This window comes from Kitasatospora sp. NPDC127121 (assembly GCF_042677305.1).
Lineage (GTDB): Bacteria > Actinomycetota > Actinomycetes > Streptomycetales > Streptomycetaceae > Kitasatospora.
Genome location: NZ_JBHXTQ010000048.1, coordinates 1 through 57,144, shown reverse-complemented (window position 1 = coordinate 57,144; position 57,144 = coordinate 1). Strand labels below are relative to the sequence as shown.

Sequence of the window (57,144 nt, the reverse complement as noted above, 5' to 3'; positions counted from 1 at the left end):
CCCGATGCGCCACCGTCATGGACGATCAACCCGCACTCCTGGAATCCGGCACCGAACCGAATCAGTGCGTCCGGGCAGCCGAAGGGCCCGGCGTGCCAGCCGCCATACCAGTCCACCGGCTCGCCACCGCCTCGCAGCAGTCAGGACGGGCCGGGGCACGGGCGAAGTGGGGCGCGGGCGGCCACCCACCGGTCCTCTTCTCACCCCGATCCGCCTGCGCAAACCACCGCACCCGGGCTCCCGCGGGCCCGTCCGCCAGGCTTGCCGGTTCACGGCGCCCGGTCTCGACTGACGCTGACCGTTACCGTTACCGTTCCGCGCGGCGCGGCGGGACGCGGCGGGACGGGACGGGGGTCAGATGAGTGCCTCCACGATCTGGGCGCAGCGCGCCGGGTCCTCGGTGAAGCCGGCGCGCAGGCCCCACATCCAGTACTCGGCGGCTCGCAGCAGTGCCCATTTGCGGGCGCGGTCGGGGTCGAGGTCCGCGGCGTCGGCCAGGGCGTCGATGCACCACTGGACGCGGGAGGGGCCGAGTTCGTCGAACCGGCTCCACAGCAGGGGTGCGACCTGGTATTCGAGGACGCCGCGCACGATCAGCGGGTCGACGACGGACCAGTGCCCGTCGGGGGTGCGCAGGACCTGGTCGTAGTGGAGGTCGTTGTTGACCAGGACGGTGTAGTCGTCGTGGGACAGTTCCTCGGCCAGGTCCAGTGCGCGGTCGAGTGCGCGTCGGGGCATCGGGCGGCCCAGGTCCTCCCACTGGCCGGCGAGTTCCCGCCGGTGGCCCGCGGCGATGTCTGCGGTCGTACGCAGGCCGTGGGGTGGCTCGACGGCCAGCCGCCGTAGCAGTATCCCGATCACGGGGACCGCCTGTGTCAGTGGTACGTCCCGGAGCGGGCGGGTGTGGTCCAGGCGTTGCAGCAGCATGACGCCCGCCGTGGTGTCGGTGTCGAGCAGGCGGACCGCGCCGTGGCCGTTCCACAGGCGCAGGGCGAGTACCTGTTCCTGCATCTGCTGGTCGGGCCACGTGACTTTCAGGGCCAGCGGCTCGCCGCCCCGGCGGACCGGCACGACGAGGCTGTTATAGCCGTGCATGGGCGGCCCGTCGGCCGTCAGGTCCCAGCGCTCGCACCATTGGGCGACGGTGTCCGGCAGCGCCATCAGCCACCGGCGGCCCGCCTCGCCCTCGTGTTGCCAGCGGCCGAAGGCCCGAAGGGACTCGGGTACCTGCGTCAGGCGGTGTTGTTGCGGACTCCCGGAAGTCACAGCGTCTCCATCCAACGTCTCCGTCACAGCCTGGTCCAGGCCTTGTCGCCGGGCCGTTCCTCGCCGATCCCGCGGCGCGGCGCGGCGCGTCCGCAGGGGCGGTCGAGCCGACAGGAGATCCTACGCAGCGGCTCCCCGGATGCCCTTGTGTGTCCTGGCAGTTCACGGCGAGTGCCGGAGAACCCCGTACGGATTCAGGACGGGTGCACCTGCGCAGAGGCACTGCGCCACCCGTAAGCCGCATCCACGACCTCACGGGACAGAACACCTGACGCCGACCGTTCTGCGGCCCGGGCGGGCGGCCGCCGGGAAACAGTCCCCGACCGTCCCACGGCCCGGGCGGGCAGCCGCCGGGCGGGGTTGTGCAACAGGTCGTCAACAGGTTTCCGTGAAACGGCCACGCGACCGTGGCCCGTGGGCGGATCATGTTCGGGTGCCGATCATCCCGAACCCGCCCCCGTCCCCGCCCGCCAGGCCCCCCTCCTGGGAGGACCGGCTGGAGGCCTGGGTCGGGATATGCGCCGCCCGACTCTCCTTGTGGGGCCACGACTTCACCGACGGAGCATGGCCCGACACCGAAGACCTCGCCGTCCTCCTCGCCCGGACCGTGCACGAAGTCGCCGACATCCCCTCGATGCGGCCGGCCCACCACGCCCTGACCGCCGCACTCGCCCGCGTCCACGCCGCCGAACGCTGGCTCCGCCCCTGCAACGCGGCCTCTCCCTCCATGGCCTGCCACCACCTTCGCCAGGCCGCCGAACACCTCCACACCGCCCACCGCCACCTCACCGACACCGCACCCCAAGGCCGCCCCAGCCTCCCACCCCGACGGGGCCCCGCTTCCCCAAGCCCCTGACCACACCAACAACCCGGCAACCCGCCGACGGACCGCCAGCCGGCCACAACAGGACGACGGCGCGGCGGCGGCAGGGCGGCACGGCGGCGACGACGGCCGACAGGAGAACCCCGACAACAGGCCACGGGCGACGGCGGCGCCGAAGAAAGCAGCAGCCGGGACGCCGTCACCCCCCGAGGCGCAGCAGAACAGGACGACCGACGCCGGCCACGCCGGGGCACCGCAGGGATGGAACATCACCACGCTCTTGAGCCCGCGGCCGGCATGCCGTTAGGGTCGCCAGGCGCCGTCTCACGAACTGGATCTCCGGAAAAAGTCTTCATGCCTCGCAGGTCACCGGGCGAGATAAGGTCCCACCTGCCGCAGCGCTTCCCCCGCGACCGACCCGCAGTCGTCCGCAGGCCTCCTGTCATCCGAGGGCTTTCGGCCGGCGCCAATCGCCAGATCGCCCGGTTCGAGCAGGCCTACGGACTACACTCTGGCACTGTCGCTCACGCATTCGGGAGCTGGGCCCGAACCGGTCGGCGCCCGCGTCGCGACCTGGCGCCGTGGTACGGATACGACGATACGGACCTGCGGAGCGGGTACTACCACGTCAGAACCCTGCTGGAACGGGCCGTCCGGGCCCTGCGGACCCGGGCCCGCCGAGAACTGCGCAGAGAACTCGGGCCTCTCGACGAACGCATCCTCGCCCGGACAGTCAACGACCCGTTCGCACCACATGGCCTTCCCTGGTGGAAACGACGGATCGAGATATGACAAGAGGAGAACACGGACGGGCACCGGGCCACCGGCCACCCCGGCCCGCACCACCGAAAACCCGCAGGTCACACCCCCTGGTCCCCCACGGACCGCCTGCCTCATAAGCCACCGACGCTGGTCGAACGAGGGAGCAACACCCAGCGGAACCGGTGAAGTCGGAGGGGGCCGGGCGATTCGGAGGAGGGCTGGGCAAAGCCGCGGGAGAGGCGATCGCCGCCCCGCACGCGATGCGGGCGCAGCCGGGCAGGCCACGCGCCACAGGCACCCCTGGGGTAGCGGCATCGGCGCGCGGAACGGGAAATCTTCCTGTCGCGAACGGCTTTGAAGGGTTGTCCGTACGGGAGTACGCCGAAGAATTTCCTGCCAGGCGGCGCTGACGAGGCCTGATACCCACTGCTACCGGCAACCCGGGAACGGGGGTGACCATGACGCGATCAACCCGCACACCCGGCACTCCACCGGCACGCACTGGCCCTCACACGGGCTCCGAACCCGGACGGTGACGGCGGGCCTGAGCAACCACGCCCCGGGACGACGGCGAGCGGGCACGGCGGAGCGTCCCCGACCGACGACGCGTCAGACACCGAGCGCGGGCCGCCGAGGAGACGGTGGGGTCATCGGTGATCCCCGAGCCACCGCGGTCCCGCCGCCGTCGGCGAACCGGACCCGGCACCCACACGGGACGCCGGCGGGCCCGGACGGCCCGCCGGCAGGAGGGGGTGCCCAACACCCCAGACGCCCCTGGAAGAGACTGGTGTTGTCCTGGAAGGAGATCTGGAGGACGAACCCGGACTCGCCGGCGCCGGTGAGGACCAGCGCCACTGGCGGGTAGCCCTCGCGGGCGTGCCCGGGGTAGGCCCGGCGCCACCAGTGGACCATCCGCTCGCAGGCCTCCTCCTCAACCGGCTCTGTTCACGAGAACGGGCAGCATTTCGACGTCGGTTCCGGAGGCGGTAGGCGGTAGGCGGTGACAACCTCGCCGGAATGTTCACGAGCCCCAAGAGCACCTGGGCCTGCTGGGCGTTCCCCGTCGACCAAGGGCGCGGGGCCGGTGTGGGCCAGCAGCTGGGCGGGAGCGCGCCGTACTGGGCTATGGATGTACCCGCCACCAGCGGTCCGCCTCAGCACGAGCCACTTCGACGTCGTACTGCCTCGCGTCGAAGTGGAGCTCCGGCGGAGGGTAGGGCACAGGGGTGTTCGCCTCCCACGGAACCTCCCAGTCCGACCACTGCACGATCTCCCCGGAGCGCTGCACGACCACGGTCAGGAAGCCGCAGCAGCCACCGCTGCACTCCGGTTCCCCCAGCTCCACACGGCGCACCTCGCCGGTCGCCCGGACAAGACCGGGGCTGCCGGCCAGCAGCACATCAACCGCGTACGGTCCGCGGCCGCCTTCGCGCACCGCCTCTTCGACCACGTCCTCGCCGTTGACCCAGAGCCGCAACTGGGCAGCGAACCGAGGTCCCGCCGACAACAACCCTGATCTCCAGATGATCGAACATCAGACCACCCCAGGGGGCGGGCTGACGTCGACGCGCGGCTCAGCCGACGCCTGCCCATATGCGCCCAGGGGCGGCCCGAGCGCAGGCCACCCCTTTCACCGCTGCTCTGCCTTCCCAGGCGGGCGGGGAGCGCCAGGGCGACGCAGTGGCGAATACCCGGATCCGGGTGAGCGGCGTGAGCCAGGACGGCCGGGAGCCCGGCCGTCCTGGCGGACGTAAAAGAGGCCGGAAGCCCGGCTCCAACCGATCAGGTCCCAGCCGGGGCCAAGCAGCGCGGTGGCGTTGCGGATCAGGTCGTACCGGCCCAGGCCGCGCAGGTACGGCTCCGGAGGCGGGCGCAGCAGGTCGGCGCCGTGCTGGCGCGGCAGTGCGGCCGGTGAGGCGGTCCCGACCGGCTCGGGGGCGGGCTGCCCGTGGTCCTGGTGCTGGTCGGCGGCTTCGGTTTCGCCTCGCGAGGCGAATGGGGCCGGCTCCTGGCCGTCGTCGAGGCCAGGGATGGGGGCGTTCAGGTCGAAGGCGGGGATTTCCACAGGTCGATCCGCTCCAGCATCCTGCAGTGGCGGCGCTCGTCCTCGGTGAGGTCGGGCCGGCGTGCCTTGTCGCGGATCTTCTGGCCGATCGAGTAGGCGCGGTGGCTGTAGCCGGGCAGCCGCAGCGCCAGTTCCTCGAAGGCTGCGACCGGGTCGCCGGTGGCGGTCTCCCCCAGGAAGGCGGCGAGCTTGCGGCGCAGCGTGTCGGCGATGCCGAGGAGGTAGCGGCCATCTTCTCCCCGGCGGGCGAGGTCGTCGTCGGCCTGGATGACGGCCGCGGGTGCAGCGGGGGTAGCGGGTGCAGCGCTGCGCGGTGCAGCGGCAGGGTTGGAGGGTGCAGCGCTGCGCGGTGCGGCGGCGGGGCCGGGTGCAGCGGCATCGTCTGCTGCTGCTTCGCGGGCCTTGGCATTGGCGCGGTCGGCCTTGCTGCGGCATGAGCGGGGGCAGTACTGCTTCGGGCGCCCGGTGGGGCTCTTTGGTGCCGGGTTGGAGCAGCCGGGGCGGGCGCACTGCGGGGCCTGGCCCGCGTCGTCGGCCAGCTGGTCGGTGGCGGCGGTCGGCGGGGCGCTGTCCGTTCCGGGATCGTGGCCGCCGAGGTGAGCCGCTTGCCCAGGTTTCGCCCCGTCTCCGGCAGCGGGGCGAAACCTGCCGGCCGACTGCCGGGACAAGGGGAACGGCATGCTGTCCGGTCTCGGTGAAGGCGGCGAACGATGCGCTCGACAGGGCGAACCGGTCGACGGGGTCTCAAGCAACGTGGCGAACAGCAGGTCACCGTGCCAACCCGGCAGAAGATCTCCCAAGTTCCGCCGTGATCACGACAGGCAGCCTTCACCGCCTTCACGAAGAACGGACAGCCCCCACCGGCAGTGCCCAGCCTCCTCGCAGACGGTCGCGGGAGCGCACCTGCAAGTCAGCTGGGCATAGCGGCTAGCTCAGGAAGAACTGCTGGAAACTGGCGTACTGGCCGCTCTGGTCCTGGCATCCGAAGTGCCGCAGGCCGTAGTTGCTGTCATCGATGCACAAGCCCGTAGCCACGTTCCGCAGGACCACGGAGCCGTTGGGCTGTGCATACAGGTAGAACTGCTGGAAATTGGCGTACTGGCCATTCGGGTCCTGGCATCCGAAGTGCCGCAGGCCGTAGTTGCTGTCATCGATACACAAGCCCGTAGCCGCGCTGCGCAGGGACCAGGTCTGACCGTTGTTGGACACTACGGTGAACTGCTGGAAAACGGCGTACTGGCCGCTCTGGTCCTGGCATCCGAAGTGCCGCAGGCCGTAGTTGCTGTCATCGATGCACAGGCCCGTAGCCGCGCTGCGCAGGACCAGGGTGCCGTTGGGCGCATTGACCCGTGGGTGCTGGCCGCTGATCTGCGTTGAGGTCGTACTGGCCGTTGCGGTGCCGGCTCCGGCGAACGCGAGGGCCGGCAGCGTGACGGCCGCAGCCACTATGCGGGCCATGCGACCCAGTGTCCTTTTGGCGATGTTCAACGTACCCCCTGTAGTGATCAGACATGGTGTCGCCGCCTGTCCCCGCAACAGTGAAGTGGTACGGACAGCCCGTCCTCCACACTGTTCACGATGAGCAGGACATCCATGCCGGGTGGAAGTTCCTTGCGCTGCAAAGGCGTTGAAGCATCTCAGCAAAGCACGCGCCTACCGCTGGAGAGAAGAGTCGCGGACGGGCCATGACCCAATGGCTGATTCCGAAGCCGGGCGTCCGGCGAGGCACCGTTGACGCGGTCAGTCCGCCGTGGAGAACCGCGCGCCACCTTCGCCAACCTCGCCGGATGAACTCGGCGCGGTCCGCCACCTTGCTCCGGACTCCGCCTGCTTCACCGGCACCGGACAGCATGCAGCGCTGCACGGCGCTGCTCGGGTAGCACGGGTGGCAGTCGGTGCAGCGCCGCCATGGCGCAGTGCTGCGACCGGCCGGCCGTTCTGCAGGACGGCCGTTCGCAGGGTGCAACGGGGATCGCACGGGCCCTGACCTGCGTTGGGGAGTTTGGGCGGGGCGAAACTCACCGGTCGCCGAGCCGAAACTCACCGGCCGGGCGTGACCTTGGTGGCGCTGGTGAGTTCACCGGTCATGACGAATGTGACTGTGCTGCCGGCACGCGACGACGAACACGACGGCGGCGACGCGCGGCTGGCGGTGTTCGCCGCCGAGCGGGCCGCCCGAGCGGCCGACCTCGCCGCCCGGGCGCAGCAGGACGCGGCGGGGGAGGACGAGGCGGATCGGGCTGCGGCGCAGCAGCGGGCGCGGTTGGCGGCCGCGGTAGGGATCGCGGCGGCTTCGGCGAGCAGGGCGGTGGTGTGGGTGTCGGAGTTGGCCGCCCGTACCGGCAGCCGGGACCTGGGTGAGTACGCGGCCGCCGTACTCGCCTGCGGCCGGGACCTGGACCCCGAGGACGACGACCACGGCGGCGTGCCCGCCGACACCGCCTTCGTGCTCAGCGGGCTGGTGCTGGCCGGCGAGACCGGGCTGAGCACCGGCGAGGGCCTCGCCCTGGCGGCGGTGGGCGCGATCGCCCTCGCGATGCCCCGCACCATCACCACCGGCAACCCAGCCCAACAGCTGCCCGAGCTCGCCCACCACCTCGACCAAGCCGTGGACGCCGGCCGCACCGCGGCGTAGCGCTCCCGGTCCGTACGGTGGCCCGTTCCCTCGGTTCAGGGGGCGGGCCATCACCGTGACCTGCGGAGGCCCTCGTCACGGGGCTTCCTCGTCCGTGGGGCATGATCTTGAACATGGATGAACCGGCAGTGGAGCTGCTCTCGCGGCTGTGGGAGGAGCACGTCCAACGGGCGTTTCCTCCGCATCTTCGCGGTCGAGACATCGACGGCGAAGACCTGGTACTGCTGGACGCGTTCACCGCCGGCGGTGTTTCCTCGGTCCTGTCAGGGCACCTCGATGAGAACCGTCGCGGGACCTTGCTCGCGTGCCTCGCGGCCCTTGAGAAGGTCCTGCCGTCTCTTGGTGACGAGGGCGGCGGAGCCGAGTACTACGAGCGTCTGCACGAGATGGCGGTGCTTGCAGCCGAACTCGGGAACGCAAGGTCCCGGTAGCGTCAAGCACTGAGCCATGCCTCTGCTGCCCGGGGTGATCCGGCTGTACCACCCCTGTCCCAGATCCGGCTGCGACGTCGCCGCCTGGGCGAACAGGCTGGGACGGCCCCAGCACTTGTCGCTCTTCGTCGTCGCCGTCGTCGGTGCTCTCCGGCGGCAGCTTGACGATCCGCCGGAACCGGCTGGCGGCCTGCGCGAGCATCGCGAACGCCAGCCCCAGAGACTCATCCGCCGGCGGAACACCGGAGTCGGCGCCACCGGGGAGGACCGCGACCGCTGCTGACAGTCCTTCCTCCGCCGCTTCGACATCGAGCACACACTCCGCCTGTTCAAGCAGACGCTGGGCTGGACGAAGCCCAGGCTGCGAAGCCCGGAAGCCGCAGACCGCTGACCGAGAAGACCTTCGGGATCTGGGTCGAGCCGTGGGGCGAGGACTACTGGATGAAGCCCAAGGAGAAGTTCACGATCGTCACGGACACCCCCAAGGACACGGACTCCGACGAGGCACCGTTCGAGGTCGTCTTCCATGACCAGGGCGCCAGCGTGTGGGTGAACATCGGCTACGAGGCCACCGTCTAGGACCACTCGGGCAACGAGCTCGACTGCGGGCATCAGCGTCCCGTCGAAGTCCTGCGCGCCTGGACCGAAGCCTCCGAGGCTGCTGCGGATCACTCCGGCCTGACGCCGGAGCTTCAGGAGACAGCCCTCAGTGAGGCGGAGACCATGCGGTGGCGACTCTCAAGGGCCGAAGCCGCCGAGCAGGAGGCGCAGTCCGGCTGACAACGAGTTCGGAGGCGCGGACCCCCAACGGGCACCTGCCTGCCCATCGGCAGCTCAACGGCCGATGCCAGAGGTAAAACGGCAAGCTCAGGGGGCACGCAGCACATGCCCACTGGCCGGCCCCGAAGCGAAGACGTGGCACGACGGGCCGGACGGCAGCTCAGCAACCGCCGCAGCCGCCACCCGGAGCCGGAGGGGGCGGCCGGCCCCGCCCTCGATGGCTCGCGTGGGACATGGTTCACGGTCCGTGCGAGCCATCGAGAGGCGCAAACGGCAGCCGAGTCGCCCACTGCCCCGGCGTCACGGCCAGGGCCAGGGACAGGGCGGCCGTCCTCCCGACGATCAAGCCCTAATTCCATCACCGTGGCTGATGGGCTACAGGAAGCCGCGCATAAATGGCCTTGAATTCGGGTCCTCCGATTCGGGCTTCTGGAGGGGGTGGCAGGTGTGCAGAATCCTCCTGTCGGGAATTCCTGTCGCAGGTGCCGTGTGGTCCGCGCTGCGGCGAGGTTGGCGCCGGCAGCTGTGCAGCTGACGGGCGGCCGGCAGCGGAGCGTCCCACTCGGCCAGCAAGCGCCCGGCCCACCAACACTGCTCACCACCGGACCGACAGACAGGTCTGCTGGCCCAGTGAGAACCAGCTCTCATCCCCGTGACCGGCCCCGATGGCCAAGCTATTCCCCATCCCCGATGGGGTGCGGTGGCGGAACTGGGCCGGATGAGCACTTCTATGGCCGGCCCAGCGCCTCGTACAGAGCAACGAGTTTCGGCATCTGCAGGGACAACGGTGGGAGTGTGGCGTACAACGGCATGACAGGGCCTGACCGCCGGCATGTGTTGTGCAGCCGACCGCGCGAGGCGTCCAATAGACCCGGGGGGACCAGTGGAAACACAGCGGGTGGTCAAACGGAGTCCGTGGTTCGCGAGGCTTCCGATTGCGTTCGTAGCTATCAGTTTTCTACTGCTTTTCTACACGCTGATAAGGAATAATTTAAAGCACCCTGCTGGGATATGGAAGCTCGAGCTGTTGGATACTCAGTCCGCTGTCACAGCGGTCCTTGCTTCGGTAGGGGCCGTACTTGCGCGCGCTCAGTACGCACGGACGGTCAGGCCCGCACTGGGTTGGTTTGGCCGCGTTGCGGCTGGCATGGCTCCAGATCAGCAGCTCGTATGGGCATGCCAGGCCATGAACGGTGCTCAAGACGTGGCCGTGCTGACAAGGATCGACTACTGGGTTAAGTTCTCCGCTACGGCGAAAGCTGACGGCGCCATGGATTCCGCCCGTTGGGGAACATGCCACGATGTGGTGACCATGCTAACAGCACGGGGCCTGAAGGACGGTGAGGACTTCTCACTTCAATTAATCTCTCCCGGTCGGCCGATTCCGGCACAAGGCCTGATGTTTATCGGCTGGTTTACAGAGAAAGCCATGGTAGAGATCGACGACGTTTCCATATGTGTACAGGTAGCAGACCGAGTTGGCGACACTCACGAACGGGTCATGGACCTATTGAAGGGCGCGATCCGCTCGCCGAAGAATCCCAGCGCTTCACCCTTCTGATGAAGATCGAGGAGCGTGACCGGCTACCCGGACAACGCGGGCACCCCCGCCGCGCACCCGGCCGACTGCGCATGCGCACGGTGCGGGTCGGTACCTGGCCGGGCTCGCGGGGCGTCAGTTGTCGCCCGCCCGGGACAGAACGCGCGGCCGGCACGTCGTCACCGGCCCGCCCTCCCGGACGTAACCGAACCCCGCACCGACCACGGCTGGTGCGGGGTTCGGCGACGACGGCGGCGATCCGCACGACCGGCGGCCACGGCGCCACCGGCCCGTGGACGTCGAACTCACCAGCCGCGGTGCCAGCCACGAAGACCAGGGCGGGCACGATGGATACCGGCACGGGCGAGGAGAAGACGGATGCGCACCGAGGACATCGGGGTCGGCGAGACCTACATCGCGAGCATCCCCCAACGGCTCCCGGCACAGCCGGCGGTCACGAGCGCCGCAAGGTGACTGGCCGACATGCAACTGCACCTCGTCCGCGGCCGGCGCATCACGATGACCGTGACCGGCTTACGAGATCACCGGCATCGTCAGGGACCCGGACGGCCGCACCGTCGCCTTCCCCGGCACGGTCGTCCACACCATCCCGGCCCGCTGGCTGCGCCCGCAGGACGAGCGCCTGGAGCTCCATCCGGGCACGGGCCACTTCCACCGCGCCCTGGTGTGCCGGGACGCGGACGGGATGACGCCGACCCAGATCGACCGGGGCGGCGGCGAAGGCGCTGGAACAGCTCCACCACGTCAGGGGCCTGGCCCTGGACGACCAGACGTTCGACCGGTCGGTACTCACCGCCGAGGCGGACCACCGGGAGTGGCTGCGGATCGCCGAACGCGCGCGGGAGGCCGGGCCGGCCGCCTACGACCCGCGGGCCGATCCCGACGCCGTGGAACACCCACCGCTGATCCGCTTCCGTGAGGGCCCCTGACGCCGTGTCCTGTCCCAGGTCCGACGCGAAACGCTGTCACTTGAGGTGGGGCCGTCCCGGCAAACCAGGCGTACCGGGCTTGCCGGGACGGTGCTGAGACAGGGAAGCCCGGAGCGGGGCCCCGAACCAGGGCTGTGCGCGGATGGCCGGTCCCTCGCGTTTTTAGTGCGTGGAACCGGCTTCCTCTGTCCAAGGCGCGCTCCAGGAAGTGGGCCGCCCCCGTGCCCGGCTGGCAGCGGCGTTCAGGCACGGCCTCGATATAGGAGACAGTCCGCTTGTGCTCGATGCCGGACCCTAGTACCAACCAGTGCAGGCGATGTTGTAGGTCCACTGAGGGTTTGTGTAGGGGCTTCCGAGCCACTCGCTCGCGCCGCACGCCCGGTACCAGACACCGCCGTCGTCGTACTTCTCAGGCAGGGAGGCGCCGGTTTGGGTGTAGATCCGGTTGACGAACGAGTCCCATGTCTTGCCGCCGTTGTACGAACGGTCGTAGTAATAGGCAACCGTATTGCCGTCGAGTGCTTGGAGCCAGCTGTCGACGTAGTTGTGCCCGTCGCTCTTCGTGTAGCGATGAATCTGCACGGTGTTCCCGAACTGAGTCCCTGGACGCCAGGTGGCCTCGTTCGTCACGTCCGTAACGGTCCTGGAGGTCGCCGCCGCTGTGCCGACGGCCGGCCCCACGAGCGCGGCCGACACAGCCAGCATCACGGTCGCTGACACCAGTCCCATCCGCTTCGCCATAATCCACCCCTCTCCATCATTGATATGTCTATGTCAACATCGATGGCCGACGCAACCACCAGCCCCGCCACGAGTTGGCCGGAAGGTCGCGATAATGAACCGGAAACCCTCTATGACCGGACACGGTGACCAAGCCGCGCAAGCGGCCGGACGTTTCGGCCGCCGAGCTGGAGAGCGCGCCGGGCCCGAACGGATACCCGGTCGAGGCGTGGCGGGCGCCGGTGACCCACGGGCACGGCCGCGCCCCTGCTGCGCGAGGCCACACATGGAACTTCCGGCCGATCAGCGTCGCCACCCGCGCGCCGGTCCACACCTGGCCCTCGTCCCAGCCGTGAGCGGCCGGGCCCTGCTCAAGGTAGGCGGCCAGCTTCTCCTGGCAGCGCGCAGACAGCTTGCAACGCCGGCCGCTCGTCCCTCGTGAGGCCAGGGCCGCCACCAACCTGCGGGCGACCTCCGGCGGCCCCAGCCCATCGGCGAACAACCCGGCGGCCTCCAGCCGCACCACCTCGCGACGCTGGCGACCTTTCGCCGTCAGCCCGCCCCCATCCACATATCGCATACCTACGACATAGCGCGCAAATGACCGTCAGTCAGCTACACGAACAGGCCAATCACCCCGAAGCGCCGAAGTCAGTAACTCCTGCACGACCTCGCCGGGTTGGTCGGCCAGGCGGTTGGTCCGGCGATGGTAGCGCTCGACGACTCCGGGAATCTGCTCGCGGAACGTCTGCCGCGGGCAGCAGAGCACCGGGCACACCGTCGCCGCAACCTCACCGAGACGACGACCCGCGGTCCATCCACTGGCACGTCCGCGACCACCCTCTCGTGGAACCCGTACCCCGCCCCGTCGGCGTCCCGCATGCGGGGCACGGCGCCGGATCGTCCCGGGTCTGCGCTGTCACCCGGATCCAGCCGGCTTCATCTGCCACGTCCTCGATGACCAGCGCCGACAACCCCGAAATCACCACACTCGCAAGCTCGTTGACATCCAGCACGCCATGCCAACGATGCCGGCGCCCCTTCGGTACCACCGATTACGGGACAGGGCCGAATTCATGACACTCCCGTTCCGGGACGGCGGTGTGCAGGGCGGCGGTCAGGCGGGTTGGGCGGGGCAGAGGATGGTGGTCTGCAGTGCGGGCAGGCCTTGTTGCCAGTTCTGGTCCTTCGCCTGGGTCGCGTTGTTGAACTCGTAGTAGATGTAGGGCACCCAGTTGAGGTTGAGCTGCTGGCGGCAGGAGAGGTCCGCGGGAATCTGGACGCCGACCTTCACGGTACGGGTGGCTCCCGGGGGAATCGGCGTGTTGAGGTGGAGCGCCGCGTTCTTGTCGGTGTGGGTGCAGTCGGTGATGTCGCCGGTGCAGGAGACGACGGCGTAGGCGTTCTGGTTCTGGTTCTCGGGCCAGGTCGCCTGAAGGAACTCGTAGACGAAGTTGATGTCGGTCGACTCGGTGTTGGTCAGGGACAGGGTGACGGTCAGCAGCGTGCCCGCCGTTGCGGTGTGCTGGTCCACGTACACGGCTGCCCCGGGGACGGCGGCGGCGTCCGGGGGGAGCGGCGGAAGGTGCGGGGTGGGCAGAAGGTACGGGGCCAGCGGGGTGGGGGCGGCCGTCGCGGCGGGTGCCTGGGCGAGCAGAACGGTGACGGCCGTCGCGGCGGCGGCCAGGGCTGCTGCCGGGCGAAGGGTACGTGAACCAGCCATCCGGGAGCTCCTGTATCGTCAATGATCAGGCGGATAGAAGGAATTGACGTGCAGTCGGTTTCGGATCCGGAACCGGGTCCAGCTGGGTTTCCGATCCCGGGGGCAGGCTGCCATTGGTCCGCCGACAGGCCGGCCCCCAGGGTGGCCGGATCCGCTCACTTGCGAAAACGCGTGTGCTGCTCCTGGCCGAGCTGCCCGTCGCCGCAGTAGATGCGCGGTTTACCGTGACGGGTGGTCGGGCCGCTCATGCCGAGCCGCCCGTGCATGCGGCGGCCACCGCCGTGCCTGCCGCAAAGACTGCGTTTCGCGCTGATCCGGTTTGCTGCCGGGGTGGGTGCGGCGCTCCCCGGCCCACCCCGGCGCACCCCGGCGCACCAGCTGGCGCTGGTACGCCGGGGTTCCCAAGTGGTTAGAAGTGCTTCCAGACGCCGCACGAGGAGAGGCGACTGCCGTTCCAGTTGCAAATCCTGGCCTGCACGATGCGGTAATTGTAGGTTCGCGCCTTTGATCCCAGGCCGTCGAGGGTGATGGCGTGCGGTTCACCGTTGGAGAGGTAGAGATCCAGGCCCGCGCCGATGCCATCGTCACTGTCATCGGTGATTGTCCCGATCGCGCCTTCCACATAGGCGTAGTCGCACAGGCCGCGGTCGCAGCTCGACCAGCCGGTCCCAGCGGCACTGGCCGGGCTGGCGGCCAGCAGTATCGTCGCCGCGAGAACGGGTAGTACCGCCCCTGCCGCTCGCTTGATCATTAGAGCCTCCCTCTTTCGTGCTTCCTGCCGAGTGATCCGGTTCCGATTCCTTGGCAGCGTGCCCCGGTATGGCCATCCCCCTGGCGCCGCGCTCTCGGAGAGGACTCCGCCGGCGTGCTCAGCCGATCGTGCCCATACGCGCAGACGGCTGTTTCACGGGACCCTGCAAGTTGTCCGAAGAGCCGGTGGAGACTCCACAGTGCGGCCTGTTTGATTGTCCATCTACAAGGGGCCGATCGATGGCCAAGTGGGCAGCGGACAATCCGGTTTGGCCGCGGACAAGGGCAAGGGGGCACGGGGTGGCTGGTGCTGGACGTCCGCAGGGGCGGTTCAAGGGGGAGGATGCCCTGGCCCGGTTCGTGCGGGAGGTGACGTCGGGGGGCACTGTCCGCGAGCTTGCCCGGCGCTACCCCATCGGCAAGACCAGTTGGGGCGAGTACCGCTGCGCGGAGAAGGACATTCCGTGGCACCTGCTCCATCCCGGTCAGTCCTGGAACGGCGGCCAGGTCTACGGGTGGGACTGCAACGGGCCGGACTGGCAGAATTGGGCCCTCGCCTCGGTGAACGGTCGGACCGGGGGCCGCCACCTACGACGCGCGAACCCTGGACGCGGTACTGCAGGACAGCAACGGCAGCGCCATCACCCGCTACTCGTGGCAAGGATGGGACCACCAGCCCAGGAACCAGCAGTGGTATTTCACCGACACGGGCCAAATCATGAACGCCTGGAACGGGCACTGCCTGGACGCAGACCCCGCACCGGCTTGAGGTTCCCCCGAGGTGCGGAAGGTTGCCGGACATGGCCTGATGGGCCATGAGAAGGGAGTCTCTGTCATGGCTGCACCGATGAAATACCCGCCCGAGTTGTGGCAGCGCGCTGTTCCCGCGTACCAGGCTACCGATCCGAAGCCCATGATCCGGCAGATGGCCCGCGATCTCGGAGTTCACCACGAGGCCCTGCGGAACTGGATCCGTCAGGACGAAGCGGACCGGGGCGAGCGTGACGACCGGCTGACCACCATGGAGAAGGAGGAGCTGGCCGTTCTGCGCAAGGAGAACACCGAGCTTCGCCGGTCCTGCGAGATCCTCAAGGCCGCCTCAATGCCGCTCAGTTAAGCGCATACCCGTGCATCACTGGCGGTTCGGCGATGAGGATCTGGCAGTCAGCTCTGATGGACGGGCTGGGTTGGTCACGACGTTTCGGGGCGTATCTGCTCCTTGAAGGTCTGCGCTGGCGGGGGCACTGCCGGAGCCCACGCTTGGGAAACCTGTCGCGAAGGAATTCGTCGAGGAAGTCATCGCGCTCCTGCCGTTGCTGCCGTGTGGTGAGTAGGGCTCTGGGGCGGGCCGCGGACGGCAGCGAGCAGCTCGTGGCCCCCGTGCCCGGAGTGGGCACGGGGGCGGTGAGGTGGCCGGCGCGGCTGCACACCCTGGCGGGCGGGGACGCGGGCGGCGATTTCTGGTACTGGCGGGCGGTGGCGCGTGATGCGGCGGTCCTCCCCAAGGTGGTGGAGGTCGCGCATGCGCTGCTGGATCCGGTGATGGCCGAGTTGGTGTGGCGGGACAGCGGGGCCGGGCGGCCCCGGGCGCTGCCGGCGGACGGGGCGTTTTGCCGACGGCTGGGCGAGCGGGTGGGGCGCCGGCGGCTGGGGCCGCTGGCCGCGGTCGACTTCGACGGGCCGCTGACTACCTGGATGGGCGCGCATCCGGTCGACCGTGTCGGCGACGATGTGGCGGATGGCCGGGTTGGTGGTCGCCTCGTCCCAGGTCTGCACGCCGGCCCGGGCCTCGGCGGGGTCGGGCGGGCTGTCGCTCGCGGTGTACTCGCCGAGGGCTTCGGCGCGTTCGGCGAGCAGCGCGTGGGCGGAGGCGTGGACCAGGTCGGCCTTGCTGCGGTAGTGGGCGTAGATCGAGCCGGCCGAGAGGCCGGACTCGGCCGTGATGTCGGCGATCGAGGTCCGCTCCAGGCCGTTGCGGCTGAAGCGGCGTACGGCGGCCTCGGTGATCTGGGTGCGCCGGAGTTCCTTGCGTGTGTCGGTGAGCCGTGGCACTACGCCCTGTGTCAAGAAGAATTGACGTTCTGCTGGCGGAGGGGGCTGTACAGAATCTCTGCTCTGTTTTGGTGCGGGGGCGGGTCGGCGGGGGCGGGTCGCGGGTGGACGAGCCCGGCCCGGGAAGCGGCCCGGGGGTGTGCTGCCCGTTCCCGTGATCGGGGCCGGACGCCGGGGCCTCGCGGCACGGGGACACCGCAGTGCGCGGCCTAAGGTCCTTGGAGCATTGGCGATCTGACGGTCTGTCGGTTCGTGGGCGCGGCGGCTAACGTACGGGTGCAGACTTGATGACGCTTCGTCACCAAGTACCGCCGTGGGTCCGCCATGGCCTACGCAGTACGGACGGGACTCCGTGCCCGGACGCACCCACACCTGCCGAAGACGTCCATCGTGCGACTGGAGGCCTCATGAATCCCCTCTCCGTTTCCCGCCGGCGGCGCCTGCGCGCTTGCGGCGCCGCGTGCGCCGCGATGGCGTGTGCCGTCGCCCTCGGTGCCGCGACACCGGCGCACGCCTTCAGCGGGGGCAACCACGAGAAGATCACCCGGGCCGCCCTGGGCCCGGGGGGCTGGCACCCGAACTCGCTGACGGCGATGGCGGACGGGAACTCGGGCGCGATCGTCGCCAACGACCACGGCGAGTACTTCGGCATCGGCAAGCTCCACTGCGACAACGCCGACTACCTCGACCCCCGGTACGACAGCCGCTACCCCCGCACCCGCGAGCAGTCCAACGCCGAGATCATCGACTGCGTCGAGGGCTCCATCGACCACGTCAGGAGGGCCGTGGCCGCCGCGGACCGGCTGGTCGACGCGAACGGGCGCGTCATCGCCGCCCAGACCTCCATCTCCCCGGCCTGCTCGTGGAACGACCGGCCGGGACGGGCGAAGTGCGAGGTGCTGGAAGACCTGGGCCGCGGCTGGCACCAGATCGAGGACTTCTACGCCCACAGCAACTGGGTCGACCAGGCCGGCCCGGGAGCCATCGGCGTCAAGAACCCTCCCGGCCTGGGGCGCACCGACCTGCCCGCGTTCTTCTCCATCGGTCGTTACAGCTCCATGAGCAGGGCGGACTGGGTCAAGGACGCCACCGGCCACATCCCTCACGACCTGGCGACGGGCTGCTATCCGGACCGCGACCACAGCGGCACGGTTTCCAACTGCACGGGCCGCACCACTCATGACGGGGTCCTGAACAAGGACACGAAGGACAGTCCCCGCTCGGTCGTCGCCCACAACTTCGACCACGCCTACGACCTCGCCGTCAAGGACATCGCACGCCAGTGGAAGGACTTCAAGAACGAGCTTCAGCGCAGGTACCCGAACAACGGCCGGGCACAGGCGATGATCTGCGCCATCACCCATGACCACCCGGACAAGACCTGCTCCTGACACACCACCGCGGCGCCGGCCAGGCCGGCCCCAACGACCCGAACGGCCAGGCCGGCCCGAACGGCCCGACCACACCCGCCGGTGGGAGCAGGAGACCGGCGGACCCAATGTCCCGCACTGCGCAACGGGAGGAAGGCCCCGCGTGTCCCCTCGACGCACAGCCCCGAGGATCGCCGCCGCGGCGGCGGCCGTATCGGCGACCGCCCTGCCCACCTGTGCCCACGCCACCGGCCTGCCGACGGCCGGACCGGCACACGCGACAGCGGCGGACCGGGCCGGCTTCGTCATGGACAAGGCCCAGTCCGACCGGATGTCCCCGAACAGGGACCGGTTCCACACCTACGACGCACCGGTCGGCGCGATGAGCGCCTACCCCGGCTTCGCACACACCGGCAACGACGCGCTCAAGCGGCGGGAGGCCGCGGCCTTCCTGTCGAACGCCAGCCATGAGACCGGCGGCCTGCGCCACGTCGTGGAGCAGAACACCGCCAACTACCCGACGTACTGCGACACCGCCCGCCCCTACGAGTGTCCGGCGGGACGCACGGCCTACCACGGACGAGGGCCGCTCCAACTCAGCTGGAACTCCACCTGCAAAACGACGGGGGACGCCCTGCACATCGACCGGCTCCGGACCAACCCCCGGATCGCGTGGAAGAGCGCGCTCTGGCACTGGAACACCCAGTCCGGCCCCGGCTCCATGACGACCCACCACGCGATCGTCACCGGGGCCGGATTCGGCCAGACGATCCGCAGCATCAACGGCGCCGTGGAGTGCGACGGCAGGAACACCGCCGAGATACAGGACAGGGTCAACCTGTACCAGCGGTCCGCACGCGTCCTCGGTACCTCCCCCGGCACCAACCTGACCTGCTGAACGGAACGGAGAAGTCATGCGCGGATTCCTGACCAGACTGTTCGTCGCGGCGGCCGCCGCCGCACTGACCGCGGTACTGCCGAGCGCGAGCGCGGCGACGGGCGCGGCGACGGGCGCGACCGTCACGGGTGTGGCAGCGCCGGCCCGCACCGCGACGGTCGCGGCCGCCGCGGTCAACCACACGGTGACGTTCGTGAACCACTCGTCGCAGAAGCTGTGGATCGGAAGCGGCGTCAACGCCGACGGGTCGAAACAGTTCACCCGGCTACCGGTCCTGGCTCCCGGCCAGTCGGCGACGGTGACGATCCCCGAGAGCGCCGCCCCGTTCCACTGGCGTGGGAAGTTCTTCGCACGCCAAGGATGCGGCGGGACCCCCGGCAGCACCTTCCACTGCCAGGTGGCCGACTGCGGCCCGGCCGCCGACCACTGCACGACCGGCGAACAACCCGCCAGCCTCGCGGAGTTCAACTTCGACGCCAAGGACGGCGCCGCCCCCTGGTACGACGTGAGCTACGTAAACGCGTTCTCGCTGCCGATCACGATCACTCCGGTGAACGCCACGACCCCCGCCGGCGGAGGCTGCGACACACGGGGCTGCGCAGCGAACCTGCTGCCCTACTGCCCGCCCGCCGACCTGACGCGCGGGCCGGACGGCAAGCCGATGCTGTGCACCAACCCCAGCCGGGACACCCCCAGCAGCTACAGCCGCGCGCTCAGCGCGAAGTGTCCCAAGGCCTACACGTGGTCCAAGCAGGACCAGACGCCGGGCAACAAGGTGATGCAGCAGTGCAGCCGCTGCAGCGGCTTCACCGTCACCTTCGGCCCCACCGCGTGAGCCACCCGCCCCGGACCCCGGCCCCCAGACTCCAGGGCCACCGCGGCCCCGTCACGACCGCGACCGCGCGACCGAAGAGAGGAACGCCTTGCCACGCCGAATGCGCCTGTTCACCGCCCTGCTCGCGGTACTCACCTGCCTCACCGTCGGCAGTACGGCCGACGCGACCGCCGCCCCGGCGAAGAAGAAGGGCGTGAGCGCCTGGAACTTCACCGACGTCACCAAGGCGCTGACCGACTCCAGGGCCGGCTGGTTCTACACCTGGGCCTCGGACCGCCAACAGATCAAACCGCCCGCCGGCGTCGAGTTCGTCCCCATGATCTGGGGCGCGGGCTCGGTGACCGACGCACAACTGCGAACAGCCAGGCAGGAAGGCACGACCCTGCTCGGATTCAACGAACCCGACCTGCCGGCACAGGCCAACATGAGCGTGACCAGGGCCCTCGACCTGTGGCCCCGGCTCCAGTCGACCGGGATGCGCCTGGGCGCACCCGCGGTGGCGGGCGGCGGCGACGCCGCGGGCGGCTGGCTCGACCAGTTCATGAAGGGCGCCGCCGCCCGCCACGACAAGGTCGACTTCATCCCCCTGCACTGGTACGGCTCGGACTTCCGCGCCGACGCCGCGACCGGTCAACTGCGCAGCTACCTCCAAGCCGTGTACAACCGCTACAAGAAGCCGATCTGGCTCACCGAGTACGCCCTGATCGACTTCTCCAGCGGCACCCCGAGGTACCCGACACCGGAACAACAGGCCGCGTTCGTGACGAAGTCGACCGCCATGCTCCAGGGACTCCCCTTCGTCGAGCGCTACGCGTGGTTCACCCTCTCCGCGGACCGTGGCGGCACCGGCCTCTACAACCGGGCGACCCCCAACCGGGTGGGGACCGCCTACCGCGCGGCTGGCTGAGCACACACCCCACCCCCGTCCACGCACGGACGCGGGCGACCACGACGCCCGGACCGGCGCAGAACCAGGAGTGTCGGCGAGCCGGTGGGTGGACCGACGTGTCCACCCACCGGGCGACGACTCGCGGCCGATCGGCTCGTCGCCGATCGGCCCGTCGGCCGCCCCTGCGCCGGTCCGGGGGATTCCCCAGGCCGTCACCGCCCACGAGCGCGCCGCTCGTCACGGCCGTACGGGGTCACCGCCAAGGCCGCCCCGTCGACGCCGGGCGGCAACGTCGGCAACGGCCAGGACGGATCCGGCGCCCAAGCCGGCCGGCCAGCCGCCGGCGAACGGACCGATGCGCTCCTCCAGCATGCCGAACGCCCGGCCCCGGGCCCGCCCGACCTGACAGCCCCCGCAGTCGTCGACCACACCGAGACGGCGCAGCCGGGCGTACTCCCCGGTGTCCTTCCAGCAGCGCCCCGACAGATCGGAGGCGATGGCCAGACGGCCAGACGGCGGCAACGGTGGCGGTGGCCGGCCCCGGGCCTCGTTCCCCGGCTCCGTCACGCGGGGCCCGCCGGCGGTCAGCCCCCGGCGGGGCCGAAGAGCTCGGGCGCCGACCACGACCCGTCCGGGCCCGCCTGGTGGATCCGCGCCAGGACCGACGACTGGTACCCGATAGTGAACACCTCCAAGGCGCCGTTGGCATCCGCGGCGGCGGCGCCCAGGCGCAGCACGGCGAGCAGGTCCGTAGACGAAACGACCCGCCGTCGCCTTCCTTTGAGGAGCAAATCGGCCCGGCCCGGACGGCCATGCGGGTCCGTGTGACAGGTGTGGCAGGTGTGACAGGTGTGGAATTCGGCTCAGCAAAGTCCCGCAAAATTCCCGGCAATTGGAATGATGTCCGAAAATCGTTACACCAGGTTGCGACCTCAACACCTCTTGTTAGTGTCCCTTCAGTTCGACTCGCATGCCCCACCTCACACACCAGGGAGTTTGCGTCATGCTGAAGCGACGAATCGCCGTGGCCGCAGGGGTCGCCATGATGGCTCTGGCCGTCGGCACCGTGCCCGCCCACGCGACCAACGAGGTCAACTTCGCCGAATGCCTGTTTGCCAGCGACTACTTCACCATCGGCATCACCAACGACAACGGCACCGGTTTCAGGAGGTGCTTCGCGAACGCCGGCGACATCTGGATCGACCAGAGGTCGGTCACGAGTTTCAGCAGCGGCAACAACGCCGGGTACTTCGAGTACGAGCCCGGAGACGGCTCCCTCTACCGCCACACCTTCGGCAAGAACCAGGCCATCACCAAGAACTACGGCACCGTCACGACGCTCCACATCAACTGAACCCACCGGCCGGTCACAGGGAGCCGTGCCCCTGTGACCGGCCCCCCACGGGAAGCCGTCCCTCGGCGCAGCCGGCGGCGGGCGGGCCCTGTGGCACGCGGTCGGCGAGGCCCGGGACGAGGGGCCCGAGGACGCTCTGGGTGGGGTTGGTGACCTCGTCGTTGTCGAAGTCGTCGTCCGAGTTCACCGAGGCGGTGACCGACCCCGTCGCCCAGGAGGCCACGCCGAGGAGGAGGAAGAGGACGAGCAGGCCGCGCCCGACGCCGCCGAGGTCCAGCGGACGGGTGGCCGACGCCGGGCCCTCCGGTTCGCTGCCCGGCTCCTCGCCGAACATGCGCTTGGGGCAGGCCGACGAAAGCATCGTCAGGTAGGCGGTGTAGCGCATCCGGTAGCGCAGGACCGCGACCGTCGCCTCGTACAGCGGCTGCGGCATCCGGCCGAGGACCAGGACCAGGACCACGAGCCAGACCACGAACGGCGCCGTCCACCAGCCCGCGTATGCCAGGCGCCAGGCCCTGCACGGTCGAGGCCGGGATCACCAGGACGATGCGGAAGTCGAGCGCCCCGGGCCGCAGCCGACTCAGCCCGTCGTCCGCCATGACGAGACCGGCGCTGGCGGCGACGTCGAGCGCGTGCTCGCAGTACGCCGCCGGTGTCCTCGGCTGGTCCGGGCGTAGCGCGGCGAGTTCGGTTCCGGACTGAAGCGTGGTGGCGGTGCCGCGGCGTCCGGCGGCGGTGGGGCACCACAGGGTGCGGCCGTCCGGCCGGGGGTAGCGGATACCCGCCGATACGCTGGTGGCCGGGTACCCCACGCCGACGAGCGCGGGGGACCCAGCCATTGCCGCGGGGCGCAGCTCAGGGTGCCGGCGGTGCGGATCGGCTGGGCGCTGCCGGCGCTGGTGGCCTCGGCCACCGCCCGGCTCTGCCCGTCGGTCATCTCCGGGAGGCGGTCGGCGGCGACCACGGCCGGGATGGACTTGGCCATTGTCCTGGCGGCTCCCCGGAAGACGAGCGGATCGGGGCGGCTGGGCGAGGCGTTTCGGGCCGGGCTCGTGGGACTCCGCGGAGAACGGGCTCTGCCTGCCGATGTCCGCCCTCCACACGCCGGTGCTCCCCCACCAGGTCGTCCGCGGTCACGTCACGACGAGCACGAGCCCGTCCCGCGTCCCGCCGGGCCCTGCGTCACTGCGCAGCAGCCTGCAGATCGACGCTCTTCCGATCGACCGCGAGCGTGACAATGCGCGGGAAGCCATTGCTCCCTGTTTCCCACCGCTGCAAGCGCGTGGTGACCTCGGCCTGACCGACCCTCACAAGAGGCCCCGGGTTGGGCCTGCCATGGTTGACCCACACGTGTTCGGCACCGTCACAGATGACAGATGTGCTGATGGCGACCCTGTCCCCCACCGAGCTGTTGACGACGGCGTAGGAAGAAGGCCCTGAGCAGCGGTAGGTACCCGAGAGGGTCACAACCGCCTCGCTGTCGACCGTACCGGTGGAGTTGAGGGACACCGTGCCGGTGAAGTCGGCGGGTGCCGTCCCCGAGACGGCCGCCTGGGCCGGGGAAGCGGCCCAGAACCCCGAGAGCAACGTGATGGATACGACTGTGGACAGAGCAGCAGAAGCAGAGCGACGCAACGAACTTCCCCTCACCGAACGATCATTGACTTGTCTAGACCTGTGGTCGGGACCGTACCACCCAGCCCGGAACCATCCGACACGAACTCATGACTCTTCACCCACAGGCCATCCAGGTCGGGACACAACACGGCGGCACACCCCGGACACCCGGACGGAAACGCCCGGGTACGGCCGACCCCGCACACCAGCCCCTCAACGGGAGTCACCCGCCGGCGCGGACCAGGTCGGCCTTGCTGCGGTAGTGCGCCGCGAACACCGTTCCTGCCCCGGCTCAGGGCGCCAGCACGACCCTGCCGAATACCTTGCCCGCGTCCATTGCTCGGTGAGCCAGCACCGCTTGGTCCAGCGGCAGCACCTCGTGCACGACCGTGCGCAGGTCCCCGTGCGCGGCATCATCGAACTGGGACGACCGCACCGCCTGCCTGTCGGAGCCGGGCACGGTGTCGGAGCTGAAGGTGGCGAACGACAGCGACTTGCGGAAGGCGTCCATCAGCCGCATGCCGAAGTCCGCCGGCGGCTGCCCGCCGACCACGCCGACAGCCACATACCTCCCGTTCGGGTTCAACCGGTCCAGGAACAGGGAAAGCTGAGGACCCCCCACGACATCGATCACCACGTCGAAACCCGCCGGTGCGTCCGAGCCGCCCTCGCCGGAGCGGTCGAGGACATGGGTCGCGCCCAGGTCCCGCAGGCGGGTGCCACGCTCCGCCGATGAGGTGGTGACCGCCACCGCGCCCGCACCGCCCTTGGCTGCAAGCTGGACCGCCGTGATCCCGATGCTGCCCGCCGCACCGCGCACGAGCACCGTCTCGCCGGGCGCGAAACGAGCGCGGTCCAGGGCGAAGTGGGCGACCACACCGGAACCGCCGAGAGTCACCGCGTCCGCGCCGGTCAGGCCGTCAGGCAGCAGAAGGACGTCCTCGACCGAGGCGACGGCCTGCTCGGCATACCCGCCGGACAGGCCGGTGAACGCCCACACCCGCCGCCCCGTCCACGAAGCGTCCACGCCCTCTCCCACCGCGGTGACGCTACCCGCCACCTCGCTGCCCAGGAGATGGCCCTCCCGGAAGCCGTACGCGGCGAGCGTTCCCCGGCGGATCACGGCGTCCACGCCGCCTACCCCGATGGCCTCCGTGGTGATCCGCACCTGCCCCGGGGCAGGGACGGGCACGGGCAAGTCGACGACCTCCAGACCGTCAGGATTTCCGAACTCCCTGATCACGACAGCTTTCATCTCTGCTCCTTAGGCCGGTGAACGAACGGGCCACAACTGCTGCGACCGAGAGCGGCGAACCCGGCTCCCCCGCCCGAGGCACCATCAGCAGGGTGCCGGGGCGGGGCGGCGCCACCGCCATCGGACCGTAACGGACGCCCCCGTCCAATTGGCTAAAGTGAGAGGCCATGACCGACCGTTTGCCTCACATCGCGCGCTCCGACGCCCGCGACAACCGGGCCCGCATCCTGGACGCCGCCCGCGCGGTGTTCAGCGAGGAGGGCCTGAACGCGCCCATGCGCGAGGTCGCCCGGCAGGCAGGCGTCGGCCCCGCCACGCTGTACCGGCACTTCCCGACCAAGCAGGCACTGATCGTGGAGACCTTCGCCGAGCAGCGGCGAGCCTGCCACGCCACCGTCCGCGACGCCCTCGCAGACCCGGACCCGTGGCACGGATTCCGGAGCCTGGTCGAGCGCATCTGCGAACTCCACGCACACAGCCGGGGATTCGCCGACGCCTTCATGACAGCCTTCCCCGAGGCCATGGACTTCGCCGCCGACCGAGAGCGGACTTCGCGCGGGGTTGCCGAACTGACCCGCCGCGCCCAGGACACCGGCCAGCTCCGCCCCGGCTTCGTCGTCGACGACCTGATCCTCATGCTCATGGCCCACCGGGGCCTCCAAGACGCGCCGCGTGCCGCCCTGCTCACGTCCTCTCGCCGCTTCGCTGCCTACGTGATCGAGGCGTTCCGCGCCGCACCGGAGACGGGAGCGCCTACACCGCTGCCGCCAGCACCACGCCTGCAGCTCGCATACTCGCCCAGCACGCAGTAGACCCGCCACGACGAGGTCCGTCATGGGGAGCGGCCGGGCGGCACCGCGAAGGTGTCGTCATGCCGCGGGCTCTGCCCACCGCGCCGAGGTGCCGAATCCCGCCATCACCCGGACGGCGTAGCGTGAAGGGTTCTCACCAGCCCCTGACCTGCGGCAACACCCGAAACTCACCGGAGCCGAGGCGAAACTCACCAGCGGCCCGGGACGAGATTCACCACCCCCGCCGCCCGGTCGTTTCAGGTGAAGTTCCACAAGCGTGGCGCCCCGGGCCGCTGCGCCCTGGGAAGCCTCCTGCGTGACGGCTGCTCGCCCGAGGTGGCCGCGCCCCGTCACGGAGAATCCCCATGAGCCTCGCCCCGCGCTCCGCTGCGCTCGTAGCCGCCGCCCTGTCCGTCGCTGCACTGGCCGGTCCGGCTCCCGCCGCAGCCGGCCCCACCCCCATCGCTTCGCAGCCCCCGGCCGGCCGGTACCTCAACCTGCACCAGTGCGTCTACAACAGCCCGCTCGGGGCGAGCAACTTCGACCTCATGACAACCCTGGTCCCGAGCCTGGACGGGCGGTTCAGGGCCGGAACGGACGTCTCCGACACCCCCGTCCCCGCCGCCGTCTGCGGCCCCGGGGACGGGCGCTACGAGCCCAACGTCTACACGGCCGCCGAACCCTACGACCTGGCGTCCGGGCACTACCTGAACCTGCACCAGTGCATCTTCTGGAGCGACTTCGACCAGGACCACCTCACCACGGTGGTGGGGACCACCGATGTCAAGTTCGTCGCCGGCACCAACATCTCCAACTCCCCTGACACCACCGTCAGCTGCGGCGGCGGAGGCACCGACCACCCCATCCCCCTGCTGTCGAGCGCCACAGCCCTGGACCTGACCACCGGGCGGTACCTGAACCTGCACCAGTGCATGTACTACTTCGACGGTTACCGCGACCACCTCACGACCTTCGCCCCGAGCGGAGACGGACGCTTCAAGGCCGGGACGAACATCTCCAACACCCCCGACACCAAGCCCTCCTGCGGCCCCGGCGACGGGCGGTACCAGCTGATCCAGGTGCTCTCGGGCGTCAAGGCCCTCCTCGTGCACTGAGGACCGCCGCGCAACAGCCGGCCCCGCGCCCACGAGGGCGCGGGGCCGTGGTGGCCGATCGCCGGGCCCAGGGCCGGCAAGCGGGCTCGTGCCAGGTGGTCCGGACGCTCCTTCCGGCCCGGAACGCGGGTGTTCTCACGGGTCAGCGGTGCAACGCGGCGGGCTGGAGCCGGGACAGGCGGCCGGGCGCGGCCCGGCACCGGTCATCGTTCCCCCGACACGTGGCCCGGGCCGCCCTCCGCCGTCTCGTCCGGCCGTTCGTCCGGCTGTTCGTCCGGGTCGGCCAGTGCGAGACCGGCCACCACGCCGTCGGCGATCCGCCGCCCCAGGTCCGGGGAGAGCCCGGCTTCCCCGGCCGCGTCGAGCACCATGCGGTGGACCAAACGATGCTGATCACGGGCCAGTGGCGGGATGACGTCGGGAGCCGACCGGCGCGCCGCCGTACCCGCCGCCGTACCCGCCGCCACAGCGCCGACGATCCGCGCGAGGCGACCTCCACCAGGTTCTCGGCGAGCTTCTCGCGGGCCCGGTCCAGGGTCAGCCACAGCAGCGGGGCCACCAGCGGAGCGATCTCGGCGAGACCGAAACCGAGCGGATCACGGTCGCCGCGCCGCCGTCGCCGCCGTCGCAGCCGGGCGAGCACCTCGGCGTCGCTCCGTCCCGGCTGGTCTCGACCTGCCGCAACCGCCGTCCGTACCCGGGGGTGCGGGGCCGCGGCGCACCCGCACCCCGGCAGGCAAAACCAGGTGCCGCGGCCGCCGCTCCTCCCTACGCTTCCCGCCATGGACAGCACCGGGGCCGAGCGCCTCCTGAACGTCGTGGACGTCGAAGCAACCTGCTGGGCCGGCGGCCAACCGCGGGGAGCGGTCAGCGAGATCATCGAGATCGGACTGACCGTCGTCGATCTGGACGCCGGCGAACGCCTCGCCCGCCACCGGATCCTGGTGCGGCCCGCCCGATCCACGGTCAGCGAGTTCTGCACGGAACTGACCGGCCTCACCCAGCACGAGGTCGACACAGGGGTCGGCTTCGCCGAAGCGTGCCGGCTCCTGGCGGCCGAACACCACGCCGGGGCACGCCCGTGGGCCAGTTGGGGCGACTACGACCGCAACCAGTTCACCCGGCAGTGCCAGGCCACCGGGACGCCGTATCCCTTCGGCCGGCACCACACCAACGCCAAAACGACCTTCACCGAGGCATACGGCCTGCGCAAACGCCCCGGCATGGCGAAGGCCCTGGAGCTCGCCGGACGGCGACTCGAAGGCCGTCACCACAGCGGCGAGGACGACGCCTGGAACATCGCCGCCCTCGTGCTCCACCTGTCCGAGCGGGGCGTCTGGCCGGATCCGTGCTGACCACTGGATTGCCGACCATCGTCAGCGCCTGTGCCTGTGCCAGGTGATGGATCACTGGGTTCCGATGCTGTCAAGGTAGGGAGACAAGCCGCCGCCAGCAGATGAGTGCGCATCCGCGAGTGAGGAAGGCTTCGTGGATGTCGTCACAGGAGTAGAGCTCTCCAAACGCCCGCTTAGGCTCGTCAGGGTGTGCCCACCGCCGCCCTGGCGGCCCGCTCGACCTCGGCGAACCGGGACTGCCGGAACGCGGCGTCGGGCTGCGAATTCGCGTGGCTCGCCTCGGTCCCGGTGGCGCCGTCGAGGTGCTCGCGCAGGATGTCGGCGTGCCCGGCGTGCCGGTTGGTCTCGGTGAGCACGTGCACCAGGACGCTGAACAATGTGACGTTCGGACGGGGCCACCAGGGCACGTAGCCCGGTGCCTCGACGGTGAGGGCGTCGATCGTCGCGTCGGAGTGCTCCGCGACCCGGCGGTACCGGCCGACGATCTCCTCGCGGGTCTCGTGCTCGGTCACCCACATCGCCTCGGCCCAGAGCCGCTCGTCGTCCCACCGACCCAGCGGCTCCGGGCACGGGCGGCCGAGGACGTTGCCGAAGTACCGGTACTCGATGTTCGTGAGGTGCTTGACCAGTCCGAGGAGGCTCGTGCCCGAGCCGGTCAGAGGTCGGCGGACGTCGTATTCGGACAGCCCGTCGAGCTTCCAGACCAGCGCCTCCCGGACATCGCGCAGATCACTGTGCAAGTACTCCTTGGCGAATTCATCGATCACGGGGACGCAGTCTGCCATGCACGGTCCGTGAGACCGGCCCCGGGCCCGACAGGCAGACGACGAGGAACCGGCACTGCGGGAAGCCGGGACCGATCGCTCCGCATCCGTTGGTCCGGGGCCCTGATGAATGAACAGAAGAACTCGACAGGGAAGCACACGGCATCGCCGGCCCCCTCGCCCTGCTTGCCCCTTGCACTGCGCCACGGTGCGGAGGTGGACGGCCGGCGCTCGACGATCATCCGAACGGGTGAATCCGGCGACGGCTACGCGCTGCCTGACCTCCTCGGCTGCCCGGGCGTCCGTGACCGCCTCGAACCCGGTCTGACAGCCGGGCTCGAACAGGCTCTCGCCGCCTGCGCGCTGGGCTCCGCACCTGTACGAGCCCGTCCGTGGCCAGTTGGAGGACGCCCTCGGCCGCGCCCGGAGGTGCTCGAAACCTCCCCGTTCGACCCGGGCTCGCCCGGAGGTAATCCGCTTGAACGCCGCGCTCGAACAGCACCATCATCGGAGACCGCCAACCTCTAGGAGGTTCCTTAACTCAGCTCCGCAGAAAGAAACTTGGACGTCGGATCGCCTTCTTCCAGCACACTTGCGCGCCCGCGCGCCGACGGTGTTCGGAGGAGCTGCGGCGAAGACCGGCACCGACCGGCGGAACACACCCGCCCGAGAGACCGAGGAGCCCACCCGGTGATCGACTTCGACATGCTGACCGGCCTCGCCTTCCGCGAGGGCGCCGAACGGATCGGCGTCGGCGTGGTGGTCCGCGACACCTGCGGCCGGATCCTGATGATCCGCCGGGCCGCGCACGACGTCCTGCCCGGCCTGTGGGAGTACCCGGGCGGCGGCCACGAGGACGGCGAGCCCGTGGCGGCGGGCGCGGCGCGGGAACTGGCCGAGCAGACCGGGCTTGCCGGGCTGCCGCTGGAGTACGCGCGGAGCCTGCACCTCACCGACCCGAACGGCCGGCGCGTGCGGCAGTTCGTCTTCGCCACCGTCGTTCCGGAGGGCACCCCGGTCGTCCTCTCCGGCGACCACGACTCCCACCAGTGGGCTCCAGCGGACCGGCTGCCCACGACCAGCGACGGCCAACGCGCGGTGATCGAGTGGCTGACCGGCCGCCTGGCGATCCCGGGCTGGCGGCCGGTCGGCGGCTACCTGACCACCATCGCCCGGCCCAGCGCCTACGGCTCCTTCCTGGTCACCGACCCCGCCGGCCGCGTCCTCGGGATGCGCTCGACCGTCGACCCGAGCGTGTGGAACATGCCCGGCGGCAACGTCGAGCACGGCGAGAGCCCCTTCGACGCCGCGCTGCGCGAAGCCCGGGAGGAGCTGGGCCTGGACCTGGCCGCGGAGAACCCGCAGGTGCTCCGGCGGCGCCTGGTCGCCGTGATCCACACGCAGGCCGACGCCGACTACCCGGTCCCGGTCGCCGGCTACGTGTTCGACGGCGGCACGCTGACCGTGGAGCAGCAGGCCCGGATCCGGCTCGATCCGGCCGAGCACACCGAGTTCCGGTTCGAGACGGCCCACGACTGGCGCTCCCGGATGACCCCCGTCCACTACCAGCGGCTCCGGCAGGTGCTGCGCGCCCACCGCTGCGGCGTCCCGCTCTACCTGGAGCGCCCCGCCCCGGATGGCGACGACTTCGAGGGCGTCCTGGTCTTCGTCACCGACCGCGCGGGTCGACTGCTGATGCACCTGCGCGAAGACAGGCCGGGCATGGCCTGGCCCGGCTACTGGACTCCGATCGGCGGCTGGCGCGAGGGGGACGAGAACGCCGAGGAGAGCGCGGTGCGCGAGGTCCGCGAGGAGGCCGGCGTCGAGATCACCGGGCTGCGGACCCTCCCCGGCCCGCACCAGGACCTCGGCCTCCCGCTCACCCGCGTCCTGCACGCCGTCCGGGACGGCCCCGAGAGCGACCTGCGGCTCGGTGACGAGGGCCTGGCCGTGCGCATGGTGCCCTTCGACGAGGTGCTCGATCTGAAGGTCCCGCCCTACCTGCACCACTACCTGCCGCTGCTCGCCGCAGCGGCCGACCAGCCCACCGGGGAGGCCTCGTGACCCGGCCCAGCCCCGTCGGCCCCGTCGGCCGCCCAGCCGACCCGTGCGCGTGATGCTCCAGCTCACCCCGCACCGCCCTGGAGCCGCTGCACGGACCGGCGTCGGCCCCGTGAAGTCCCCAAGTCCCCTTTGATCGAGCGCCCTTGGAGGTAGTGCTGTGGAGAGCCTGCGACAGGCGGTGGCCGTCATCGTCCACGACCGGAGTGGCGGCCGGGTCGCGACGATCAACTACGCGACGAACAGTTGGAGCACGACGCCGGTGTGGACGATCCCCGGCGGCAAGGTCGAGGTCGGCGAGCGCCTGGACGAGGCCGCCGCCCGTGAACTGGCGGAGGAGACGGGGCTGGAAGTCGACCCGCGCGACCTGCGGCTGGTCCACACGATCCAGGTCCGCCAGGGCTGGGACGGCAAGGGTCCCTTCCTGCTGTCGGTGTTCCTCGCCACCGCCTGGCAGGGCGAGTTGACGAACACCGAACCCGGCAAGCACCTCGCCGTGGTGTGGTCGCCCGCGGGCGAGCTGCCGCTGCCGATGTTCCCGTCCTCCCACGCCGCCCTGTCCGCGTACCTGTCCGGTGGCCGCGGGTTCTCCACCCACGGCTGGGCCGAGGGGGCCGACCCCCGCGACCTGGTCCAGGACTGAGGAAGGCACCGTCACCTTCCCCACCCCAGCCGGATCCCGTACGCCTACCACGCCGTGCAGCGGCCCGACGGCGGCACCGACCGACACCTCGTCCGCCTCGTCCGCCTCGTCCGCCTCGGCCTCCCCCGACAACCACCCGAGTGACCCACCGAACCCCGGAGGCAGTCCCGCATGACCGGATCCCCCGTACGCCCCGCCGGCCCCGAGGACGCCGACGAACTGCTGCGCCTGCGCGTCGCGGTGCTCGACGGCGCCCGGCTCACCGACGACTGGCGCACCACCTTCCGCGACGACATGCGCGAGCGGCTCGGCACCGACCCGAACCTGCTCGCCTATGTCGTCCCCGCCGACGACGGCACGCTGGCCTCCTGCGCCATCGGCATCGTCTACCGCGGCTACCGCGGCCCCACCCACCCCACCGGCCGGTGGGCCCGGATCCACACCGTGGCCACCGACCCGGCCCACCGACGGCGCGGGCACGCCCGCGCCGTCACCACCGCCCTGGTCCAGGCACTGCGGCACAGCGGCTGCGGATCGATCGAGCTGCGCGCCACCGAAACCGGAGCCCCGCTCTACCGCACCCTCGGATTCGACCCCGTCGACGGCTACATGGCGCTGCGCCCCGGTGCAGAAGGCTGGACGCGGTGACCGCCTTCGACCTCGACGCCTACAACGAGCGGGCCCGCAACGGCCCCTGCTTCATCTGCTCGATGCTCGCCGGTGAGCCCGGGTACGAACACCGGATCGTCCTGGACGACGGCGTGCACGTCGCCTTCCTCGACCGCTATCCCACCCTGCCCGGCAAGCTCCTGGTCGCCCCGCGCACCCACGTCGAGGACACCATCAGCGGCTTCACCGAGGACCAGTACCTCGCCCTGCAGTTGGTCGTGCACCGGGTGGCGACCGCGCTCGCCGCGACCGTCCCCACCGAGCGCCTCTACGTGCTGAGCCTGGGCAGCATGCAGGGCAACGCCCACGTCCACTGGCACATCGCCGCCCTACCGCCCGGCATCCCGTACGAGCAGCAGCAGTTCCACGCGCTGATGGCCGAGGGCTCGGGCATCCTGCCCGACGACCCCGGCCGGGCCGAACGCCTCGCCGCCGACCTGCGCACCCGGCTCGGCCACCCCTGCCGTCACGACCAGCGAGGAGCCTGACCGTGGTCTTCGTCCCGCCCGAGCGGTTCGTCCCCACCCTGCCGCACGGCATCTCCTATGCCGGCGTCTTCCTGACCGACCGCCACGACCGGCCGCTGCTGCTCACCTCCGTCCACCACCCGGGCGAATACCAGTACCCCGGCGGCCTCCTCGACGACGGCGAGGACCCGTGGACGTGCGCGCTGCGCGAGACCGCCGAGGAGATCGGCTTCGTCCCCGCCGCCCTCGACGACGCCCCTCGCCTCCTGATGCTCTCCTTCACCCCGCCGGAGCCGCCGTGGCCCTGGAAGATCGGCGTGACCTTCGACGGCGGCCGGCTCACCGACAAGGAGCTCGAACGCATCACCCCCGACCCCGCCGAGCACAGCGGTCACGCCGTCCGCACCGTCGGGGAGTGGGGGCGCATCGTCACCCCGCGCCGACTGCGCACGCTCCGCGCCTCGCTCACCGCCCGCCGCACCGGCGTCGCCGAGTACCTCGTCTCCGAACCCCGCCGGCCGGGCGAACCCGGATGACGCCCCTGCCCCGCCTCAACCGCACTGTGGAGGAGAGCGCTTGAAGTCCCGTCCGTCCGAACCCCCGCCGGCCGAACCCGCGCCGTTCGAACCGCCGCCGGCCGAACCCCCGCCGGCCGACCACGTCTCCGACAGTGAGCAGTTCCTGTTCGGCGGACGGCTGCTCCCCGACTGGGGGTTCACCTCCCATGAGCAGACCATGCTCAGGATCAGCTTCCTCACGGTCGCCCGCCAGATCCCCGGCATGCTCCGCACCGCCCTGCGCCTGGCCTGGCAGGCCGACCGGGTGGCCCTGGTGTCCATCGCCGTCGCCGAAACCGGACGGGCGCTGGCCTCCGCCTTCGGCCTGCTCGCCACCAACCGCGCCCTCGCCTCCCTGTTCGCCTCCGGCAGCACCGACCAACTGCTGCGCGCGGCCCTGCCGGCCGCCCTCGCCATCGGCGGCGCCTCCGCGCTGTCCGCGGTGCTGGGCGTGGTCTCCTCCTGGGCGGGAGGCCGGCTGGAGCCCAAGACCGAGCGGGCCGCGACCGTCGCCTACCTGCGCCGCGCGGCCCGCGTGGAGCTGGCCGCGGTGGAGGACCCCGAGTTCAGCAGACTGCTGGAATCCGCCAGGTACGGCACGGCGGCCGTGCGGCGCCTGATCGGCCAGAGCATCGCCGTCCTCACCGCCCTGCTCGGCATGGTGGCCGCCGGCGGCGTCCTGCTCACCCTCGACCCGGTGCTGCTGCCCATGCTGGTGCTCATCGCCGCGCCGAAGGGGTGGGGCGCGGTCCGCTCCGCCCGGCGCCGCTACGGCTCCGTGATGGCCTGGCTCCAGCACCACCGGGCCGCCAGTCTGCTCGCCCAACTGCTCACCCAGCCGCACTCCGCGCCCGAGGTCCGCGTCCACGCCATCGGCCCGTTCATCCTGGGCCACTACATCGCGATGGCCGAGGCGTCCGAGCAGGAGCAGAACCGCCTCGCCCGCGCCACCGCGACCACCTCCCTGCTCGCCTCCGTCCTCTCCGGGCTGGCCGCCGCCGCGACCTTCGCCGTCCTGGGCTGGCTCGTCCACGACGGGCAGATGGCGCTCGCCGTCGCGGGCACCGCCGTCGTCGGCATCCGCACCGGCGCCGCCGACATCACCTCCCTCGTCGGCACCGTCAACAACCTGTACGAGGAGGCCCTGTTCGTCACCGACCTCGACCGCCTCCAGCGCGAGGCCGACCGGCGCGCCATCCCCGCCGGCGGCACCGACCTCCCGCGCCGCCCCGCGGCCATCACCCTGGAGGGAGTGACCTTCACCTACCCCGGCCGCACGAGCCCGGCCCTGTCCGACATCACCCTGCGGATCCCGCGCGGGCAGGTCGTCGCCCTGGTCGGCGACAACGGCTCCGGCAAGTCGACGCTCGTCAAGATCCTCACCGGCCTCTACCTGCCCGATGCCGGCCGGATGCTGTGGGACGGCGTCGATGCCGCGACCGCCGACCGGGACCAGCTGTTCGCCTCCTCCGCCGTCCTCGAACAGGGCTTCCAGCAGTGGCCGCTCACCCTGCGGGCCAACGTCCTGATCGGCCGACCCGAACACGGCGACGACCCGGCCCTGCTCAAGCGCGCGGCCGACTACGCCGACCTGCACCCGATCATCGACGCCCAGGACAACGGCTGGGACACCCTCGCCGCCCGCGGCTTCAAGGGCGGCGTCCAGCTGTCCGGCGGTCAGTGGCAGCGCGTCGGCATGGCCCGCACCCACCACCGGGCCACCACCACCGGGCCCGGCGGACGCCCCACCCACCTCGTGATCGCCGACGAGCCCACCTCCGCCCTCGACGCGAAGTCCGAGATCGCCGCGTTCACCCGCATCCGCGAACTCGCCGACCAGGGCCTGACCGTCATCCTGATCACCCACCGCCTCGCCGCCACCGCAGGCGCCGATCTCATCTACGTCCTGCGCGAGGGCCGGCTCACCGAACAGGGCACCCACGCGCAGCTGATGGCCGACCCGAACAGCGGCTACCGCTCCTCCTACCTCCTCCAGGCCCGCCAGTACGCCACCGAGATCCCCGACCAGCGGGACAGGACCGCACCCGCCGCCGATCCCGCCTGACCACGCACCCGAAACGGAGCAGCCGATGCCCACCTGGGACGAGATGTGCGCCGCCGCAGGCGAAGTCCGCGACCTCTACGACGAGATCAACCGGCGCAAGCTGGGCCGCACCTGGGGCCTGTCGGACTTCGTCCTCGGTTTCACCGGCGACGTCGGCGACCTCGCGAAGCTGGTCATGGCCCACCAGGGCCACCGCGCCGACGTGGCCGCGAGTGCCGGGGCGATCGGCCACGAGCTGTCCGATTGCCTGTTCTCGCTCATGGTCATCGCCCAGGAGACCGGCGTCGACCTCGCAGACCGGTTCACCACCGACATGGCCGCCCTCGCCGCCCGTCTTCGCCCCGGGCAGCCGTCACCAGCCGCTCGCCCGGCGCCGGCCGAACAGGGAAGACCTGCCGTGCCACCCCTGCCGTCCCTGCTCGCCGTGCTCGCGCACCCGGACGACGAATCGCTGCTCGTCGGCGGCGCCCTCGCCCAGCACGCCGCGTCCGGGGCCCGGACGGCTGTCGTCACCGTCACGTGGGCCGAGGGCAGCCACCGCGCCGCCGAACTCGCCGAGGCCCTGGACATCCTGGGCGCCGGCGGACCGAGGATGCTCGGCTACGCCGACGCCCGCGTCCCGCAGTCCGCTCCCGGCCGGCCGCGGCTGTGCGACGCTCCCGTCGACCGCGTGGTCGAGGACATCGTGCGGCACATCCGAGCGGTTCGGCCCGACATCGTGCTGACCCACGACGCCTACGGGCAACTGACCGGCCACCCGGACCACCGGCAGACCCACCGGGCGACCCTGCTGGCCGTCGCCGCCTCCGGACTCGAACACCTCTACCCGGACGCCGGGGAACCCTGGCAGCCCGCCGCCGTCCACCTGGCCACCCACCCCCACTCGGCGATCGCCGACCTCGGGCCCCTCCTGAACCGGGTCGGCAAATCCGTGCTGAGCGTCCCGGACACCTTGGCCGACGTGACATGCGATGTACGCCAGTGGCTGGACCAGAAGTGGGCCGCGATCACGGCCCACCGCAGCCAAGTCGAGGGAGAGCGCCCGCTCCCCGGAATCCTGGCCCGCCTGCCCGAGGACGTCAGGTATCGGATCCTCGGAACCGAGCACTACACGTCGCTCACCGCGCCGTCCCGGCACTCCCCGACTCCGGGCGGGATCGGCCTGACGGACCGACAGGCACCAGGATGCAGCCCCCGATGCCGGTAACCGCCCTCCCCGCCCCCGACCATGCCGCGCCGATCAGCAGCCGAATTTAAGCAGATAATCGCTATTCAGATCCCCCATTCGGCCGGTGCGGTGTTCGAAAATAAATGGCTAGCATTCATGGCTCACGGGGTGCTGCAATTGCAGCACCCCAGGCTGTCCGAGGGATGTCCGGATCGGGCTCCGGTCATACCCGAAGGCCGCCAGTCGAGTACGTCGAATGCGGGAGGTCACATGCAGGGCTTCACCAATGGAATGTCGGCCGCGCTGATCGAGGATGTCGCCTGGGTCAAGGCGCAGGCGAGCTACGGAGACGGTGGCGAGTGCGTCGAGCTGGCCGGGCTGCCGACCGGCGACGTGGCCATCCGCAACTCCCGCGACCCAGAGGGTGCCGCCCTGATCGTCACGCGCGGTGAGATCAGGGCGTTCCTCGACGGCGCCAAGCGGAACGAGTTCGACCACTTGATCGCCTAAAGGGAGATTCAAGAATCAGATAAGTCAGATTAGCTTCATATTCTGACCGGGATTCTGCCGCGTGACGGCACGCGGGCACGGCGTGTGGGAGGATGTGGGCCATTGGTGTCAGGCCACCCGAATCGCCTACGGAGTCCGCGTGTCGTCCATTTCCAAATCTGCCGAATTTCCCGCCGACGAGCGCCCCATCGGCGCTCGCGCGGCCGAAGGCGAGAGCCCGCTCCAGCCCGCGGAAGGCTCCAGCGACCACGGCCTCGCCGCCGTCCTGCCGCTGAACCCTCGCGCCGAGAAGCCGGCGCCGCCGGTGCGGGGCACTCCCACGGCGGACCGGGTGGTCCTGGGAGAACGCCTGCGCCGGGCCCGTGACCGGCGAGGCCTGTCCCAGGAGCGGGCGGCCGCGCACGGCAAGATCCTGCTGCCGGAATCCAAACTGTCGTACTCGACGCTGTCGCGCATCGAGTCCGCCAAGACGCCGGTCTCCGGCGAGATCGTCGCCACCCTCGCCGAGGTCTACGGAATCGACTCCAGGGAACTGCGGGAGCTACAGGACCTGGTCGAGCGGGGCCGGCAACTCGAATGGTTCGAGGCCCCGGAGTGGGAGGGTGCTGTCGCCGCGCACTGCAGCACCTACCTGGGGCTGGAGCCGGTCGCCCGGGAGCTGCGTTCCTACCAGACCACGATCATCCCCGGGCTCCTGCAGACACCGGACTACGCCTGCGGCATCATCGCCGGCCACCACCTGGCCGTCGACGAGAAGCGCGCGGAGCACAGGGTCCGCGCCAGGATGGAGCGGCAGCGGCGCTTCTTCGCTTCGCCGCCCGCGCGAACGGTCCTCATGATCAACGAGCTCGCGCTGCAGCTGACGATCGGCGGTCCCGCCGTCATGGCGGCGCAGGTGCGTCACCTGCTGCACGTGGCGGACATGCCGAGCGTGAAGGTACGCGTCGTGCCACTCGACCAGACCATCGCAACGCCCGTCAGCGGTCTCACCCACCTGATGTTCCAGCCCGAGGGACCGCCCGAGATGGTCTACATCGAAGGCCTCAGCTCGTCCACCTACCACCCCGCCGACACCGGGGAGCCCAGCGCGCGCAAGAAGGTGCGCAAGGGCAAGAACGCCAGCGCGGACATGGAATCCTACGTACAGCTGATGTTGAAGATCAGCCAGGGCGCGGCCCACCGGCGGCGCAGCATGGACATCCTGACGCAGGCCTTGAAGCGGTTCGAGGGACGTTAGTCGGCCGACTGAGGATGCGGAACGCGGGCGATGCCCCCGTACTGCTGCCACTGGCTGGAGCGCAGGGCCTGCTGAAGGGCTGACTCGGGGCGCCAGTCGGCGACGTCGACCAGGCCGGGCTGTTCGAGGGCCAGGCCGTCGAAGTAGGCGTCGACCTCCCACTGTTCCCGTACCCGGCCCCAGAGTTCGCCGGTCTGCTCGGCCATGATCCTGGTGACGTCGCCACGCAGCTGTGGGTCGCCGCTGACGGCGTGGCTGATGACCACGAAACTGCCCGAGGGCAGGCGCTCGACGATGCGTCGCACTACGCTGCGCGGCTGGGCGGAGTCCGGAAGGCATTCCAGCGAGGCGACGAACAGGACGGCGGTCGGCTCGTCCGGACGCAGCAGTTCCTTGACGGCCGGGTGCTCGAAGATGCCTTCGGTGTCCGTCATGTCGGCGTTGAGCATGGCGGTGCGGTCGTTCTCGTCCAGGGATTCGCGACCGTAGGCGATCACGATGGGGTCGTTGTCGACGTAGACGACGCGCGACCTAGGGTCGACGGCCTGGACGATCTGGTGGACGTTGAGCGTCATCGGCTGGCCCGAACCGCAGTCGAGGAACTGGCGGATGCCGTACTCGGCGGCCAGCGCCCGCACCACGCGGTGCAGGAACGACCGGTTGGCGAGTGCGAGTGCGTCGACGTCCGGCACCCGCTCGCGCAGGCACTCGGCGGCGGCGCGGTCGGCGTCGAAGTTCAGGCTCCCGCCCGCCAACACGTCGTAGATGCGTGCCGAACTGGGCACGGTGACGTCGATCTCACGTTTGGACCCCACAGCGCCCCTCGCTCCTGGCAACCATCGCAGGCCGCACGGCTGTTGAGCGCCCATTGTAAAGATCGCATGACTGAAAGCGCCACGTGCCTGACGGTGCATCACCCAAAGGGGGTGGCGCGCGGCGCGGCGCTGGACAGTCCTGTGCGCCGCCATCCGCCCGCGCACAACGTGTGGCGGCGGGTGGCAGCGATGTCGTTCAGGCCCTGGGCACCCTCCCTTCCATCAGGGAGAAGGCCCCGCCTGCGGCGATCAGCCGGTCAGCGCTGCGGAGCCCCGCCCTCACCGCGCCGGGGTCCGTGCCCATCAGGCGGGCCACGTCCAAGACGGACAGACCGAGCCCGTGGTGGAGGAGGGCGGCGTCGGCCAGCGGGTCCGGCAGGTGGCGGTGCAGCAGGTCGACCGGTCCTGGCCGCGACGCGGTGGCGCCGGGGCGGGGGCGGTGCGCGGTCACCGCGGCGCGCAGCACGCACCAGGCGTCACCGGCGGGCGAGGGACCGGCGAGCAGGACCGCCCAGCGCGCGTGGGCGTGGGCGAGAGCCTCCTCGACGGCGGCCGCGCCGCTCGCGCCGTCCCTCAGCCGGGCCGTGGCGTAGTCGAGGTAGCGGTCGTATACAAGGGCCACGAACGCCAGGAATCCGGCGTCGGGTTCGGTTCGGCGGGTTCGGTGGGGCGGGCCCGGGGCGGTACCGGGCCCAGAAGATGATGCCTGTGGCATATGCAGATCCTGGGATGGCCGTCGAAGTCCGGCGTGCGAGCCGGGCGGGGGGTGCGCGGGAGGGTGCGCGGAATGCGGGGGTGCGGCTGTTCCCCGCACCGGCCGATGTCAACGCAGCGTCAGCCGCCACCAGGTGACAACGCTGCCGTGCGAGAGCGCGCCGAGGGCGAGCGCGGCGACGTACCGCTAGGCGCCGTCCAGAGCGAGAAGGGCCACGGGCACGCGCGCCCCGCACACCCCGATGACCCGCCCGCACAGCTGCTGCGCTCCCGCGGACGGCGGGACGGGACTGATAGCGTTCACCGCCATCGAGGGCGCCTTCGGGCGCGCTCCATGGCTACGGTCGGGCTTGGGCATACTCAACCTACGTGTGATCGACGTCCAGCCCCGGCCGGCGGCCGTGATCCGTCGGCCAGGGCAGCTCCCGCGAGGACCCAGGGAGCCAGCACGAGACGCTACTCCCCGTACCGGCCGGTAGACCCGCTGTGGCGACTGCTGCAAAAGCCACCCCGGGAACGTTTCCGCTCGACTCCGGACAACCGGGACAACTCCTCACTCCCGTCCCGGACATGGGGCCATCCAGCGGCACACCTTCCCGGAGCCGTCGGCCACTCGACGAGGTGGTCGAGGAGTGTGCCGGCGGAGGGCTCGGGGAGCGGGGGGCGGGTCAGAAGCGGCTGCGGCGCAGGGCGTCGGTGAGCATGAGGGCCGGCAGCACCTGGTGCACCTGGCCCGTGTTGGCGTACGGGACGGCGCTGCCCTGCTGGGTGGCGAGGGTGTTCCAGGCCGCGAGGGGGAGGGAGGTGAGGGAGTTGCGGTCGTCCGGGGTGGCGGCGTCGAAGGGGGCGGGGCCGGGGGCGGTGACGCCGAGTTGGGTGAGCAGCGGGGAGAGCTGGGCGGGGTCGTTCTGGGTGTAGAGGCGGGCGGTCTTGGTGCCGGAGGTGCCGCGCCCGGCCCAGGCGGTGACCTGGGTCAGCGGGGCGAGGGTCTCGGAGACCAGGTCGGCGTGCGGGTCGAACAGGTAGGCCTCCTGGAGGGTGTCCAGGTAGAGCGGGTGGGCCTGGTTGGCGGTGTTGCCGAGGAAGCAGGTGAGGGCCGCGTGGCCGCTGCTGAAGGAGGCCATGCCGAGGCGGCCGATCGGTCCGAACTGGAAGTTGCCGCTGCGCCGGAACATGAGGGCCTGGATCTCCGGAAGGTACTCCTGGAGGACGGTGGCGTCCGCGAACGACGAGATCTCGTCGCAGGGGTTGCCGGCGACCCGCATCAGCGGGAGCACGAGCACGACGTTCCGGGCGGCGCCGTCGATCTGGAGCGGGAGGCCCTTGGCGAAGGGGTTGGTGAGGAACGGGTCGCCGATGTACTGGAGGTAGTTGAGCAGGCCGAAGAACTGGTAGTCCCAGCCGAAGGGGTAGGTGCTGCCGGTAGTCGGGTCGTGGCGGTCCCGGGGTTCGTTGTAGAAGGCCGGGGAGTTCTGGGCCATGCCCGGGTGGAAGTAGACGAGGAAGGGCGCGGGCGGTCCGCCTGGGTCCCTGGACACGCCGGAGGGCCAGTAGACGGCGACGAGTTGCGGTGCGTCGACGCCGGGGAGTCGGAGGACGACGGCCTCGCCGCCGGGGGTCACGCTGCGGGTCTCGACCTGGATCGCGCCGCCACTGATCGACGGCGAGGCGATGAAGGTGCTGTCCGTCACGCCCGGGGGCGGGGAGTAGGCCCCCGGCGGCAGCGCCACGCCGGGGGTGCGGAAGCTCATGTCGCCGGGTGGTGGGGCGGGCGGGCTGCCCGGGTAGTCGCTGCCGGTCTGGGCCAGGCTGACGCGTGCCTGTTCGGTGACGTCGCGCAGCGGCGAGAAGTGGACCGTCAGCTGGATCGTCTGGCCGGAGTCGGAGGACGTGACGGCGGGTGGCGGCCAGTTGCCGTCGGGCGGGAAGGTGGCCTGGACGGTGCCGGAGGAGTCGATGTCGAGGTGGGCGGTGGGCGTGCCGTACTTGGTCTGGTCGAGGGCGGCCGCCTGGATGTCGATCGACGCGTCGGTGTCCGGGATGTTGAAGATCGACTGGTCCAGGACCACGCTGTCCGGCCCGACCTGGTCACCGCCGTTCACGGCGATGGTGAAGTTGCACTGGGTGGTGGTCTGGCCGTGGATCTGGCCGGTGAGGACGAGCTGGGCCATCGGAGTCTCCTTCTCCTCAGTGCCGCGCGAGCGCGAGCGCGATGGCGTGGGCGATCGGCTGGCCGGTGTTGGCCTCGTAGTAGTTGAAGGCCGGGCAGGGGTTGACCTCGAAGCAGTAGACCTCGCCGTCGTCGGCCAGCATCAGGTCGATGCCGGCGAGTGCGAGCCCCAGTCGTGCCGCCAGGTGCAGGCAGCGCTCGGCGAGGTCGTCGGGGGGCTGCCAGGGCGAGAGTTCGGCCCGGCCGCCGTCGCTCCGGGCGTAGCGGTAGTCGACCCGGTCGGTCTCGATCCGGGTGGCGAACACCTCGCCGGCGACCGTGTGCACCCGGACGTTGGTGCCGGTGACGTAGCGCTGGAACTGCACCGGGCAGTAGCGGATGAGCGGCAGCCGGTCGAGGGCCTCCCGGTCGAGCGTCCGGACGATCGAGCGGACCCCGCTGATCGACTTGTAGACCAGTTCGCCGTGCCGCGCGTGGAACTCGTGGACGAGGTCCGGGTCGTTGGTCACCAGGGTCTCCGGAGCCCGGAATCCGGACTGCTGGATCAGCTGGGCCTGGTGGGGCTTCGACGTGTTGGACGCCATCGCGCTCTCCCGGTTCATCACGCAGCCGGGGGCGAGTTCCGCCCAGGTGCTCAGGGCCGTGTGCCAGGACCGGCACCTGCGTACCGTGTCCTCGCCCGCCTCGCGGACTTCGGGGAGTCTGCGCCATTCCATCAGCCGGAGGTAGATGCCGGTGACGGTGGCGCAGTCGATGGATCCGCCGTCGTACGGGATGCGCCCCTGGACGGCGGTGCCGGTGGCCTCCACCTCGAACGGCAGCTCCTCGAAGCGCCGTTGGTGGAGCATGGCGTACGGCAGGCCGAGGCTGTCGAGTTCGGCCCTGACCCGGGCGAGCGGCGACTCGCTGGCGATGCCGCAGACGACGATCACGGCGCACCCCGGGGGAGCCCGGTGAGGTGTTCGTACAGGCGGTCGAGGAAGGCGGCGCCGGCTGGGCGGAGGTCGGGCAGGGGGCTCGCTCCCGCGAAGACCGCCGACCGACCGTCGTCGCGGCGGTGGCCGGCTCCAAGCAGGTCGGCCCCGGGCAGGTCGGCCCCGGCCACGTCGGCCCCGGCCACGTCGGCCCCGAGCACGTCGGCTCCGAGCAGGTCGATCCCGAGCAGGTCGACCTCGGCGAGCCGGGCCAGCCGGACGTACGGCTCCTCGTCCTCGGCCGGGGGTGCGCCGAAGACGTGCTCGCCGAGCACCAGGACGTCGCCGCGCCCGGTCGGGGCCGCTCGCGGTTCGCCGTCGGGGCTGCTGGAGATCCGGGCCGGCCGGGCGGGGAGCCCCGCTCTGATCGCGAGTGCGGTCCACTCGGCGGTCGAGCGCCAGGCGCCGCACAGTCCGTACCCGGCGGGCCGGTTGACCGAGACCGGGGCCAGGCAGGTGAGCAGGCTGAGCAGGAGTGCGTCCAGCTCCTGGGCGGCGTAGGCGGCGTCGGTGTGGGTGGTGAACGGCAGGTACCCGAAGGGGGCGGAGGCCACCCGGTTGAGCACGCCGTCGACGTCACGGCTGTCCAGGACGCGCCCGTCGGGCAGGGTGATCTCGAAGCTCGCGCCGAGGCGGTCGACGCGGTGCACCGACCTGGTGGAGCTGAGCAGGGTCTGCGGGGAGAGCAGTTCCAGGGGTTCCAGCCCCCGCTCGCGCAGCCCCTCGTACGCCCACACGGCGGCCCGGTCCGCCGGATCGCAGAGCACCAGCCACATGCGGCGCCTACCTCTCGGTCCGTCCCGGCTCGGGGGGTTCGTCCCGCAGGGCGCTGTCCGCGAGGTCGGGGCGCTGCACCGGGGGGATGAAGTGCTCGGGCGGGTGGTTGACTTCGGATGCCGGGTGCATGCCCTCGGCGGGGTGTTCCTTGAATGCGTCCTTGTCCTCCTTGGCCTCCTTCCGCTCCTTGTCGTCCTTGTCGTCCTTGTTCTCCTTGGCGACGTCCTTGACGTCCTTGACGTCCTTGCCCTTCTCGTCACGTGACAGCTGCAGGGTGACCTCCTGGGCCACCGGATCGTTGCAGGGCAGGACGAAGTCGGCGGTCTGCAGGCTGGTGACGATCGGTTCGGACACGGGGCTGATCCCGATCTGGAGGTGGTCGCAGGCGTTGGGCGGGAGGCTGGCCGGGAAGTTCTTCAGCACGTAGCCCGCACCCATGGGCTGGTCGCCCGGACCGTTCACGTGCAGCGGTCCGGTGCCGATGTTGGAGATCGGGATCGTGATGTCCGGGACGGTCTCGCCCAAGGCCACCGTCATCCGCAGGGGGGTGCGGTCCAGGATGATCCGCGGCTGCTGGGCCTTCGCCGGGGTCTTCCCCGTGGACCAGACGAAGCCGAGTTCCTGCGGGTCGGTGTTCGTGATCCGCAGGCCCCAGGGGCGTTCCCCCGGATTGGAGATGTCGATCTGCACCGTGAAGACGTCGTTGGCGTCCCTGGTCCACGACGCGGTGCCGACCGCGCTCCCGGTCCCGTCGACGATCGACGACTTGGCGGGTGCCTGCGCGACGGTGGTGAGCGCTCCGGAGCCCGCCCGCAGCTCGATGTCCGGTGGCCTCGCGCCCAGGGGTGCGCAGTTCGGGCCGATGGCCACCACCAGGACGGACCAGGACGTCGCCACCTTGTCCACGACGAGGGGCAGGAGGCCGCTGGTGGCCTGGTCCGCGAGCCGGAGCTGGCCGGTGTCGGGAAAGATGTCTGCCATGATCGCTTCTTCGGTCGTGGAGCCGCGGTGACGTCCGTCACCACGTTCCGAGGGCTACGACGTCGACGAACACGGGTCGACCGGTGGTGTCGGCGCCGGCGGGAACGGGCCGGGTCTCGAACTCCCGGACGACCAGGCGCTGGGCCCGCTGCCCGGTGTCCGGAACGCTGATCGTGATGGTCTGCCCGAGGACGGCGGAGGCCGTCAGGACGGTGGACCAGCCGGTGACGCCGTCCGGCGCCGTCACCCCCGGGTCCTGGACCTGGAGTTCGGTCCGGACGGTGTTCCCGGCGCCGCCCGGCCCGAGGCCCTCCAGGACGACGCCCGCCTGCCCCGCGCTGCGGGTGACCGTGAGGCGCCGCTGCGGCGCGAGTTGGACGGGCTCGGTCAGCACCACCTGTGACACGTCGGGGACACCCGGGATGGTGTACCGCTGGTAGCGGGCCAGGGCGAGCCGGACGAACGGGAAGTAGGAGGCGGAGACGACCGGCGTCAGGTCGAGGTCGGCGAACCAGCGGTCGCCCTCGGCGTCGAACTCGACCGGGTAGAGGGCGGCGTCCAGCAGGCGGTGCAGCTCGGGGAGGGTCACCTGGGCCCGCTGCGCCGCGTTGACCTGGGCTCCGGTGAGGACGGCGGGTGGTGCCCCGGTGTCCCGGATCGGGTCGCGTCCGGCGACCGCGACGTACCGCAGGGCTTCGGCGGGGACCGGCCCGGGCGGGAAGGTGAGTACGGCCAGGGCCTCGTCGTCGCCCGAGACGTACCAGGGCCGTTGGAGGAGGACCCGCAGGCCGCCGCCCTGGCGCAGCCGGGTGAGCGACCGCTGCCCGTCGGTGGTGCGGGTCCAGCCGAACGACGGGACGCAGTCGAGCAGTTGGGGGGCGGGTGGGCGCACGGTGCTCGGCACGTCGATGTCGCCGAGTTGCCCGGCGGCGGTGCAGGCACCGGGGTCGGTGGCGAGGATGCGCGCGAAGCAGTCCTCGAAGCGGGACACCGCCGTCACGGCGTAGCTCACGTGGTGGTGGCGGGTGTCGCCGAACTCCTGGCGGATCTCCGGGAGCGCCTCCAGCAGGGGCAGGTGCTGGACCTCGTACGAGCCGACGTGCGCCATCCGCCGGGTGGTGGTCGGTGCGGCCGGCGGGCTGTCGTCCTGGTCGGTCCAGTCGGCGTTCAGGTCGATCCGTCCGGTGCTCGGGATGTCGATCGCGAAGGCGTCCGTCCCGAGGACGGTGTCGCGGTCGCCGGGCCCCCGCCTGGGCGTCAGCTGCCCGCTCGGGTCGGTGAGGGGGTGTTGCACCGCGTGCACCAGGGTGACCGTGCGCGGCGGGGTGATCAGGCGGTTCCGGCCGGCGACGATGTCCTGGAAGGCCGGCAGGTGCGGCACGTTCGGGTCGACGCCCTGCCAGAGCGCGATGCCGAACAGCGCGACGTCGTCGAACGTGAGGCAGGACGGGATGTCGAAGGTCACCTGCTCGGCCGGGCCGAGCGCGACCGTGACGTGGTGTGGGTCCGCCCGGCTCACCGTGCAGCCGCTCGCGGCCGCCTCCAGCCGTACGGACGCGGTCTGCAGGTCGGGCCAGGCGCCTTGCCAGATGGCGATCACGGCGTCGTCGGGCGGGTCGATCTGACCGGGCCGCCCGTTGCCGGGGTCGATGGGCCGGGGCCGGGCGTTCAGGGCGGCGCACACGCCGCTCGGGTCGGCCAGCCAGGGCAGGGCCGCGTCGGTCTCGGGCAGGACGACGTACGAGGACGGCGAGGGCGGCCCGGCGGGGACGGTACGCGCGCCCTGGACGTCGGTGAGCTCGCGGTCGGCCCGTTCGGCGACCGCGAAGAGCCGGCTCACCTCGGTGCCGGGCGCCGCGGGGCCCAGCGCGGTGTCGAAGGCGCCGTCGTACTGCAGCGCCAGGGCCAGCGAGCACTTCGGCGGCAGCAGGTGCCGCAGGTCGTGGGCACGGTAGCCGTGGAGGGTCGCGTAGTCGTCCGCCGAGGTGCCGCGGTCGCTGCGGATGACCATCCGGTCGTGGCCGTCGCCGTCGTCCCACTCCCGGGTCGGCACCAGCTCCGGCGGCGGCAGCGGCTCGAAGCGCCAGTAGGGGACGAGGTCCGACTGGGCGTCGGCGGCGCCGACCTCCTCGACGCGCAGCCCGCCGCCGGCGAGGTCGGCGATCCTGACCCGGATCCGGTACTTGCGGCCGAACCGCAGCCGTGGCAGCGAGCCGGTGTCGCACTCCACCACCGTGTCGAGGCCCGACGTGACCGATACCGGCAGGGTGTCCCCGGTGGCGGTGACCCGCTCGGGCCGCTGGGCCACCTGGCTCCAGCCGTCCCAGCGCGCCACGATCTCGTGCAGGTACAGCGCGTCGGCGTCGCCGAAGCCGGTGACGACCGGGCCGGGCCGCAGGTAGCCCTCCTCCAGCAGGCCGTCGGGCAGCAGCGGCACGCCGCCGACGATGTGGTGCACCCGCCGCCGGCACAGCGAGTACCAGGTCTGGCGGCTGTCGTCGAACACGTCCATCCGGTAGCCGCCGAGCAGGGAGTCCGCCAGCAGGGCGGAGGCGAGCAGGCCGGCCGGCGTGCCGCGCTGCTGCGCCCGCTGGAGCTGCTTGCCGTGCTCCTCCTCCCGAGCCCGGTCGACCAGGGCGAAGCCCGTCGAGTGCAGCGCGGGCAGTGCCCCGACCGGAACGGGGGACGACTCCCCGGGAGGGGGCGACGACCCGTCCGACCGGGCCGTGCTGACCAGCCGCAGGGCGGCGCCGTCCACGTCGAAGGGCAGCAGCTCGAACCGGGGGTTCGCGGAGGGCGCGAGACCGGCACCGGTCAGCGGCAGGAGGCCGCCGCTGAAGCCGGTGGAGGTCGGACCGTCGACGGAGGAGGGCACGAAGCGGGTGCCGGTGACGGTGTAGGCGGTGGCGGGCGAGAGGTCGGTCTGGGCGGCTGCGCTCCAGCCCGGTGACGGATCCGGGTCGGGCTGGGGCCACAGCGGCACCACCCTCAGCTCCGCCGGGTGCGTCTGGTCCACCGGGGTGAGCGCGGAGGCGGGTACGGCGAGGTCGACCAGCAGGCCGAGCGCGCGCAGCAGGACGGGGTGGTCGGCCAGGTGCGCGATGCCCTGGTGGAACTCGCCTGCGGGCGGGGGCGCCGCCAGGCGGTCCGGTGGCGTGGTGTCGGGCGCGCCGCGCCGGTAGAAGGCGTACGCCTGGGCGAGCGCCGGCGTCGCATCGGTCGGGGTGGCGTGGGCCGGGGTGGCGTGGGGCGGCGTGACACCGGTCGGGGTGGCGTGGGCCGGGGTGGCGCCGGCGGGTGCCAGCAGGCTGGGCTGCCACTGCTCGCCGATCGCCCGCAGCGCGGCCCGCAGCCCGGGGTGGCTCTCCGGCGCCGCGCCGCGGTGCGCGGCGTGGGCCTGGGCGGTGGCGGCGTAGATGCCCTTGACGTCGGTACCGGCCCGGCCGGCCGGGAAGGCCTTGGTGGCCCGCCCGTCGTAGCTGGTGGCCCGGTACGGCTCCACGGGCATCGTGGCGGTGAACAGCGTCTGCCAGACGGAGAGTTGCCGGTCCGGGGGGAACTGGACGGTGCTCCCGTCGAGGGCGGTGTACGGGACGCGCACGGACGGCAGCGTCCGCCCGCCGCGCCGGACGTCGAAGCCCACCCCGGCGAGCCGCCGCGGCCAGTCCTGCATCCCGAAGTCCGCGATGGTGAGCGCGGCTCCGTCCGGGGCGAGCAGGCGCGGTGTCAGCAGCACCGACAGCAGCGCCATCGGCGCGGACTGGCCGGGGACGGTCGCCAGCCGGCCCGCCGGGAGCACCGTCCAGACGAACTGCCGCTCCAGGCCGGTCGAACTCTCCGGGCCGGTCAAGCTCTCCTGGCCGGTCGAGCTCTCCAGGCCGGTCAGGCTCTCCGGGCCGGTCGATGACATGGCTCACTCCCCTGCGAACGCCTGGCAGTAGGTCTGCCACGGGAAGGTCTGCCCCTGCGGCCCGAGCGCGGCCTCGACCGACGGGTCCGAGGCGGTCGAGGCACCGCTCAGGGGGCGGCGCAGCCCGGCGGGGGGCGGGCAGTTGCCGAAGCACTTGTGGCACTCCAGCGTGAAGGACTTGGAGAAGAAGGTCAGGTCCACGGTGATCACGAGCCGGGCCGAACCGCTCAGCGAGCCGGAGGTGGAGTCGTACGTCAGGCTGAGGGTCAGTTCGATCGAGACGCTGATCAGCCCCAGCAGCGAGACGCTGCCGCCGATCCGCAGATAGCCGGTGACCTCGGTGTCGGTGCCGTTCTTGGCGAAGACGACGCCGCCGAAGACGTGCACCTCCGCGGACACGATGACGAAGTCCATGACGATGGCGGCGCCGAACTCGATCCCGCCGGTGAAGCGCTGCAGGCCGCTGTCGGTGCCGCCGGCGCTCAGGCCGAGTTCCAGGTACCCGCCGCCGCCGAAGCCCGACACGGTGACCAGGAACGGCCGTTCCCGGGTGCCGAACGCGAAGTCCATGACGATCGGCTGGTCGGTCAGCGACAGCGTGACGCCGGCCTGCACGGTGAGGTTCTGCACGCTGAACACCAGCAGGCCGACGCTGGGGACGGCGACGGTGTACGAGGCCGTGATGCTGGTCGCCGAGGTGTCGATCCTCGGGCCGTTCCCCCCGAGCGGGAGGTACTGCTCCAGGGTGGCGAGGAACCCGAGATCCCCGCCGAGTGTGACGTTCGTCAGGTGGGTGGAGAGGTCGAGCCGCTTGCCGGGGTCGGCGGTGAAGGTCACGGACGCGAAGCTGAGGGCGACGTACGCGGGGGCGCCGACGTCGGGGACGATCAGCTTGAAGTTGCTGATCGTCCCGGTGGCGTGCATCTCGGGCTTCCCGTCGACCGACAGGGCCCGGACGTCGAGGTCCAGCGCGCACCCGGTGTCGGGCGTGAACGGCGGGAAGGACTTCTGCAGGTCCTGGTGCCAGGTCAGCTCCGCGGACGGGGTGGGCGTCTGCTGCCCGACCCAGAGGAGCTTCGGCGGTGCGCTGACGACGTCGATGAGGCTGCTCAGCGGGACCACGCCGAACAGGGTGGCGTCCGGGGCGAACAGCTTCGAGGGCACGGTCTGGAAGGCGTCGCTGACGGCCGGCCCGAGCGTGCGCGAGATCTGCGACACGGTCATGTTGGGGGCGGACAGCCCGCCGACCCGGGCCCCGGCGGCCCCGAAGTCGAGCGTCCGGGGTGTGACGAGGTCGAGCAGCGCGTCGGGTGTCGGGCTGCCCCAGGGGGTGTCGACGAGCGCCTGCGAGATCGTGGCGGGGAGCGCCGGGAGCGGGCCGAGCAGCCGGCGGACGGCCGGCAGCCCCACGGCCAGCTGGGTCACCTGCGGATAGAAGCCGACCCCGCTCGGGGAGAGCCCGGCCCCGATCCCGCCGAAGGTCATCGACTGCACCTCCTGCACGGCGTCCTCCACCGCCTGGGTCGGGGACGTCATGACGAGCGGGATGCGGGCGGCGATGTCGCAGAGGGGGCGGCCGAGGCTCGCGAAGGCTCCGGTGCTCGGACCGTTTCCGTAGATTCCGTCGAGTGCCGTGCCGTAGCCGGCGCCGGTGGCGGCGTCCTCGACGAACAGCAGTGGCAGGTCCAGCTCCACGTACTCCTGCCCGGCCGTGGCCTGGAGGGTGAACACCACGGGGGTGCCGGCCCGGGTCGGCCAGAAGCACCTCGGCGGGGCGGCCGAGGAGCCCACCGGGATCCAGGAGGCGTCGTCGAGGCCGTCGGTCTGCCCGGGGTCGATCGCGACGCTCTGGAACGGGAACCGGCGTTCGTGCGGGCCGCCCGCGCCGATGCCGTAGTCGTCGCGGACAGGCTCGGTGACGATCAGGAAGGCCTTGCGGTGCAGGGCGGCCACGGCGGGGTCCGTGCCGTCGAACCGGCGGTCGGAGACCTCGATGTAGGCGGCCCGGTGGCCGAACGGGAACAGGGCGCCGGGAACGGAGACCTTGACGTGGAAGTCCCGGCCGAGTGCGGCGTCCTGGGCCCACTCCAGCCGGGGCCAGTGGGCGGCGGCGCAGAACCGGGCGCCGTAGGCGCTCAGGATCAGCCGGTCGACGGTGAGGGGGACGGCCGGGTTCTCGGCGGCGGCCGCGACGATCCGGTCGTACCAGGTGTCCAGCGGGGTTCCGTGGTCGGTGCCGTCGGCCAGGGACCGGAGGGGCCGCGCCGTCAGGTGTCCGTCGGGGCCCGCGATGCGGCTGTGCCACAGCTCGGTGCCGCCGGCCGTGCCGGTGGCGGGCAGGGTGCGGTGGTTGCACCGGGCGTCCGGCTGCAGGGTGAGCAGCAGGTTCCAGGGGACTTCGAGCCGGGCCAGCAGGTCGGCGGTGGTGGCCGTCGTGACGATCAGCGGCAGGCGGTTCATCGCGTCGAGCAGGCCGGCCACGGTGAGCGTGACCGGGTCCGGGCCGACGGCGAAGCACAGGGTGGAAGGGCCGGCCAGGAAGCCCTGGGGCGGCTGACCGGACTCCACCACGGTCTCGGCCAGGTGCTGCGGGGGGACGTCCACCAGGAGGTGGCCGCCGCCCGGGTCGGCCACCAGCTGGACCGTGCCGTCGGGCCGGGTCTGTTCGTGCAGGCCCTGGCTCCGGACGGTCAGGGTGACCAGGTCGTCCGCGCGGAGCACGGGGTAGCTGCCGGTGGGCGCGTCCGGCAGGTCGAGGAGCTGCCAGTCCTGCCAGCCGCGGTCGAAGCGCCGGTGCATCAGCGCGGCACCGGCCCAGACGGCGAGCACGTCGGTGCGGCCGCCGCCGGAGGCGACAGCGGCCAGTCGGGGGCCGGTCGTGCCGGGGGCGGTGAGGTCGCCGCCGAGCTGCTCCCAGCCGAGCCAGGGTGCCAGGGCGGAGTGCCGCAGGCCGTGGTCGCCGCCCAGGAAGACGTCACGCTCCGTCGCGGCGAGGCAGGTGAAGGAGCGTTCGTCGCCGTCGGGGAGCGGGCCGAGCTCCTCCCACACCGGTGGCTCGCGCATCGGCGGGGTGTCGCTCTCCAGGTGTGCGCGGAGCAGACGTCGTTCGCGGGTGTCGGCGAGAAGGAGGTCGATCCGGCCGGGCGCGACGGGCACGGCCGTCAGGTGCCCGGGTGCGCGCTCGCCCGTGCGGAGCACAACTGGCCCCTTGGTCGGGTGTCCGCGCAGGAACTCCCAGCCGTGGGCGCCCGCGTCCAGGACGAGGTGGACATCGCCGGACCGGCTCGACACGACGGTGAAACCGGTCGCCGAGCCGCCCCGGGCGAGCGTGCCGAGCGAGGTCCAGTGCGGGTGCTCCCCCGCGCCGGGGCGCAGCCGTAACAGCTCGCCCGCCGCACTGAGGGCGAACACCTCGACCGGGCGGCCCTCGGCCGCCGTCGCGCTCAGCCAGTTGAACGCGGGGGCGCCGGTGAACGCGGGGGCGCCGGGCGAGGGCCAGGGGCGGTCCAGCGCGTGCCAGGCGTGCCAGCGGCCGTCGAACACCCGGTACCGTACGGCGCCGTCGTGCGCGCCGACGAAGAGGTGGAGTCTGCCGTGCCCTGGCGAACAGACGGCCAAGGCCCGTGCCGGGTGGGTGTGCATGGGACGCCCCCAGCAGATGGACGCGGTACCGGTCGGACGCGGTACCGGTTGGACGCAGTACCGCTCAGCGGGGCCGACGCATCGGGCACCCGCCAACTCTCAATGGTTCCAGGCTATTCCCGCTTCGGGTACGTATCAATTCCTGGTCGCGGCCCCCGCCTCCGGGCCGCGACGGTTTCACTGTGCGTAGCCGCCTTCGGGTAGCACTCCCCCGAGGACGTCGCCCGCGGTGTTCAGGGCTGCCACGGTGCTGGTCTCGGCGGCGTTCGACGGGAGCGACAGAAGGTGGGGGTGGGCAGAAGGCGCGGGGTGGGCAGAAGGCTCGGGGTCGGCGGGGCGGGGTCGGCCGGCCGCGGCGGGTGCCGGGCCGAGGAGCACGGTGGCGGCCGTCGCGGCGGCGGCCAGGGCTGCTGCCGGGCGAAGGGTGTGTGAACCAGCCACCGGGAACTCCCCTCTCGCCAATGATCCATTGGATCAAGAGAATTGATGTAGCGTCAGTTTCCGGTTCGGCCAGACGCCCGGCCCGGGGGCGCCGGCCCGGCGGCCCGCCGACCCGCCGACCCCGGCACGTTGTTCGAAGAATCGGTGGAGACTCCACAGTGCAGCCTGTTTGATTGTTCATCTACAAGAAGCCGACTGAGGGTCAGGGGGCGGCGGACAATCAGGTCCGGCCGCCGGACAGGACAAGGGGGCACGGGGTGGCTGGTGTTGGACGTCCGCAGGGGCGGCTCAAGGGGGAGACCGAGCAGGCGGATGCCCTGGCCCGGTTCGTGCGGGAGGTGACGTCGGGAGTCACCGTCCGCGAGCTCGCCCGGCGTTACCCCGCAGGCAAGACCAGTTGGAGCGAGTACCGCTCCGGGGAGAAGGACATCCCGTGGCACCTGCTCCAGCGGCTGGTCCACGACCGCGTGACCGACCCGCGGGCCCGGACGGTGCTGCTCGAACGTGCTGCCCGCCTGCACGAACAAGCCACCCTGGCGGCCCGGGGACTGCGGCCGCCCGAGGCGGGACGTTTCGCCGTCCAGCAGGCGCTGGACCTGGCCCGCCAGGCGCAGCGACAGGCCGAGGAGGGGGTCGCGGAGGCGGATGAACTGATCCGTGTGCTGGTGGAGGTCGTGGCCGAGCTGCGGGGTGAACTGGGCGACGACGCGGAGGACGACACGGGCCCCGCTTCGCAGCAGGCGCCCGGCGGGGGCGCGGGGCAGCTGCGGCGGGCCCGGCTGCGGGAGGCGACGCGCTGCCTGGCCGAGGTGCGGCGCATCAGGCAGAGCGCACGTGAGGCGCAACAGGCGGCGCAGCGGGAGCAGGACGCCGTCGGGCTCCTGGCCGATCAGGAGCGTACGCACGCCCGGGCGGACGAGGGCCGGGCGGACGAGAGCCGGGAGCCGGGGTCCGAGCTGGTGGTGGCCGACGGGGTGCGGGCGCGTCTGCCGGTGCTGTGGCGCCTGGACGCCGACCTCGTGGCGGTGCGGGAGGCCTTGGCCGACCGGCGCCGCGAGGTGCTCGGGGTGACCTCCGTCGTACCGCGCTCACCGGCACCCCGGATTGTCCGCGGCGAGGTCGTCGACGCCCCGGACAATCGCCTGACCGGCCTCATCGCCCCGTTCGGCCGGGCGCGTAACGCCCCGCACGCCGCAGGCGCCCCCAGCGCCGCGGGCACCCGCCGCAGGACCGGCACCATCCTGTTCGCGGCCCTCGCCCTGCTACTGGTCGGAGTGCTGCTCGGTATGCACTTCAGCGCACCGGCACCGGGCATCCCGATGCCGTACCTGGCGGATTCCTACCGTGTGCCGGCGGTCACCGAGGCCCACGGTCCGTCCCCGTCCCCGTCCGCGGCCGGCACGTCCGCGGACACGTACCGGCCGGCCGGCGGCATCGCGTCGGCTACGGCCTCAGCCCCGGCCTCGGCAGACGCAACTGCTCCCCCCGGGCCGCAGCAGGCTACGGCCTCGCCTTCGGCCCCGCTTCCGGTCGAGGTGACGCCCACCCCCGGGTCGGCGCCGACCCCGGCCGACGCGACGCCCGCCCCCGAGGCGTCGAGCACCCCACGGAACCGCGACACCCAGGGCGTTCCGCCTGACACGGCCCCCCAGCAGCCGGGACAACCCGTGGTCGTCGCCTCCGCTCCGGGCACCCTGTACTCCATCGCCCCGGACCACCGCGCCGTCTACCAGTGGCAGGGCCGGGACATGGCCTGGACGCCCATCGGCGGTCCCACCGAAAGGATCCTCGCGGGAGGCGCCGGCGTGTTCGCCGTCAGCGCCGACGACAAACGGCTGCTCGGCTACAGCGGGACCCCAGGCAACTGGACACCCGTCAGCGAACCCGGTGCCGACTTCGCCATCAGCGGCACCCGCCTCTACCGCCTCGCCCAGGACCACACCGGCGTCTACCGCTGGAACGGCACCGGAACGAGCTGGACCAAGATAGGAGGCCCAGCCGGACGCCTGTACGGCGGCGGGGCCGGCCTGTTCGCGACCGACCCGCGCGACGGCCGCATCTTCCGCTACGACACCGCCAGGGAAATCTGGACCTACGTGGGCACCGACGGGGCGACCTTCGCCGTCAGCGACACCCGCCTCTACGGACTCTCACCGGACCGCAGCCAGGTGTTCCAATGGGACGGTACGGGCAGCGACTGGACCCTCATCGGCGGCCACGCCCAGGACCTCTACGCCGGGCCGGCCGACCTGTTCGCCACCAGTCCCGATCACGGCACCTTCCTGCGTTACGCCCGCACTCCCCAGTTCTGGGATCCGGTCAGCGAGGCGGGAGCCGAATTCGCCGTCACCGCCGACCACATCTACCGCCTGGCGCCCGACCACAGCGCTATCTACCAGGCACCCAGCAACGGCGCCGCCACCTGGACGAAAATCAGCGGACCGGCCGCCACCCTGATCACCAGCAGGTGACAGGCGGGCCGATCGAGTCCACGAACACCAGGACCCGCCCGATCGTCCGCCGGGGCTTCCGCTCCCGCAGCGCGGACACCGCCATCGCGCTCGTCATGCCCTGCCTCAGCGGCAACCGCCCCGCCCTGCCCCGACGCCGACTCGCGTGACCGCACCCACAGGTCCAGCACAAGAAGACGCACCAGGGGCCCCACCCGCTCACTCGTCGTGGACAGGCGACCTCGGGCAGCTGCAGGCGCCCGCCCGTCCTCCACCGGTCCACGGCAATCCCCTTGTCCGCGGACAACGATATTTTCCCGTGCTCGAACTTGGCTTTCCCAGAGATTGATTGACGGACAATCAGCTCCAAACCAGCATGAGGTGGCCGCTGACTGCCGGGGGACAGCCACCGGCGGGGAAGCGGGGGCCCGGTCCTGCCCCGAAGGGGGACCGGCCACCGCTTTCCCCGGTATCAGCCGCTCTTTCGATCCGATCGGAGTGAATGTGCTCAAGAACAGGCTCGTTTCTCTCACCCTCGCGGCCGCAGCCCTCATCGGGTTCTCCGTCGCCGCCTCACCGGCGGCCTACGCGGCTTCCTGCTACGGCGGTACGTGCTCCAACAAGGGGCCGAAGGGCACCGGTTGCGACGCCGACGCCTTCAACCTGCGGGCCTACACGCTGAAGGCCGGGTACTACGAGCTGCGGTGGTCCAACGCGTGCCACGCCGGCTGGATACGTGCCTCCGGCGCCGGCGCCGCAGGCGCCAGCGCGGTGATCCAGCGTGTTCTCCTCGACGGCGGCGGCGGTGTCGACGTCCAGGAGGAACGCGCCGTCGCGGTGAACAAGGGCGAGCTGGACTGGTCCAACATGGTGGGCACCAGCTACGGCTCCTACTACCGGGTCTGCGGCACGTACTTCGGGTTCCCCGACAGCACCCTGGACTGCAGCCCTGTGGTGTACCACGACTGACAGCCGGCCGTCGGCTTCCTTGCCGGCAGCCTCGGCGGGTGAGCCACCCACGTCGGCCACATGTCTCTTTCCCGCATCCCGTCCCGTGGCTACAGGTCTTCCTTCACTCCACCAAACGGAGGTCAACCATGCGTAGGCACATCGTCGCGCTGCTCCTGTCCAGTGCAGCCCTGTGCGCACTCGCTGCCCCGCAAGCCCTCGCCAGCCCCGCATCCGCCGTATCCGCCGCACCCGCCACCGTGTTCGCCGGGTGCGGATGGGTGCCCGAGGACATCGACGGCGGCGGGTGGTACGCCACCGCCGACGGGGCCGTCAACATGCGCTCCGGTGCCAGCACCGGGTGCCCCGCCAACGGCGTCGCCTACCAGGGCCAGGCCCTCGACTACCACTGCTATTCCACCCCCCTGGCCGACGACGACTTCAGCTGGACGTACGCGCGGAACGTGAGCACCGGCGTCCAGGGGTGGATCCGCAACGACCTGCTCACCGACCACGGAAGCAAGGTCAAGTGCCGGTGACATCGAAGAAGGAGCAACCAGTGATCAGCAGGAAAGCCCTCACGGCCTGTGCCGCGATCATGGTCGCACTCGCCCCGGCCGGCGCGGCATCCGCGAACAGCACACCGGAGAAGACGGAGGCCCACGCGGCCGCGGTCGGCTGGAGCAACATAGCCAACAGGTACTCCGGGAACTGCCTGGACTGGGACGGCTCGGAACCGTGGGACGGCGGCACCGTCAATCTGACACGGTGCGACAACAACGGCGGGCAGCGCTGGATGCAGGGGGCATTCGGTGATGGCCGGTTGGTCTTCACATCCGTCTACGACGGGAAGGTCATCGACGCGGTGCTGGAGAACGCCAACGGCAGCCGCATCACCCGCTACCGCTGGCTGGAATGGGAGCACCAGCCGAGGAACCAGCAGTGGATCTGGACCAGCGCCGGTGAGATCAGGAGCGCCTGGAACGGAAAGTGCCTGGACGCCGACCCCGGGCAGAAGGACTGGAGCGTTCAACGCGTCTACCTCTGGGACTGCAACGGCAGTTCGTGGCAGAAGTGGTTCCACGTCTAAACCTGGCCCCGAACGTGCGGGGGGGACGGGGTCGCCGCCCCGCCCGGCCAGCCCGGAAACAAACACCACCGCACAGAAAACGCGCGGGGCGCGATCAGTAAAAAAACATAAAGAG

53 protein-coding genes and 1 pseudogene (1 of these 54 only partly in view) are annotated in these 57,144 nt (G+C 71.2%); 29 read left to right on the top strand and 25 right to left on the bottom strand.

Going from position 1 to position 57,144, the window contains the following annotated elements; genetic code table 11:
- On the bottom strand, positions 1 to 116 hold the start of the coding sequence (locus tag ACFVHI_RS23175) for a DUF6980 family protein (protein ID WP_380342244.1). 181 nt of this gene lie to the left of the window's left edge; 116 of the gene's 297 nt are visible here — the first part of the coding sequence; it begins with the start codon at positions 114 to 116; its stop codon lies off the left edge, out of view.
- 238 nt (positions 117 to 354) lie between these two features.
- Positions 355 to 1,266, bottom strand: a complete 912-nt coding sequence (locus tag ACFVHI_RS23170; RefSeq protein WP_380342241.1) for an aminoglycoside phosphotransferase family protein — start codon at positions 1,264 to 1,266, stop codon at positions 355 to 357.
- A gap of 433 nt (positions 1,267 to 1,699) precedes the next feature.
- Between ACFVHI_RS23170 and ACFVHI_RS23165 the strand changes: the two genes are divergently transcribed.
- Entirely contained in the window at positions 1,700 to 2,122 is a 423-nt protein-coding gene (locus ACFVHI_RS23165; RefSeq protein WP_380342238.1) for a hypothetical protein, read from the top strand.
- A gap of 1,852 nt (positions 2,123 to 3,974) precedes the next feature.
- On the opposite strand, the gene ACFVHI_RS23160 is transcribed toward ACFVHI_RS23165, so the two are convergent.
- From ACFVHI_RS23160 to ACFVHI_RS23150, 3 genes are all read right to left on the bottom strand, one after another.
- A complete protein-coding gene (locus ACFVHI_RS23160) occupies positions 3,975 to 4,328 on the bottom strand; it encodes a hypothetical protein (protein ID WP_380342235.1) in 354 nt (117 codons plus the stop codon).
- Positions 4,329 to 4,891: 563 nt separating this feature from the next.
- On the bottom strand, positions 4,892 to 5,596 hold the full coding sequence (locus ACFVHI_RS23155) for a hypothetical protein (RefSeq protein ID WP_380342232.1): 705 nt from the start codon (positions 5,594 to 5,596) through the stop codon (positions 4,892 to 4,894).
- Between the two features lie 247 nt (positions 5,597 to 5,843).
- Positions 5,844 to 6,374: an RICIN domain-containing protein gene (locus ACFVHI_RS23150; protein ID WP_380342230.1), complete on the bottom strand. Its 531-nt coding sequence runs from the start codon at positions 6,372 to 6,374 to the stop codon at positions 5,844 to 5,846.
- A gap of 628 nt (positions 6,375 to 7,002) precedes the next feature.
- Between ACFVHI_RS23150 and ACFVHI_RS23145 the strand changes: the two genes are divergently transcribed.
- The 4 genes from ACFVHI_RS23145 (at position 7,003) to ACFVHI_RS23130 (ending at position 10,323) form a co-directional block, all read left to right on the top strand.
- Entirely contained in the window at positions 7,003 to 7,551 is a 549-nt protein-coding gene (locus ACFVHI_RS23145; RefSeq protein WP_380342228.1) for a hypothetical protein, read from the top strand.
- Positions 7,552 to 7,664: 113 nt separating this feature from the next.
- The gene (locus ACFVHI_RS23140) at positions 7,665 to 7,982 is read left to right on the top strand and encodes a hypothetical protein (RefSeq protein ID WP_380342225.1); all 318 of its coding nucleotides are present in this window, start codon (positions 7,665 to 7,667) and stop codon (positions 7,980 to 7,982) included.
- 441 nt (positions 7,983 to 8,423) lie between these two features.
- Complete coding sequence (locus tag ACFVHI_RS23135) at positions 8,424 to 8,561, top strand: hypothetical protein (protein ID WP_380342222.1); 138 nt, start codon at positions 8,424 to 8,426, stop codon at positions 8,559 to 8,561.
- A gap of 1,405 nt (positions 8,562 to 9,966) precedes the next feature.
- On the top strand, positions 9,967 to 10,323 hold the full coding sequence (locus tag ACFVHI_RS23130; RefSeq protein WP_380342219.1) for a hypothetical protein: 357 nt from the start codon (positions 9,967 to 9,969) through the stop codon (positions 10,321 to 10,323).
- A gap of 1,223 nt (positions 10,324 to 11,546) precedes the next feature.
- On the opposite strand, the gene ACFVHI_RS23125 is transcribed toward ACFVHI_RS23130, so the two are convergent.
- The 5 genes and pseudogenes from ACFVHI_RS23125 to ACFVHI_RS23105 form a co-directional block, all read right to left on the bottom strand.
- A complete protein-coding gene (locus ACFVHI_RS23125) occupies positions 11,547 to 11,993 on the bottom strand; it encodes a hypothetical protein (RefSeq protein WP_380342216.1) in 447 nt (148 codons plus the stop codon).
- Positions 11,994 to 12,021: 28 nt separating this feature from the next.
- Positions 12,022 to 12,552, bottom strand: coding sequence for a hypothetical protein (locus tag ACFVHI_RS23120; protein WP_380342213.1), 531 nt, complete (start codon positions 12,550 to 12,552; stop codon positions 12,022 to 12,024).
- A gap of 75 nt (positions 12,553 to 12,627) precedes the next feature.
- Positions 12,628 to 12,958 (bottom strand): annotated as a pseudogene (locus ACFVHI_RS23115) (transposase family protein); the annotation flags it as partial.
- 131 nt (positions 12,959 to 13,089) lie between these two features.
- Positions 13,090 to 13,695 (bottom strand): hypothetical protein, encoded by a 606-nt coding sequence (locus tag ACFVHI_RS23110; protein WP_380342210.1) that lies wholly within the window; start codon positions 13,693 to 13,695, stop codon positions 13,090 to 13,092.
- 409 nt (positions 13,696 to 14,104) lie between these two features.
- Positions 14,105 to 14,446: a hypothetical protein gene (locus ACFVHI_RS23105; RefSeq protein WP_331745277.1), complete on the bottom strand. Its 342-nt coding sequence runs from the start codon at positions 14,444 to 14,446 to the stop codon at positions 14,105 to 14,107.
- A 603-nt stretch (positions 14,447 to 15,049) separates the two neighbouring features.
- Between ACFVHI_RS23105 and ACFVHI_RS23100 the strand changes: the two genes are divergently transcribed.
- Positions 15,050 to 15,214, top strand: coding sequence for a hypothetical protein (locus ACFVHI_RS23100; RefSeq protein WP_380342254.1), 165 nt, complete (start codon positions 15,050 to 15,052; stop codon positions 15,212 to 15,214).
- 66 nt (positions 15,215 to 15,280) lie between these two features.
- Positions 15,281 to 15,562, top strand: coding sequence for a transposase (locus ACFVHI_RS23095; protein ID WP_380342207.1), 282 nt, complete (start codon positions 15,281 to 15,283; stop codon positions 15,560 to 15,562).
- 179 nt (positions 15,563 to 15,741) lie between these two features.
- Here ACFVHI_RS23095 and ACFVHI_RS23090 read toward each other — a convergent pair whose 3' ends face one another.
- Positions 15,742 to 16,497 carry a TetR/AcrR family transcriptional regulator gene (locus ACFVHI_RS23090; RefSeq protein ID WP_380342204.1) on the bottom strand — a complete coding sequence of 252 codons (756 nt, stop codon included), beginning with the start codon at positions 16,495 to 16,497 and terminating at the stop codon, positions 15,742 to 15,744.
- A 407-nt stretch (positions 16,498 to 16,904) separates the two neighbouring features.
- Here ACFVHI_RS23090 and ACFVHI_RS23085 point away from each other — a divergent pair, with 407 nt between their 5' ends.
- The 5 genes from ACFVHI_RS23085 (at position 16,905) to ACFVHI_RS23065 (ending at position 21,843) form a co-directional block, all read left to right on the top strand.
- Positions 16,905 to 17,888: a hypothetical protein gene (locus ACFVHI_RS23085; RefSeq protein WP_380342201.1), complete on the top strand. Its 984-nt coding sequence runs from the start codon at positions 16,905 to 16,907 to the stop codon at positions 17,886 to 17,888.
- A gap of 142 nt (positions 17,889 to 18,030) precedes the next feature.
- Entirely contained in the window at positions 18,031 to 18,765 is a 735-nt protein-coding gene (locus tag ACFVHI_RS23080; protein WP_380342198.1) for a chitinase, read from the top strand.
- A gap of 16 nt (positions 18,766 to 18,781) precedes the next feature.
- Positions 18,782 to 19,600 (top strand): thaumatin family protein, encoded by an 819-nt coding sequence (locus tag ACFVHI_RS23075; protein ID WP_380342195.1) that lies wholly within the window; start codon positions 18,782 to 18,784, stop codon positions 19,598 to 19,600.
- A gap of 88 nt (positions 19,601 to 19,688) precedes the next feature.
- On the top strand, positions 19,689 to 20,507 hold the full coding sequence (locus ACFVHI_RS23070) for a glycosyl hydrolase (protein ID WP_380342192.1): 819 nt from the start codon (positions 19,689 to 19,691) through the stop codon (positions 20,505 to 20,507).
- A 985-nt stretch (positions 20,508 to 21,492) separates the two neighbouring features.
- The gene (locus ACFVHI_RS23065; protein WP_063351706.1) at positions 21,493 to 21,843 is read left to right on the top strand and encodes a beta/gamma crystallin domain-containing protein; all 351 of its coding nucleotides are present in this window, start codon (positions 21,493 to 21,495) and stop codon (positions 21,841 to 21,843) included.
- Positions 21,844 to 21,856: 13 nt separating this feature from the next.
- On the opposite strand, the gene ACFVHI_RS23060 is transcribed toward ACFVHI_RS23065, so the two are convergent.
- The 3 genes from ACFVHI_RS23060 to ACFVHI_RS23050 form a co-directional block, all read right to left on the bottom strand.
- On the bottom strand, positions 21,857 to 22,315 hold the full coding sequence (locus ACFVHI_RS23060; RefSeq protein WP_380342188.1) for a DUF4389 domain-containing protein: 459 nt from the start codon (positions 22,313 to 22,315) through the stop codon (positions 21,857 to 21,859).
- A gap of 710 nt (positions 22,316 to 23,025) precedes the next feature.
- Positions 23,026 to 23,352, bottom strand: a complete 327-nt coding sequence (locus tag ACFVHI_RS23055) for a DUF6299 family protein (protein WP_380342185.1) — start codon at positions 23,350 to 23,352, stop codon at positions 23,026 to 23,028.
- A 400-nt stretch (positions 23,353 to 23,752) separates the two neighbouring features.
- Positions 23,753 to 24,715 (bottom strand): zinc-dependent alcohol dehydrogenase family protein, encoded by a 963-nt coding sequence (locus ACFVHI_RS23050; RefSeq protein WP_380342182.1) that lies wholly within the window; start codon positions 24,713 to 24,715, stop codon positions 23,753 to 23,755.
- Between the two features lie 167 nt (positions 24,716 to 24,882).
- Here ACFVHI_RS23050 and ACFVHI_RS23045 point away from each other — a divergent pair, with 167 nt between their 5' ends.
- Positions 24,883 to 25,527: a TetR/AcrR family transcriptional regulator gene (locus ACFVHI_RS23045; RefSeq protein WP_380342179.1), complete on the top strand. Its 645-nt coding sequence runs from the start codon at positions 24,883 to 24,885 to the stop codon at positions 25,525 to 25,527.
- Positions 25,528 to 25,871: 344 nt separating this feature from the next.
- Positions 25,872 to 26,621, top strand: coding sequence for a hypothetical protein (locus ACFVHI_RS23040; protein ID WP_380342177.1), 750 nt, complete (start codon positions 25,872 to 25,874; stop codon positions 26,619 to 26,621).
- Between the two features lie 203 nt (positions 26,622 to 26,824).
- On the opposite strand, the gene ACFVHI_RS23035 is transcribed toward ACFVHI_RS23040, so the two are convergent.
- Entirely contained in the window at positions 26,825 to 26,992 is a 168-nt protein-coding gene (locus tag ACFVHI_RS23035) for a hypothetical protein (RefSeq protein WP_380342175.1), read from the bottom strand.
- Between the two features lie 411 nt (positions 26,993 to 27,403).
- Between ACFVHI_RS23035 and ACFVHI_RS23030 the strand changes: the two genes are divergently transcribed.
- Positions 27,404 to 27,976, top strand: coding sequence for a 3'-5' exonuclease (locus ACFVHI_RS23030; protein ID WP_063351715.1), 573 nt, complete (start codon positions 27,404 to 27,406; stop codon positions 27,974 to 27,976).
- Between the two features lie 182 nt (positions 27,977 to 28,158).
- On the opposite strand, the gene ACFVHI_RS23025 is transcribed toward ACFVHI_RS23030, so the two are convergent.
- The gene (locus tag ACFVHI_RS23025; protein ID WP_079136591.1) at positions 28,159 to 28,743 is read right to left on the bottom strand and encodes a DinB family protein; all 585 of its coding nucleotides are present in this window, start codon (positions 28,741 to 28,743) and stop codon (positions 28,159 to 28,161) included.
- Between the two features lie 687 nt (positions 28,744 to 29,430).
- Here ACFVHI_RS23025 and ACFVHI_RS23020 point away from each other — a divergent pair.
- The 9 genes from ACFVHI_RS23020 to ACFVHI_RS22980 all read left to right on the top strand — a co-directional run bounded on the left by ACFVHI_RS23020 (position 29,431) and on the right by ACFVHI_RS22980 (position 38,117).
- Entirely contained in the window at positions 29,431 to 30,804 is a 1,374-nt protein-coding gene (locus ACFVHI_RS23020; protein ID WP_063351717.1) for an NUDIX domain-containing protein, read from the top strand.
- Between the two features lie 157 nt (positions 30,805 to 30,961).
- Positions 30,962 to 31,444 carry an NUDIX domain-containing protein gene (locus tag ACFVHI_RS23015; protein WP_063351718.1) on the top strand — a complete coding sequence of 161 codons (483 nt, stop codon included), beginning with the start codon at positions 30,962 to 30,964 and terminating at the stop codon, positions 31,442 to 31,444.
- Between the two features lie 171 nt (positions 31,445 to 31,615).
- A complete protein-coding gene (locus ACFVHI_RS23010) occupies positions 31,616 to 32,092 on the top strand; it encodes a GNAT family N-acetyltransferase (protein ID WP_063351719.1) in 477 nt (158 codons plus the stop codon).
- Positions 32,089 to 32,601 (top strand): HIT family protein, encoded by a 513-nt coding sequence (locus ACFVHI_RS23005; RefSeq protein ID WP_244293761.1) that lies wholly within the window; start codon positions 32,089 to 32,091, stop codon positions 32,599 to 32,601. The genes ACFVHI_RS23010 and ACFVHI_RS23005 overlap by 4 nt, the downstream gene beginning before the upstream one ends.
- 2 nt (positions 32,602 to 32,603) lie before the next feature.
- Positions 32,604 to 33,116 carry an NUDIX domain-containing protein gene (locus ACFVHI_RS23000; RefSeq protein WP_159398604.1) on the top strand — a complete coding sequence of 171 codons (513 nt, stop codon included), beginning with the start codon at positions 32,604 to 32,606 and terminating at the stop codon, positions 33,114 to 33,116.
- 40 nt (positions 33,117 to 33,156) lie between these two features.
- Positions 33,157 to 35,202: an ABC transporter ATP-binding protein gene (locus ACFVHI_RS22995; protein WP_244293763.1), complete on the top strand. Its 2,046-nt coding sequence runs from the start codon at positions 33,157 to 33,159 to the stop codon at positions 35,200 to 35,202.
- Positions 35,203 to 35,608: 406 nt separating this feature from the next.
- Entirely contained in the window at positions 35,609 to 36,409 is an 801-nt protein-coding gene (locus tag ACFVHI_RS22990) for a PIG-L deacetylase family protein (RefSeq protein WP_079136594.1), read from the top strand.
- A gap of 231 nt (positions 36,410 to 36,640) precedes the next feature.
- On the top strand, positions 36,641 to 36,880 hold the full coding sequence (locus tag ACFVHI_RS22985) for a DUF397 domain-containing protein (protein WP_063351721.1): 240 nt from the start codon (positions 36,641 to 36,643) through the stop codon (positions 36,878 to 36,880).
- Positions 36,881 to 37,019: 139 nt separating this feature from the next.
- Positions 37,020 to 38,117, top strand: a complete 1,098-nt coding sequence (locus tag ACFVHI_RS22980) for a helix-turn-helix transcriptional regulator (protein ID WP_063351722.1) — start codon at positions 37,020 to 37,022, stop codon at positions 38,115 to 38,117.
- On the opposite strand, the gene ACFVHI_RS22975 is transcribed toward ACFVHI_RS22980, so the two are convergent.
- From ACFVHI_RS22975 to ACFVHI_RS22935, 9 genes are all read right to left on the bottom strand, one after another.
- Complete coding sequence (locus ACFVHI_RS22975; RefSeq protein WP_063351723.1) at positions 38,114 to 38,932, bottom strand: SAM-dependent methyltransferase; 819 nt, start codon at positions 38,930 to 38,932, stop codon at positions 38,114 to 38,116. The genes ACFVHI_RS22980 and ACFVHI_RS22975 overlap by 4 nt on opposite strands.
- Positions 38,933 to 39,128: 196 nt before the next feature.
- Positions 39,129 to 39,554: a hypothetical protein gene (locus ACFVHI_RS22970; protein WP_063351724.1), complete on the bottom strand. Its 426-nt coding sequence runs from the start codon at positions 39,552 to 39,554 to the stop codon at positions 39,129 to 39,131.
- Between the two features lie 760 nt (positions 39,555 to 40,314).
- Entirely contained in the window at positions 40,315 to 41,817 is a 1,503-nt protein-coding gene (locus ACFVHI_RS22965; RefSeq protein ID WP_380342166.1) for a hypothetical protein, read from the bottom strand.
- A gap of 16 nt (positions 41,818 to 41,833) precedes the next feature.
- Positions 41,834 to 42,748 (bottom strand): ATP-grasp domain-containing protein, encoded by a 915-nt coding sequence (locus tag ACFVHI_RS22960; RefSeq protein WP_380342163.1) that lies wholly within the window; start codon positions 42,746 to 42,748, stop codon positions 41,834 to 41,836.
- Positions 42,745 to 43,566 carry a pentapeptide repeat-containing protein gene (locus tag ACFVHI_RS22955; RefSeq protein WP_380342160.1) on the bottom strand — a complete coding sequence of 274 codons (822 nt, stop codon included), beginning with the start codon at positions 43,564 to 43,566 and terminating at the stop codon, positions 42,745 to 42,747. Before ACFVHI_RS22955 ends, ACFVHI_RS22960 begins: the two co-directional genes overlap by 4 nt.
- 7 nt (positions 43,567 to 43,573) lie before the next feature.
- Positions 43,574 to 44,548, bottom strand: a complete 975-nt coding sequence (locus tag ACFVHI_RS22950) for a hypothetical protein (RefSeq protein ID WP_380342158.1) — start codon at positions 44,546 to 44,548, stop codon at positions 43,574 to 43,576.
- A 37-nt stretch (positions 44,549 to 44,585) separates the two neighbouring features.
- Positions 44,586 to 48,458, bottom strand: a complete 3,873-nt coding sequence (locus ACFVHI_RS22945; protein ID WP_380342155.1) for a hypothetical protein — start codon at positions 48,456 to 48,458, stop codon at positions 44,586 to 44,588.
- A gap of 3 nt (positions 48,459 to 48,461) precedes the next feature.
- Entirely contained in the window at positions 48,462 to 52,100 is a 3,639-nt protein-coding gene (locus tag ACFVHI_RS22940) for a hypothetical protein (protein ID WP_380342152.1), read from the bottom strand.
- A 177-nt stretch (positions 52,101 to 52,277) separates the two neighbouring features.
- Positions 52,278 to 52,541, bottom strand: coding sequence for a hypothetical protein (locus tag ACFVHI_RS22935; RefSeq protein WP_380342149.1), 264 nt, complete (start codon positions 52,539 to 52,541; stop codon positions 52,278 to 52,280).
- A 257-nt stretch (positions 52,542 to 52,798) separates the two neighbouring features.
- Between ACFVHI_RS22935 and ACFVHI_RS22930 the strand changes: the two genes are divergently transcribed.
- The 5 genes from ACFVHI_RS22930 (at position 52,799) to ACFVHI_RS22910 (ending at position 57,029) form a co-directional block, all read left to right on the top strand.
- The gene (locus ACFVHI_RS22930) at positions 52,799 to 55,012 is read left to right on the top strand and encodes a hypothetical protein (RefSeq protein WP_380342147.1); all 2,214 of its coding nucleotides are present in this window, start codon (positions 52,799 to 52,801) and stop codon (positions 55,010 to 55,012) included.
- The gene (locus tag ACFVHI_RS22925) at positions 55,009 to 55,161 is read left to right on the top strand and encodes a hypothetical protein (protein WP_380342144.1); all 153 of its coding nucleotides are present in this window, start codon (positions 55,009 to 55,011) and stop codon (positions 55,159 to 55,161) included. Before ACFVHI_RS22930 ends, ACFVHI_RS22925 begins: the two co-directional genes overlap by 4 nt.
- Positions 55,162 to 55,495: 334 nt before the next feature.
- Positions 55,496 to 55,960, top strand: a complete 465-nt coding sequence (locus tag ACFVHI_RS22920) for a DUF2690 domain-containing protein (protein WP_063351732.1) — start codon at positions 55,496 to 55,498, stop codon at positions 55,958 to 55,960.
- 128 nt (positions 55,961 to 56,088) lie between these two features.
- Positions 56,089 to 56,478, top strand: a complete 390-nt coding sequence (locus ACFVHI_RS22915; protein WP_380342141.1) for a hypothetical protein — start codon at positions 56,089 to 56,091, stop codon at positions 56,476 to 56,478.
- Between the two features lie 20 nt (positions 56,479 to 56,498).
- Positions 56,499 to 57,029: an RICIN domain-containing protein gene (locus ACFVHI_RS22910; protein WP_380342138.1), complete on the top strand. Its 531-nt coding sequence runs from the start codon at positions 56,499 to 56,501 to the stop codon at positions 57,027 to 57,029.
- Positions 57,030 to 57,144: the final 115 nt, after the last annotated feature.

What these genes read in the sequence shown, in the direction of transcription:
- ACFVHI_RS23050 (WP_380342182.1), bottom strand. Translation starts at nt 24,715, where the DNA reads ATGAAAGCTGTCGTGATCAGGGAGTTCGGAAATCCTGACGGTCTGGAG.
- ACFVHI_RS23125 (WP_380342216.1), bottom strand. Translation starts at nt 11,993, where the DNA reads ATGGCGAAGCGGATGGGACTGGTGTCAGCGACCGTGATGCTGGCTGTG.
- ACFVHI_RS23040 (WP_380342177.1), top strand. Translation starts at nt 25,872, where the DNA reads ATGAGCCTCGCCCCGCGCTCCGCTGCGCTCGTAGCCGCCGCCCTGTCC.
- ACFVHI_RS23010 (WP_063351719.1), top strand. Translation starts at nt 31,616, where the DNA reads ATGACCGGATCCCCCGTACGCCCCGCCGGCCCCGAGGACGCCGACGAA.
- ACFVHI_RS23150 (WP_380342230.1), bottom strand. Translation starts at nt 6,374, where the DNA reads ATGGCCCGCATAGTGGCTGCGGCCGTCACGCTGCCGGCCCTCGCGTTC.
- ACFVHI_RS23085 (WP_380342201.1), top strand. Translation starts at nt 16,905, where the DNA reads ATGAATCCCCTCTCCGTTTCCCGCCGGCGGCGCCTGCGCGCTTGCGGC.
- ACFVHI_RS22915 (WP_380342141.1), top strand. Translation starts at nt 56,089, where the DNA reads ATGCGTAGGCACATCGTCGCGCTGCTCCTGTCCAGTGCAGCCCTGTGC.
- ACFVHI_RS22940 (WP_380342152.1), bottom strand. Translation starts at nt 52,100, where the DNA reads ATGCACACCCACCCGGCACGGGCCTTGGCCGTCTGTTCGCCAGGGCAC.
- ACFVHI_RS23110 (WP_380342210.1), bottom strand. Translation starts at nt 13,695, where the DNA reads ATGGCTGGTTCACGTACCCTTCGCCCGGCAGCAGCCCTGGCCGCCGCC.
- ACFVHI_RS23105 (WP_331745277.1), bottom strand. Translation starts at nt 14,446, where the DNA reads ATGATCAAGCGAGCGGCAGGGGCGGTACTACCCGTTCTCGCGGCGACG.
- ACFVHI_RS22965 (WP_380342166.1), bottom strand. Translation starts at nt 41,817, where the DNA reads ATGGCCCAGCTCGTCCTCACCGGCCAGATCCACGGCCAGACCACCACC.
- ACFVHI_RS23075 (WP_380342195.1), top strand. Translation starts at nt 18,782, where the DNA reads ATGCGCGGATTCCTGACCAGACTGTTCGTCGCGGCGGCCGCCGCCGCA.
- ACFVHI_RS23035 (WP_380342175.1), bottom strand. Translation starts at nt 26,992, where the DNA reads ATGGTGCTCGACGCGGCCGGGGAAGCCGGGCTCTCCCCGGACCTGGGG.
- ACFVHI_RS23045 (WP_380342179.1), top strand. Translation starts at nt 24,883, where the DNA reads ATGACCGACCGTTTGCCTCACATCGCGCGCTCCGACGCCCGCGACAAC.
- ACFVHI_RS22945 (WP_380342155.1), bottom strand. Translation starts at nt 48,458, where the DNA reads ATGTCATCGACCGGCCCGGAGAGCCTGACCGGCCTGGAGAGCTCGACC.
- ACFVHI_RS22950 (WP_380342158.1), bottom strand. Translation starts at nt 44,548, where the DNA reads ATGGCAGACATCTTTCCCGACACCGGCCAGCTCCGGCTCGCGGACCAG.
- ACFVHI_RS22955 (WP_380342160.1), bottom strand. Translation starts at nt 43,566, where the DNA reads ATGTGGCTGGTGCTCTGCGATCCGGCGGACCGGGCCGCCGTGTGGGCG.
- ACFVHI_RS23030 (WP_063351715.1), top strand. Translation starts at nt 27,404, where the DNA reads ATGGACAGCACCGGGGCCGAGCGCCTCCTGAACGTCGTGGACGTCGAA.
- ACFVHI_RS23065 (WP_063351706.1), top strand. Translation starts at nt 21,493, where the DNA reads ATGCTGAAGCGACGAATCGCCGTGGCCGCAGGGGTCGCCATGATGGCT.
- ACFVHI_RS23095 (WP_380342207.1), top strand. Translation starts at nt 15,281, where the DNA reads ATGGCTGCACCGATGAAATACCCGCCCGAGTTGTGGCAGCGCGCTGTT.
- ACFVHI_RS23135 (WP_380342222.1), top strand. Translation starts at nt 8,424, where the DNA reads ATGAAGCCCAAGGAGAAGTTCACGATCGTCACGGACACCCCCAAGGAC.
- ACFVHI_RS23155 (WP_380342232.1), bottom strand. Translation starts at nt 5,596, where the DNA reads ATGCCGTTCCCCTTGTCCCGGCAGTCGGCCGGCAGGTTTCGCCCCGCT.
- ACFVHI_RS23140 (WP_380342225.1), top strand. Translation starts at nt 7,665, where the DNA reads ATGGATGAACCGGCAGTGGAGCTGCTCTCGCGGCTGTGGGAGGAGCAC.
- ACFVHI_RS23120 (WP_380342213.1), bottom strand. Translation starts at nt 12,552, where the DNA reads ATGCGATATGTGGATGGGGGCGGGCTGACGGCGAAAGGTCGCCAGCGT.
- ACFVHI_RS23145 (WP_380342228.1), top strand. Translation starts at nt 7,003, where the DNA reads ATGACGAATGTGACTGTGCTGCCGGCACGCGACGACGAACACGACGGC.
- ACFVHI_RS22985 (WP_063351721.1), top strand. Translation starts at nt 36,641, where the DNA reads ATGCAGGGCTTCACCAATGGAATGTCGGCCGCGCTGATCGAGGATGTC.